Source organism: Streptomyces sp. SID8374, from assembly GCF_009865135.1.
Classification (GTDB): Bacteria; Actinomycetota; Actinomycetes; order Streptomycetales; family Streptomycetaceae; genus Streptomyces.
The window spans coordinates 111246-168916 of record NZ_WWGH01000001.1 but is presented as its reverse complement, the minus strand read 5'-3'; the positions used below and the strand labels follow the sequence as shown (position 1 = coordinate 168916).

General features: G+C 71.9%; 49 protein-coding genes and 1 pseudogene (1 of these 50 only partly in view). 27 read left to right on the top strand and 23 right to left on the bottom strand.

Annotation, left to right across the window (positions count from 1 at the left end):
- The 6 genes from GTY67_RS00770 to GTY67_RS00745 form a co-directional block, all read left to right on the top strand.
- Positions 1–754 carry the 3' portion of a xanthine dehydrogenase family protein subunit M gene (locus GTY67_RS00770; protein ID WP_161277413.1) on the top strand. The gene continues 257 nt to the left of window position 1, outside the view, so 754 of the gene's 1011 nt are visible here — the last part of the coding sequence; its start codon lies off the left edge, out of view; it ends in the stop codon at positions 752–754.
- A gap of 29 nt (positions 755–783) precedes the next feature.
- Entirely contained in the window at positions 784–2880 is a 2097-nt protein-coding gene (locus GTY67_RS00765; RefSeq protein WP_161277412.1) for a xanthine dehydrogenase family protein molybdopterin-binding subunit, read from the top strand.
- Between the two features lie 172 nt (positions 2881–3052).
- Positions 3053–3511, top strand: a complete 459-nt coding sequence (locus tag GTY67_RS00760; RefSeq protein WP_093694368.1) for an ATP-binding protein — start codon at positions 3053–3055, stop codon at positions 3509–3511.
- A gap of 164 nt (positions 3512–3675) precedes the next feature.
- The gene (locus tag GTY67_RS00755) at positions 3676–5088 is read left to right on the top strand and encodes an NADP-dependent succinic semialdehyde dehydrogenase (RefSeq protein ID WP_161277411.1); all 1413 of its coding nucleotides are present in this window, start codon (positions 3676–3678) and stop codon (positions 5086–5088) included.
- Positions 5089–5141: 53 nt separating this feature from the next.
- The gene (locus tag GTY67_RS00750) at positions 5142–7520 is read left to right on the top strand and encodes a phosphoketolase family protein (RefSeq protein WP_161277409.1); all 2379 of its coding nucleotides are present in this window, start codon (positions 5142–5144) and stop codon (positions 7518–7520) included.
- 60 nt (positions 7521–7580) lie between these two features.
- Positions 7581–8540: a D-2-hydroxyacid dehydrogenase family protein gene (locus GTY67_RS00745; RefSeq protein WP_161277407.1), complete on the top strand. Its 960-nt coding sequence runs from the start codon at positions 7581–7583 to the stop codon at positions 8538–8540.
- 51 nt (positions 8541–8591) lie between these two features.
- Here GTY67_RS00745 and GTY67_RS00740 read toward each other — a convergent pair whose 3' ends face one another.
- Entirely contained in the window at positions 8592–9707 is a 1116-nt protein-coding gene (locus GTY67_RS00740; RefSeq protein ID WP_161277405.1) for a chemotaxis protein, read from the bottom strand.
- Between the two features lie 188 nt (positions 9708–9895).
- On the opposite strand from GTY67_RS00740, the gene GTY67_RS00735 reads away from it, so the two are divergent.
- On the top strand, positions 9896–10492 hold the full coding sequence (locus GTY67_RS00735; protein WP_161277403.1) for a hypothetical protein: 597 nt from the start codon (positions 9896–9898) through the stop codon (positions 10490–10492).
- Positions 10493–10505: 13 nt separating this feature from the next.
- Positions 10506–11858, top strand: a complete 1353-nt coding sequence (gene glsA / locus GTY67_RS00730; protein ID WP_161277401.1) for a glutaminase A — start codon at positions 10506–10508, stop codon at positions 11856–11858.
- A gap of 17 nt (positions 11859–11875) precedes the next feature.
- Here glsA and GTY67_RS00725 read toward each other — a convergent pair whose 3' ends face one another.
- Positions 11876–12697: an endonuclease gene (locus tag GTY67_RS00725; RefSeq protein WP_093694375.1), complete on the bottom strand. Its 822-nt coding sequence runs from the start codon at positions 12695–12697 to the stop codon at positions 11876–11878.
- A 206-nt stretch (positions 12698–12903) separates the two neighbouring features.
- The gene (locus GTY67_RS00720) at positions 12904–13458 is read right to left on the bottom strand and encodes a GH25 family lysozyme (RefSeq protein ID WP_093694376.1); all 555 of its coding nucleotides are present in this window, start codon (positions 13456–13458) and stop codon (positions 12904–12906) included.
- Between the two features lie 165 nt (positions 13459–13623).
- Between GTY67_RS00720 and GTY67_RS00715 the strand changes: the two genes are divergently transcribed.
- The 7 genes from GTY67_RS00715 to GTY67_RS00685 all read left to right on the top strand — a co-directional run bounded on the left by GTY67_RS00715 (position 13624) and on the right by GTY67_RS00685 (position 20501).
- Positions 13624–13836: a hypothetical protein gene (locus GTY67_RS00715; RefSeq protein WP_093694377.1), complete on the top strand. Its 213-nt coding sequence runs from the start codon at positions 13624–13626 to the stop codon at positions 13834–13836.
- A gap of 126 nt (positions 13837–13962) precedes the next feature.
- A complete protein-coding gene (locus tag GTY67_RS00710) occupies positions 13963–15117 on the top strand; it encodes a methyltransferase (RefSeq protein ID WP_161277399.1) in 1155 nt (384 codons plus the stop codon).
- Positions 15118–15217: 100 nt separating this feature from the next.
- On the top strand, positions 15218–16396 hold the full coding sequence (locus tag GTY67_RS00705) for an acyl-CoA dehydrogenase family protein (RefSeq protein ID WP_161277398.1): 1179 nt from the start codon (positions 15218–15220) through the stop codon (positions 16394–16396).
- A gap of 62 nt (positions 16397–16458) precedes the next feature.
- On the top strand, positions 16459–17073 hold the full coding sequence (locus GTY67_RS00700) for an SMI1/KNR4 family protein (RefSeq protein ID WP_093694380.1): 615 nt from the start codon (positions 16459–16461) through the stop codon (positions 17071–17073).
- A gap of 47 nt (positions 17074–17120) precedes the next feature.
- Positions 17121–17540 (top strand): helix-turn-helix transcriptional regulator, encoded by a 420-nt coding sequence (locus GTY67_RS00695; RefSeq protein WP_161277396.1) that lies wholly within the window; start codon positions 17121–17123, stop codon positions 17538–17540.
- Positions 17541–17550: 10 nt separating this feature from the next.
- Positions 17551–17967: a VOC family protein gene (locus GTY67_RS00690; RefSeq protein WP_028417068.1), complete on the top strand. Its 417-nt coding sequence runs from the start codon at positions 17551–17553 to the stop codon at positions 17965–17967.
- A gap of 140 nt (positions 17968–18107) precedes the next feature.
- Complete coding sequence (locus GTY67_RS00685; RefSeq protein ID WP_161277394.1) at positions 18108–20501, top strand: excinuclease ABC subunit UvrA; 2394 nt, start codon at positions 18108–18110, stop codon at positions 20499–20501.
- 137 nt (positions 20502–20638) lie between these two features.
- Here the strand turns inward: GTY67_RS00685 and GTY67_RS00680 are convergent, their stop codons facing one another.
- Complete coding sequence (locus GTY67_RS00680; protein WP_093694383.1) at positions 20639–21316, bottom strand: TetR family transcriptional regulator; 678 nt, start codon at positions 21314–21316, stop codon at positions 20639–20641.
- Between the two features lie 120 nt (positions 21317–21436).
- Here GTY67_RS00680 and GTY67_RS00675 point away from each other — a divergent pair, with 120 nt between their 5' ends.
- Positions 21437–22363: an SDR family oxidoreductase gene (locus tag GTY67_RS00675; protein WP_161277393.1), complete on the top strand. Its 927-nt coding sequence runs from the start codon at positions 21437–21439 to the stop codon at positions 22361–22363.
- Positions 22364–22378: 15 nt separating this feature from the next.
- Here GTY67_RS00675 and GTY67_RS00670 read toward each other — a convergent pair whose 3' ends face one another.
- Complete coding sequence (locus GTY67_RS00670; protein ID WP_161277392.1) at positions 22379–22828, bottom strand: hypothetical protein; 450 nt, start codon at positions 22826–22828, stop codon at positions 22379–22381.
- Positions 22829–23045: 217 nt separating this feature from the next.
- Between GTY67_RS00670 and GTY67_RS00665 the strand changes: the two genes are divergently transcribed.
- Both GTY67_RS00665 and GTY67_RS00660 read left to right on the top strand, forming a co-directional pair.
- Positions 23046–25343, top strand: coding sequence for a serine/threonine-protein kinase (locus GTY67_RS00665; RefSeq protein ID WP_161277391.1), 2298 nt, complete (start codon positions 23046–23048; stop codon positions 25341–25343).
- Positions 25344–25529: 186 nt separating this feature from the next.
- The gene (locus GTY67_RS00660) at positions 25530–27122 is read left to right on the top strand and encodes an NAD(P)/FAD-dependent oxidoreductase (RefSeq protein WP_161277390.1); all 1593 of its coding nucleotides are present in this window, start codon (positions 25530–25532) and stop codon (positions 27120–27122) included.
- Between the two features lie 3 nt (positions 27123–27125).
- Here the strand turns inward: GTY67_RS00660 and GTY67_RS00655 are convergent, their stop codons facing one another.
- Together GTY67_RS00655 and GTY67_RS00650 are read right to left on the bottom strand one after the other, a co-directional pair.
- Complete coding sequence (locus GTY67_RS00655) at positions 27126–28283, bottom strand: SGNH/GDSL hydrolase family protein (protein WP_161277389.1); 1158 nt, start codon at positions 28281–28283, stop codon at positions 27126–27128.
- 217 nt (positions 28284–28500) lie between these two features.
- A complete protein-coding gene (locus GTY67_RS00650) occupies positions 28501–30393 on the bottom strand; it encodes a serine hydrolase domain-containing protein (RefSeq protein ID WP_161277388.1) in 1893 nt (630 codons plus the stop codon).
- Positions 30394–30614: 221 nt separating this feature from the next.
- On the opposite strand from GTY67_RS00650, the gene GTY67_RS00645 reads away from it, so the two are divergent.
- Positions 30615–31724 (top strand): nitronate monooxygenase family protein, encoded by a 1110-nt coding sequence (locus GTY67_RS00645; protein ID WP_161277387.1) that lies wholly within the window; start codon positions 30615–30617, stop codon positions 31722–31724.
- Positions 31721–33271, top strand: a complete 1551-nt coding sequence (locus tag GTY67_RS00640; protein WP_093694391.1) for an acyl-CoA synthetase — start codon at positions 31721–31723, stop codon at positions 33269–33271. The genes GTY67_RS00645 and GTY67_RS00640 overlap by 4 nt, the downstream gene beginning before the upstream one ends.
- A 407-nt stretch (positions 33272–33678) precedes the next feature.
- Here the strand turns inward: GTY67_RS00640 and GTY67_RS00635 are convergent, their stop codons facing one another.
- From GTY67_RS00635 to GTY67_RS00580, 13 genes and pseudogenes are all read right to left on the bottom strand, one after another.
- Positions 33679–34932 carry a phosphopentomutase gene (locus tag GTY67_RS00635; protein ID WP_161277385.1) on the bottom strand — a complete coding sequence of 418 codons (1254 nt, stop codon included), beginning with the start codon at positions 34930–34932 and terminating at the stop codon, positions 33679–33681.
- A gap of 10 nt (positions 34933–34942) precedes the next feature.
- Positions 34943–36106: an alanine racemase gene (locus GTY67_RS00630; protein ID WP_161277383.1), complete on the bottom strand. Its 1164-nt coding sequence runs from the start codon at positions 36104–36106 to the stop codon at positions 34943–34945.
- Positions 36107–36108: 2 nt separating this feature from the next.
- Complete coding sequence (locus GTY67_RS00625) at positions 36109–37227, bottom strand: aminotransferase class V-fold PLP-dependent enzyme (RefSeq protein ID WP_161277382.1); 1119 nt, start codon at positions 37225–37227, stop codon at positions 36109–36111.
- Between the two features lies 1 nt (position 37228).
- Positions 37229–38185: a phosphotriesterase gene (locus GTY67_RS00620; RefSeq protein WP_161277381.1), complete on the bottom strand. Its 957-nt coding sequence runs from the start codon at positions 38183–38185 to the stop codon at positions 37229–37231.
- A gap of 42 nt (positions 38186–38227) precedes the next feature.
- Positions 38228–39565 (bottom strand): YhfT family protein, encoded by a 1338-nt coding sequence (locus tag GTY67_RS00615; RefSeq protein ID WP_161277380.1) that lies wholly within the window; start codon positions 39563–39565, stop codon positions 38228–38230.
- A gap of 41 nt (positions 39566–39606) precedes the next feature.
- Entirely contained in the window at positions 39607–39963 is a 357-nt protein-coding gene (locus tag GTY67_RS00610; RefSeq protein ID WP_093694397.1) for a DUF2620 domain-containing protein, read from the bottom strand.
- 73 nt (positions 39964–40036) lie between these two features.
- The gene (locus GTY67_RS00605; RefSeq protein ID WP_161277379.1) at positions 40037–40423 is read right to left on the bottom strand and encodes a PRD domain-containing protein; all 387 of its coding nucleotides are present in this window, start codon (positions 40421–40423) and stop codon (positions 40037–40039) included.
- 106 nt (positions 40424–40529) lie between these two features.
- A complete protein-coding gene (gene yhfZ / locus GTY67_RS00600; protein ID WP_093694399.1) occupies positions 40530–41468 on the bottom strand; it encodes a GntR family transcriptional regulator YhfZ in 939 nt (312 codons plus the stop codon).
- A 165-nt stretch (positions 41469–41633) separates the two neighbouring features.
- A complete protein-coding gene (locus tag GTY67_RS00595; RefSeq protein ID WP_161277378.1) occupies positions 41634–42278 on the bottom strand; it encodes a 3-oxoacid CoA-transferase subunit B in 645 nt (214 codons plus the stop codon).
- Positions 42275–43027, bottom strand: a complete 753-nt coding sequence (locus tag GTY67_RS00590) for a CoA transferase subunit A (RefSeq protein WP_093694401.1) — start codon at positions 43025–43027, stop codon at positions 42275–42277. The genes GTY67_RS00595 and GTY67_RS00590 overlap by 4 nt, the downstream gene beginning before the upstream one ends.
- Before the next feature lies 1 nt (position 43028).
- Positions 43029–44234, bottom strand: coding sequence for a fumarylacetoacetase (fahA, locus tag GTY67_RS00585; RefSeq protein ID WP_161277377.1), 1206 nt, complete (start codon positions 44232–44234; stop codon positions 43029–43031).
- A gap of 161 nt (positions 44235–44395) precedes the next feature.
- Positions 44396–44578: pseudogene (locus GTY67_RS35430) on the bottom strand (hypothetical protein); the annotation flags it as partial.
- A complete protein-coding gene (locus tag GTY67_RS00580) occupies positions 44575–45777 on the bottom strand; it encodes a homogentisate 1,2-dioxygenase domain-containing protein (protein ID WP_161277376.1) in 1203 nt (400 codons plus the stop codon). The pseudogene GTY67_RS35430 and the gene GTY67_RS00580, both read right to left, overlap by 4 nt.
- A gap of 439 nt (positions 45778–46216) precedes the next feature.
- Here GTY67_RS00580 and GTY67_RS00575 point away from each other — a divergent pair, with 439 nt between their 5' ends.
- Positions 46217–46888 carry a helix-turn-helix domain-containing protein gene (locus GTY67_RS00575; protein WP_161277375.1) on the top strand — a complete coding sequence of 224 codons (672 nt, stop codon included), beginning with the start codon at positions 46217–46219 and terminating at the stop codon, positions 46886–46888.
- A 192-nt stretch (positions 46889–47080) separates the two neighbouring features.
- On the opposite strand, the gene GTY67_RS00570 is transcribed toward GTY67_RS00575, so the two are convergent.
- On the bottom strand, positions 47081–47743 hold the full coding sequence (locus tag GTY67_RS00570) for a helix-turn-helix domain-containing protein (RefSeq protein ID WP_161279910.1): 663 nt from the start codon (positions 47741–47743) through the stop codon (positions 47081–47083).
- Positions 47744–47947: 204 nt separating this feature from the next.
- Between GTY67_RS00570 and GTY67_RS00565 the strand changes: the two genes are divergently transcribed.
- The 6 genes from GTY67_RS00565 (at position 47948) to GTY67_RS00540 (ending at position 53706) form a co-directional block, all read left to right on the top strand.
- Positions 47948–48403, top strand: coding sequence for a nuclear transport factor 2 family protein (locus GTY67_RS00565; protein ID WP_161277374.1), 456 nt, complete (start codon positions 47948–47950; stop codon positions 48401–48403).
- A 247-nt stretch (positions 48404–48650) separates the two neighbouring features.
- Entirely contained in the window at positions 48651–49994 is a 1344-nt protein-coding gene (locus GTY67_RS00560; RefSeq protein WP_161277372.1) for an MFS transporter, read from the top strand.
- Complete coding sequence (locus tag GTY67_RS00555; protein ID WP_161277371.1) at positions 49991–50806, top strand: SDR family NAD(P)-dependent oxidoreductase; 816 nt, start codon at positions 49991–49993, stop codon at positions 50804–50806. The genes GTY67_RS00560 and GTY67_RS00555 overlap by 4 nt, the downstream gene beginning before the upstream one ends.
- Before the next feature lie 95 nt (positions 50807–50901).
- Complete coding sequence (locus GTY67_RS00550; protein ID WP_093694410.1) at positions 50902–51738, top strand: SDR family oxidoreductase; 837 nt, start codon at positions 50902–50904, stop codon at positions 51736–51738.
- Entirely contained in the window at positions 51731–53203 is a 1473-nt protein-coding gene (locus GTY67_RS00545) for an FAD-dependent oxidoreductase (protein ID WP_161277369.1), read from the top strand. Before GTY67_RS00550 ends, GTY67_RS00545 begins: the two co-directional genes overlap by 8 nt.
- Positions 53200–53706: a nuclear transport factor 2 family protein gene (locus GTY67_RS00540; RefSeq protein WP_093694412.1), complete on the top strand. Its 507-nt coding sequence runs from the start codon at positions 53200–53202 to the stop codon at positions 53704–53706. Before GTY67_RS00545 ends, GTY67_RS00540 begins: the two co-directional genes overlap by 4 nt.
- Before the next feature lie 64 nt (positions 53707–53770).
- Here GTY67_RS00540 and GTY67_RS00535 read toward each other — a convergent pair whose 3' ends face one another.
- Together GTY67_RS00535 and GTY67_RS00530 are read right to left on the bottom strand one after the other, a co-directional pair.
- Positions 53771–55045 carry a WS/DGAT domain-containing protein gene (locus GTY67_RS00535; RefSeq protein ID WP_161277368.1) on the bottom strand — a complete coding sequence of 425 codons (1275 nt, stop codon included), beginning with the start codon at positions 55043–55045 and terminating at the stop codon, positions 53771–53773.
- Between the two features lie 87 nt (positions 55046–55132).
- Positions 55133–56611: a pyridoxal-dependent decarboxylase gene (locus GTY67_RS00530; RefSeq protein WP_161277367.1), complete on the bottom strand. Its 1479-nt coding sequence runs from the start codon at positions 56609–56611 to the stop codon at positions 55133–55135.
- Between the last annotated feature and the right edge of the window lie 1060 nt (positions 56612–57671).

Sequence of the window (57671 nt, the reverse complement as noted above, 5' to 3'; positions counted from 1 at the left end):
CGACTACCCGGTGCTCACCCAGGCGCTGCTCGCCGGGGCCTCGGGGCAGCTCCGCAACACCGCCACCACCGGCGGCAACCTCCTCCAGCGCACCCGCTGCTCCTACTTCCAGGACGTCTCCAAGCCCTGCAACAAACGGCTCCCCGGCTCCGGCTGCCCCGCCCGCGAAGGCTCCCACCGCGACCTCGCGATCCTCGGGCACTCGGCCGAGTGCGTGGCCACCAACCCCTCCGACATGGCCGTGGCCCTCGCCGCCCTCGACGCGACCGTGCTCCTGCTCGGGCCCGAGGGCGAACGGGCCGTCCCCGCCACCGAGTTCCACCGGCTGCCGGGGGACAACCCCGACCAGGACACCGTCATCAGGCCCGGCGAGCTCATCACCGAGGTGGTCCTCCCGCCGCCCGCCCCCGGCACGGTCTCCCGCTACCGCAAGGCCCGCGACCGCGCGTCGTACGCCTTCGCCCTGGTCTCCGTCGCCGCCACCCTCCAGGTGGCGGGCGGCCGCGTCGAACGCGCCACGCTCGCCTTCGGCGGGGTCGCCCACCGGCCCTGGCGCGCCCGCAGGGCCGAGGCCGAACTGCTCGGCGCCCCCGCCACGCCCGCCGCCTTCCAGCACGCCCTGATCGCCGAACTCGCCGAGGCCCGGCCCCTGCGCGACAACGCCTTCAAGGTGGACCTCGTCCGCCGCGTCGCCCAGGACGTCCTCGGCGAACTCAGCGAGCAGCACGGTCCCGAGGCCGACCCGACCACCTGACCCCCCACCGACCCGGAGGCCCTGCCGCCATGTCCCACGCCCCTCAGCTCACCGGTGCGCCCGTCGTCCGCAGGGAGGCCCGGGACAAGGTCACCGGCACCGCCCGGTACGCGGCCGAGCACACCCCGCCCGGCACCCTGTACGCCTGGCCGGTCCCGGCCACCATCGCCGCCGGCCGGGTCACCGCCGTACGCGCGGTCGACGCCCTCGCCGTCCCCGGCGTGCACACCGTCCTCACCCACGACAACGCGCCGGTCCTCGCCGAACCCGAGGACCCGATCCTCGCCGTCCTCCAGAGCGACCGCGTCCCGCACCACGGCTGGCCGATCGCCCTCGTCGTCGCCGACTCCCCGGAGGCCGCCCGGACGGGGGCGGGGCGGCTGCTCGTCGAGTACGAGAGCGACGAGCACGACGTGACCCTCACCGAGGACCACCCGGGCCTCTACACGCCCGAGGAGGCCAACGGCGGCTTCCCCGCCGTCCGCAGGCGCGGCGACTTCGAGCGGTCCTTCGCCGCCGCCCCCGTCCAGGTCGACGCCACCTACCGCCTGATCTCGCTCCACAACCACCCCATGGAGCCCCACGCCGCCACCGCGTGGTGGGAGGACGGGCACCTCACCGTCCACGACTCCAGCCAGGGCTCCAACGCCGTACGCAAGAGCCTCGCCCGGGTCTTCGACCTGGACCCCGCACACATCACCGTCGTCTCCGAGCACGTCGGCGGCGGCTTCGGCTCCAAGGGGACCACCCGCCCCCAGGCGGTCATGGCCGCCATGGCCGCCCGCCACACCGGCCGCCCGGTGAAGCTGGTCTTCCCCCGCGCCCAGCTCGCGGAGGTCGTCGGCCACCGGGCCCCCACGATCCAGCGGGTGCGCCTCGGCGCCGATCTCGACGGCACCCTCCAGGCCCTCTCCCAGGAGGTCGTCACCCACACCTCCACCATCAAGGAGTTCGTGGAGCAGGCCGCCGTGCCCGCCCGCACGATGTACGGGTCCCCGGACAGCACGACCACCCACCGGGTGACCGCCCTCGACGTCCCCAGCCCCTCCTGGATGCGCGCCCCCGGCGAGGCCTCGGGGATGTACGCGCTGGAGTCGGCCATGGACGAACTCGCCTCCGCCCTCGGCATGGACCCGGTCGAACTGCGGCTGCGCAACGACCCGGCCACCGAACCGGACAGCGACCGCCCCTTCAGCAGCCGGGGCCTGGCCGCCTGCCTGCGCGAGGGCGCCCAGCGCTTCGGCTGGCACGGCCGCGACCCCCGCCCCGCCGCCCGCCAGGACGGCCGCTGGCTCCTGGGGACGGGCGTGGCCTCGGCGACGTACCCCGTCCTCGTCTCCCGGTCCTCCGCCCGCGCCCACGCGGCGGCCGACGGAACCTTCCGGGTCGAGGTCAACGCCACCGACATCGGCACCGGCGCCCGGACCGTCCTCGCCCAGATCGCCGCCTCGGCCCTCGCCACCGACGTGGAGAGCGTCGACGTGCGGATCGGCTCCACCGACCTGCCCACCGCCCCCCTCGCCGGCGGCTCCTCCGGCACCGCCTCCTGGGGGTGGGCCGTGCACAAGGCGGCCGCCGCGCTGGCCGACCGCCTCGCCGACCACCGGGGCCCGCTGCCCGCCGAGGGGTTCACCACCACCGCCGACACCGAGGAGGAGACCGCCGCCGAATCCCCGTACGCCCGGCATGCCTTCGGCGCCCACTTCGCCGAGACGGCCGTCGACTCCGTCACCGGCGAGATCCGGGTCCGCAGGCTCCTCGGCGTGTACGCCGCCGGGAAGATCCTCAACGCCCGCACCGCACGCTCCCAGTTCACCGGCGGCATGGTCATGGGCATCGGCATGGCGCTGACCGAGGGCTCCGCCATCGACCCGGTCTTCGGCGACTTCACGGCCAAGGACCTCGCCGCCTACCACGTGCCCGTCCACGCCGACGCCCTCGACATCCAGGCCCACTGGATCGACGAGGACGACCGCCACCTCAACCCCATGGGCTCCAAGGGCATCGGCGAGATCGGCATCGTCGGCACCGCCGCCGCCATCGGGAACGCGGTCCGCCACGCCACCGGCGCCCGGCTGCGCGAACTGCCGCTCACCCCCGACCGGGTGCTGCCCTACCTCCTGTGACGACGCGGCCGAACGGCCCTCACCAGGGCGAACAGCTCATCTGTTGCGCGGGCGGCCCACCCGGGTCACCCTGTTGAGTGACCCAGAAGTGATTGGTGCTCACGCTTCGTGTTCGGGGGTCGTTCGTACGACGGGGTGAAGCATGTGGGCCTCGCGGTGAGGAGCCTCGACGATGACCGTTCCACTCGACCGGCACTATTCGGTCGAACTGCAGGTGTCGGCAGAGCGCGTTTCCCAGGTGCGGCGCATCGTCGCCGCGCACCTTCGTCACTGGAGTCTCGAACTCCACGTCCGGCCGGTGTGCCGGGCCATGGACGAACTCCTGACCAATGTCCACCGGCATGTCGGCGACACCAACCAGTGCGTCGTCGAACTCCGCTGGACCGGACGGCACGTCACCGTGTCCGTCGCCGACAACAGTGCCCGGATGCCCCGGCTGCTGCCGGCCGGCGGCGGGCTGAGCCGGGTGATGGCCCTCAGCGACAGCTGGGGCACCTGCCGGACCACGGACGGCAAGGTGGTCTGGTTCACCCGCTACGCCCAGGCGCAGCAGACCGCGGGACTGCTGCCCTACCCCCCGCTGCCGGGCGTGCGCGAATCCCGCCGAACCCCGCTCGCGGCCCTCGTGTAGCCGTACCGCGGCATCCCCGCCCAGCACCGCCCACCCGGCCGACGCGGAACGTGCCCACCCGGCACGCATGATCCGCGTCGGCCGGGTACGTGCGGAAGGGGCCGCGTTGCGCCCGACCATGCGGCGCGGCACCGTCGAAGTACCGATGCAAGGAGGCCACTGCCATGCCCATCGCGACGGTCAACCCCGCGAACGGCGAACTGATCAGGTCCTACGACGCCCTCGGCGAGGAGGAGACCGAGCGCAGGATCACCGCCGCCCACACCACCTTCCAGCAGTACCGCACCACCCCCTTCGAGCAGCGCGCCGCCTGGCTGAACCGGGCCGCCGACCTGCTGGACGAGGACCGCGACACCATCGCCCGCACGATGACCCTCGAAATGGGCAAGCCGGTCACGGCGGCCCGCGCCGAGGCGGCCAAGTGCGCCAAGGCGATGCGCTGGTACGCGGCCAACGCCGAGCGCCTGCTCGCCGACGAACACCCCGACCCCGACGACGTACACGATTCGGGTGCCTCCCGCGCGCTGGTCCGCTACCGTCCGCTCGGCGTCGTCCTCGCCGTGATGCCGTGGAACTTCCCGCTCTGGCAGGTGGTCCGCTTCGCCGCCCCCGCGCTGATGGCGGGCAACGTCGGCCTCCTCAAGCACGCCTCCAACGTGCCGCAGACCGCGCTCTACCTGGAGGACCTGTTCCACCGGGCCGGATTCCCGGCGGGCTGCTTCCGTACGCTGCTGATCGGCTCGGGCGCCGTCGACGCCGTCCTGCGCGACCCCCGGGTCGCGGCGGCCACCCTCACCGGCAGCGAACCGGCGGGCCGAGCCGTCGCCTCCACCGCCGGTGACGAGGTCAAGAAGACGGTGCTGGAGCTCGGCGGCAGCGACCCGTACGTCGTGCTGCCCTCGGCCGACGTCGAGAAGGCCGCGGCCACCGCCGTCACCGCACGGGTCCAGAACAACGGCCAGTCCTGTATCGCCGCCAAGCGGTTCATCGTCCACGCCGATGTGTACGACGCGTTCGCCGAGCACTTCACCGCCGGGATGCGCGCCCTGACCGTCGGCGACCCGCTGGAGGAGTCCACCGACGTCGGACCGCTCTCCAGCGAACAGGGCCGCACGGACCTGGAGGAGCTGGTCGACGACGCCGTGGAGCGCGGCGCCACCGTCCTGTGCGGCGGCGGCCGGCCCGACAAGCTCGGCGGTGGCCTGGAGAACGGCTGGTTCTACAACCCCACCGTGCTCACCGGGATCACCCCCGCCATGCGCATCCACCGCGAGGAGACCTTCGGCCCGGTCGCCACCCTCTACCGGGTCGCCGACCTCGACGAGGCGGTGCACCTGGCCAACGACACACCGTTCGGGCTCAGTTCCAACGTCTGGACCCGGGACGCGGGGGAGCAGGAGCGGTGCGCCCGCGACCTGGAGGCGGGCGGGGTCTTCTTCAACGGGATGACCGCCTCGCACCCGGCCCTGCCCTTCGGCGGGATCAAGCGCTCCGGTTACGGGCGTGAGCTGGCCGGGCACGGTATCCGCGAGTTCTGCAACGCGACCACGCTCTGGTACGGCCCCGAGAACACCTGACGGGTCCTGGCCGACCCACCCGTGCGCCGTCATCCCACGAGGAGACCTGCTCCGTGAGCGACACCCACACCCCGCCCGCGCTGTCCGACGAGGAACTCGCCGCGCTGGACGCGCACTGGCGCGCTGCCAACTACCTCGCCGTCGGCCAGATCTACCTGATGGCCAACCCCCTGCTCACCCGGCCGCTCACCCCCGAGGACATCAAGCCGCGGCTGCTCGGCCACTGGGGCACCTCACCCGGGCTCAACCTCGTCCACACCCACCTCAACCGGGTCGTCAAGGACCGGGGGATCGAGGTGCTCTGTGTCTGGGGCCCCGGCCACGGCGGCCCGGCCGTCCTCGCCAACGCCTGGCTGGAGGGCAGCTACTCCGAGACCTATCCCGACGTACCCCGCACCACCGAGGGCATGGGCGTGCTCTTCAAGCAGTTCTCCTTCCCCGGCGGGGTGCCCAGCCATGTCGCCCCGGAGACCCCCGGCTCCATCCACGAGGGCGGCGAACTCGGCTACGCCCTCACCCACGCCTACGGCGCCGCCTTCGACCACCCGGACCTGCTGGTCACCTGCGTGATCGGGGACGGCGAGGCGGAGACGGGACCGCTCGCCGCGTCCTGGCACGGCAACAAGTTCCTCGACCCGGTCCACGACGGGGCCGTCCTGCCGGTCCTCCACCTCAACGGCTACAAGATCGCCAACCCGACGGTTCTGGCCCGGCTCCCCGAGGAGGAACTCGACCAGCTCCTGCGCGGCTACGGCCACGACCCGCTGTACGTCACCGGCGACGACCCGGCCACCGTCCACCGGGCGATGGCCGCCGCGATGGACACCGCCGTGGAACGGATCGCCGCCCACCAGCGGGCCGCCCGCGAGGAGGGCGTGACCGAGCGCCCCCGCTGGCCCATGATCGTGCTGCGCACCCCCAAGGGCTGGACCGGGCCCAAGGAGGTCGACGGCCTGCCCGTCGAGAACACCTGGCGCTCCCATCAGGTCCCGCTCTCCGGCGTCCGGGACAACCCGGAGCACCTGCGGCAGCTGGAGGCATGGCTGCGCTCCTACCGCCCCGAGGAGCTGTTCGACGCGGACGGCCGTCCCACCGAGCAGGTCCTCGCCTGCGTCCCCGAGGGCGCGGCGCGGCTCGGGTCGACCCCGTACGCCAACGGCGGCGTGCTCCTGCGCGACCTGCCGATCCCGGTCCTGGAGGACCACGCCGTACGGGTCGACAAGCCGGGCTCCGCCTCCCACTCGCCGACCCAGGTGCTCGGCGGACTCCTGGCGGACATCATGGCCGCGACCGCCGAACGCCGGGACTTCCGGGTGGTCGGCCCCGACGAGACCGCCTCCAACCGGCTCCAGGACCTCTACCGCTCCACCGGCAAGGCCTGGCAGGCCGAGACGCTGCCCACCGACGAACACCTCGCCCGCGACGGCCGGGTGATGGAGGTGCTCTCCGAACACCTCTGCCAGGGCTGGCTGGAGGGGTACCTCCTCACCGGGCGCCACGGCCTCTTCTCCAGTTACGAGGCGTTCGCCCACATCGTCGACTCGATGGTCAACCAGCACATCAAGTGGCTGCGCACCTCGCGCCGGCTGCCCTGGCGGCGCCCCATCGCCTCCCTCAACTACCTGCTCACCTCGCACGTCTGGCGCCAGGACCACAACGGCTTCTCGCACCAGGACCCCGGGTTCGTCGACCACATCCTGAACAAGAGCCCCGAGGTCGTACGGGTCTATCTGCCGCCGGACGCCAACACCCTGCTCTCGGTGGCCGACCACGCGCTCCGCAGCCGGGACTACGTCAACGTCATCGTGGCGGGCAAGCAGCCGACCTTCGACTGGCTCACGATGGAGGAGGCCCGCGCCCACTGCGCCCGTGGGGCCGGAGCGTGGGAGTGGGCCGGGACCGAGGACGGCACCCGCGAGCCGGACGTCGTGCTCGGCTGCGCCGGGGACGTCCCCACCCAGGAGGTCCTGGCCGCCGCCGACCTGCTCCGCCGCCATCTGCCGGAGCTGGCCGTACGCGTGGTCAACGTGGTCGACATCGCCCGGATGCTGCCGCACGAGGAGCACCCGCACGGGATGACGGACGCCGAGTACGACGCCCTCTTCACCGTCGACAAGCCGGTGATCTTCGCGTACCACGGCTATCCGTGGCTGGTCCACCGGCTCGCCTACCGCCGGGCGGGCCACGCCAACCTGCATGTGCGCGGCTACAAGGAGGAGGGCACCACGACCACGCCGTTCGACATGGTGGTCCGCAACGACCTGGACCGCTACCGGCTGGTCATGGACGTCATCGACCGGGTGCCGGGGCTCGGCGTCCGCGCGGTCGCCGTACGCCAGGCGATGGCCGATGTCCGCACCCGCCACCACGCCTGGATCCGCGAGCACGGCGTCGACCTGCCCGAGGTGGAGGAGTGGAGCTGGAGCGGCTGAGGCGGTTGGGGTGATCATGGGGGTGTCCACCTGACCCCCGCCCCGCAGGAGAGAGCCCATATGAAGCTGCGTTGCGCCGTGATCGAGGACTTCCAGTCCGCCGCCACCACCGTCGCCGACTGGTCGCCCGTCACCGCCGACGTCGATGTCGTCACCTTCACCGAGCACCTGGGCTCGGTGAAGGAAGTCACCGCCGCCCTCGCGGAGTTCGACATCGTCGTCACCCTGCGCGAACGGGTCCCCTTCCCGGCGGAGGTCTTCGCGCGGCTGCCCCGGCTCCGGCTGCTGATCGCCTCCGGCATGCGCAACTCCGTGATCGACTTCGCCGCCGCCGAGCAGCACGGCGTCACCGTCTGCGGCACCGCCAGCTCCTCCACCCCTCCGGTCGAACTCACCTGGGCCCTGCTGCTGGGCCTCGCCCGGTCCATCGTCCCGGAGGCCAACGGCCTTCGCGCGGACGGACCTTGGCAGTCCACCGTCGGCGCCGACCTGCACGGCCGGACGCTCGGCCTGCTGGGCCTGGGGAAGATCGGCAGCCGGGTCGCCCAGGTGGGCCGGGCCTTCGGCATGGAGGTGGTGGCCTGGAGCCAGAACCTCACGGAGGAACGTACGAAGGAGGTCGGCACCGCGCTCGCCGCGTCCAGGGAAGAGCTGCTGGAGGCCGCCGACTTCGTCTCCGTACACCTGGCGCTCAGCGAGCGCACCCGGGGGCTGATCGGCGCCGCCGAACTCGCCCGGATGCGCCCCACCGCCTATCTGGTCAACACCAGCCGGGCCGCCATCGTCGACCAGGACGCCCTGCTCGCGGCCCTGCACGCCGGGGCCATCGCGGGGGCCGGGATCGACGTGTTCGACACCGAACCCCTCCCGGCCGGCCACCCGATGCGCACCGCCCCACGGCTGCTGGCCACCCCGCACCTGGGGTATGTCTCGCGCGCCAACTACGCGACGTACTACGGCCAGGCGGTCGAGAACATCCGGGCGTTCCTCGACGGGGAGCCGGTCCGCCGCATCGGCTGAGGGCGCCTCCGTACGTCACGTACGGAGACGCCCTCGCAGGGTCCGATCCGGTCAGAACCTCAGCGCCGCCGCGATCCGCCCGTGCTCGGCCAGCGAATCGTCCTCGACGAACACCACATCGGCCCCGCCGTCCAGCGCCGCCTCGATCAGCTCGTCCACGATGTCCTCGCGGACCTCCGGGGCGTCCGACTGCGTGGTCCCCTCGGGGACCGGCTCCAGATGCCCGTCGGTCACCCGGACGGTGGCCTGGAAGTGCTCCTCCACCGCGATGAGCCCCACCCGGCCCTCCCGGACGGCGGCCCACACCTCGTCCAGCCCGCCCGCGAACGCGTGCCCGCTGCGGGCGTTGTCGAGGCGCCGCTCCACGTCGGCCGTGGCCTGCCGGGCCCCTTCCTCCAGCGCGGGCCGCAGCTCCTTGAGGACCTCGGCGGGCGGCAGGTCGGCCGGTGCGCCCTTGGCGACGCGCCCGACCGCCGCCTTCGACGCCTCGCCGACCTCGTCCAGCAGCGAGAGGGCGGGCGGCAGCCCCATCACGTACAGCGGGCGCGGGTCGGCGGCCAGCAGGGCACGCAGCTTCTCGTCGACGGTACGGAAGAAGTTCCGGGTGTCCTCGTCGGTGAACTTGCTCGGGGTGTCCCCGATCCGCTCCTCGCGCTGCGGGTTGGGCGGCTCCTTCGGCGCGGTCAGCGGGAACCCGCCCGTCTCCCGCACCTCGATGCCCCCGTCCGTGCCGTTCCACAGGGTGGCGTGGTCGGCGGCGACGGTGAGCGCCCAGTACGGACGGGCCTGGGCCTTGGCGGCGACGAGATTGCGGGTGAGGTAGCTGTCGCTGAGCACCACCCGTTCGGGCGCGGTGCGCGGCAGCTGCCAGATCTGGTGCTCATCGGCCGTGGCCAGGACGACCAGCGAGTCCAGGGCCCGGCGCGGGTCCACCTCGTCGACCGCCCGGTCCAGCTCGCCCTTGATGGCGGCGGCCGTTTCCCGGCTCACCTGCGGATCACCCTCCAGACGATGGACCGCCTCCGCCACCAGGTTGCGCAGCCGCACGGGGTCCTGGGCGTTGTCCGGGGCGGTGCGGTGCGTCGGCATGGTCAGGGACAGGGCCGGATAGGGCCGGGTCGCCCGCAGCTCCCGCAACAGGTCGGCGGTCAGGGCGTCCGTGTCCATCGTTCCCTCCCGGGGCTCGAACCCGCTCCCGTATGAAGCGGATGCTTCGACGAGTCAATTCATACCTTTTGATCCTAGTATGGGCGAGTTGGTGATCATCGGCTGTGGGAAGTGCGCGCGATGTCCACGCTCGCGGCCTCCTCCTTCCCGCTCGCCCTCTTCTCATCCCCCGATTGGACGGACCGTCCGTGACAGCGAACCTCCACCGCCGCAGGGCCCGTCTCCTGGTCCCTGCCGTGGCCGCCGCCCTGCTGGCCGCCACCACCGCGGCCTGCGACTCCGACACCAGCAGCGAGGGCACCTCCCGGAGCGTGCGGACGCTCACGCCGGAACACTCCGAGCACTCCGAGCACGCGGAGTCGTCCGGGTCCCCGCACGCCGAACCGGAGGGGTCGCCGTCCCAGGAGCAGAGCCCGCGCACCCAGCGGAGCTTCGCCGCCTCCGTCTCCGCCGAGTCCGAACGCGTCCGGCAGGAAGCCGCCAAGCGGCTCGAAGGGGTCGAGGGCCGGGGCAACGCGGTCGCCGACGTCTCGGTGAGCGGGCTGCCCGCCGCCGCGTCCGAGGAGGTTCGCAGCGCCCGCGTCCGGGTCACCAACCCCACGGACACAGCCGCCTTCTACGCGGTGAAGGTGGAGTTCGCCGACGAACAGGACAAGGTCCTCGACACGGTGGTCGTCGGGGTGGAGGACGCCCCGCCGAACCGTACGGTCGACGTCCAGGCCAACAGCCGCAAGGCCGCCGGGGTGAAGACCTTCCCCCGGGTCGCCCAGGCCGAGCGCGGTTGAGGAGGAGACGGAGATGAGTGCTTCCGACGCGGTGACCGACTCGCTCAACAAGCTGCGCGCCGAATACCGGGACCTGCCCGGCGGCCGGCCCGCCGACTACATCCCGCAGCTGGGGCTCGCCGACCCCGAAGCCTTCGGACTGGCCCTGGTCAGCATGGACGGCCACTGCTACAGCGCGGGCGAGGCCGACGTGCCCTTCACCATCCAGTCGGTCTCCAAACCGTTCATCTACGCCCTCGCCCTCTCCGTCCTCGGTCTGGACGAGGTGAGCCGGTGGGTGGGCGCCGAGCCGAGCGGCGACGCGTTCAACGCGATCAGCCTCGAACCCGGCACCGGCCGCCCCGCCAACGCGATGGTCAACGCCGGGGCCATCGTCACCACGGCCCTGATCCCCGACGCCCCCGACGAACCCGCCTTCGAGCGCATCCTGCACTGCCTCGGCCGCTTCGCCGGACGCGAACTGGACGTGGACGAGGAGGTGTTCACCTCGGAGTCCATGACCGGGGACCGCAACCGGGCGCTCGCCTATCTGATCCGTTCCACCGGCACCATGCCCGTCGACCCGGTGCTCGCGGTGGACCGGTACTTCCGCCAGTGCGCGGTACGCGTCACCGCCCTCGACCTCGCGACGATGGCCGCGACCCTCGCGTACGGCGGGTTCAACCCCGTCACGCGGGAGCAGGTCGTCTCGGCGGAGGTCACCGCCCGGGTGCTCGCCGTGATGGCCACCTGCGGGATGTACGACGGTTCGGGGGACTGGCTGCTGCGGATCGGGCTGCCCGCCAAGAGCGGGGTCTCCGGCGGCCTCATCGCGGTCGGCCCGGCCCGCTTCGGTCTCGCCACCTACAGCCCGCCGCTGGACACCGCCGGCAATTCGGTACGCGGCCAGGCGGCGCTCCGCGCGCTCTCGGAGCGGTACGGGCTCCACCTGATGCTCAACCCCGCGCTGCCCGGCTCCACCGTCAGCCTGGTCACCACCGCCGACGACCTGCCCACCGCGCCCTCCGCCGATCACGAGCGGGTCCTGCACGAGCAGGTCGGCGTGGTCGCCGCGCAGGGGTCCATCGACTTCACGGCCGCCGAGCGCGTGCTGTACGCCCTGGACGAGTCGGGGCCGGACCAGGAGAGCCCTGTCGTGCTCGACCTGCACGACGTCACCGCCGTCGACTCCGTCGGCCTGGGGATGCTGCACACGGGGCTGGCCCGGCTCTCCGCCGACGGCCGGCGCGTCGCGATCGTCGACCCGCGCGACCTGCTGGGCCCGCCGGACGTCGTGAGGGAGGGCATCGGCCAGGACCTGCCGCGCTACGCGACCCGGGAGGCCGCGGTGGAGGGAAGCGCGAAGGCCCTGGCCGGGGAGGGATGACCCTCCCGGGCTCGGAGCTACCAGATGGCTCCGACCCACTCGGGGTGGTCGATGAACGGGTTCCGGTTGTGCTGGAACTGCTCGAATATGACGTCGTTGCGCCGCTTCTCGAAGGCGTCCGGCGGGTCCTCCTGGCTCCACTGCTTCAGCACGGAGAGCTTGCCCATCTTCGGGGCGGAGCCGTTGTCCACCTGGTCGTTGGGTTCGAGGTCGGCGAAGGAGTCGTCGCCCTCGTAGCGCACGGCCATGTAGAGGATCATGCGGGCGACGTCGCCCTTGACCGCGTCGCGCGGTTCGAAGGAGTCGCCGTCGGTGAAGTTGCCGGGCGCCTCGCCCAGTTCGCTGCCGCCGTTGTCGAAGTCCTTGTTGCCCCGGGCGGAGTTGACCGAGACGTCCTCGGGCCGCAGATGGTGGATGTCGGTGCCCGGGCCCGTGGCCGTACCGAAGTCGCCGTGCGACTTGGCCCAGACGTGCTCGCGGTTCCACTGGTCGGCGTTGCCGCCGTTGTCGTTCTTGGACTGGGAGCGGCCGGTGTAGAGGAGGATCACGTTGGAGGAGTTGGCGGGGTCCTCGTCGGTGGCCTTGAGCGCGTCCCACACCTGGCTGTAGGAGAGCTTGGTCTGGTCGCTGATGATCGTGTGCAGGGCGGCCTTGAGCTCGGTGCCGGTCTTGCCGAGGGCGTCCTGGTAGTACGTGTCGTCGAGTGCGGCGGCGAGGGTGGCGGGGCGGTCGGGCGGGGTGTCGGCGGCGGGCGCGGCTGCCGCGGTGCCGGCGAGTACGGCGACGGCGGCCGCGGTGGCCAGCAGTGGACGCGCGTAGAGCGAAGGGCGACGGGACATGTGGGGTGTCCTCTCGGAACGCGGGCACCACGACACCGGCCCCGGGTCGGGGCGCTCGTCGGGGTGACCGTGCGATGTCTGGTACGCGGGAGCCTTCCACACGCACCGTGGCTCGCGTGTGAACGCTGTGTACCTATCATGTGCAGGTCAAGATTGGGCCTGGTCGGGCCCCTGGAACGGGAACGTTCCGGGGCCCCGGAAGGCCGTTATCCGGCGGTGGCCCAGTCGCGCAGGGCCCTGACAGAGTCGAAGTCGGCGACGTTCTTGTCGAGGGGGTCGTCGGTGTACTGATGGATCCGCCAGGACGCCTCGATCCGCGGCTTTCCGGCCGAGACGTAGTCCGCGATCCACAGCCCGTCGCCCGCGTAGTCGCTGGTGTCGTGGGTGCGCCAGAAGGCCCGGTTGCAGTAGAGGAGGACCCGGTGGCCGGGCCGCTCCCGCTTCACCTCACGGATGAAGCGGTCCTTCTCCGCGCTGCTCGCGCGCGTCCCGCCGCCGGTCTGCTCCCAGTCGACGGCGAGCAGATCGCCCTCCTTCTCCGGCGTCTTGTCGAGGAAGTACGCCACCTGGTCCTTGACGTCCCCCGGCCAGAGGAAGTGGTAGAAGCCGACGACGCACTCGGCGTCCCGGGCCCGCTTCACCTGGGCGTCGAGACGTGGATTGACATAGCTGCGGCCCTCGGTGGACTTGATGAAGACGAAATCGATGCCGTCCGTGTCGTAGGAGGGCTGATAGGCGCTGACGTCGACGCCGTGGAGCATGGGCACCGCCTCAAGAGGTGAGAACCGACATTCCGGTTCTGCCCACTCCTCGTACGGCCCAATGACCGGTTCACTCTCCCGAGTGGCCCACCGGCCTCGAACCCCCTCGGATGCGGCCCGGCCCGAGCGGCGCGAGAATTGCCGCAAGGACGAGGAGGAGGCGGCATGAGCGAAGACCCCGAATCCGTATCCGCGGCCGCGCCCGAGGCGTCGGGCGTCACCCCCGACCGGCTCCTGCACACGGGCGCGAGCGACAGGCCGAGCGCGGAGGACGTGGTGCTCGCCTCCGGGCGGGACCTGACACCCGAGACCCTGGAGTGGGCGCGGCGCAAGCTGGCCGACGAGGGGCGCTCCGCCCTCGACAGACAGCTGCCCTGACGGAGCCCGCGGACCCGCCCGAGGCCCGGCGGCAGAGCCTCGGCGGGCCGGGAGCCAGGGCGATACGGCCGAGGGACCGGGGAGCGTGTGGGGCGCCCCCGGTTCCTCGGTTAGCCTGAGTGACATATGAACCGTTTGACGACCTCACAGGGCACTTTCGAGCTCGCCCGCTTCCCCGAGCACCCCAGCGACCCCTTCCGGGCCTGGGACGCCGCCGACGAATACCTGCTCCGCCAGCTGACGGATCCCGAGACGGGGCCCGTCGACCTCACGGGCACGGTCGCCGTCGTGGGGGACCGGTGGGGTGCCCTGGCCACCGCGCTGGCCGCCCACCGCCCCGTCCAGATCGGCGACTCCTACCTGGCCCGGCGCGCCACCCAGGCCAACCTGGAGCGCAACGGCCTGGACCCGGACGCCGTGACGCTGCTGTCCTCGCGCGACACTCCGCCGGACCGGATCGACGTACTGCTGGTCCGGGTGCCCAAGTCCCTGGCCTTCCTGGAGGACCAACTCCAGCGGATCGCCCCCGCGCTCCACGCGGGCACGGTCGTCATCGGCACCGGCATGGTCAAGGAGATCCACACCTCGACCCTCAAGCTCTTCGAGCGGATCGTCGGACCGACCCGCACCTCCCTCGCGGTGCGCAAGGCGCGGCTCATCTTCAGCACCCCGGACCTGGAGCTGCCGCGTACGCCGAGCCCCTGGCCGTACCGCTACGAGCTGCCCGGCGACGTGGGCCCCGTCTCCGGCCGCACCACCGTCAACCACGCCGGGATCTTCTGCGCCGAGCGCCTGGACGTCGGCACCCGGTTCTTCCTGAAGCACCTGCCCACCCGCGGCGGATCCGTCGAGGTCGCCGACCTGGGCTGCGGCAACGGCGTCCTCGGCCTCTCCGCAGCGCTCGCCAACCCCGACGCGCACATCACGTTCGTCGACGAGTCGTACGGGGCCGTCGCCTCCGCCGAAGAGACGTTCCGCCTGGGTGCGCCGCAGGGCGCGAAGGCGGACTTCCTGGTGGGTGACGGACTTTCGGACATCGCCCCGGGCAGCCTGGACCTGGTGCTGAACAACCCGCCGTTCCACTCCCACATGGCGACGACCGACGCCACCGCCCGCACGATGTTCGTCAGCGCGCGCACGGCGCTGCGGCAGGGCGGCGAACTCTGGGTGGTGGGCAACCGGCACCTCTCGTACCACACCCACCTGCGCCGGATCTTCGGCAACTGCACGACGGTCGCGGGCGACGCGAAGTTCGTGGTCCTGCGCGCGGTGAAGCGCTGACCCGAACGGCAGCGCGACGGCCCTTCCGGATTCTTGCAACACGTTCTACTGTGTGCGCCGCCGCACACGGGCGACGCAGCCGCGAGAATCCGGAGGGGCCGTGCACCTCGAATACACGCCTGAGCAAGAGCAGTTGCGCACCGAACTGCGTACGTACTTCGCCGGTCTGGTCCCCGACAACGCCTACGCCCGCTACGCGGAACCCGCCGCGCAGAAGCGCTTCTACCGCGAGACGATCCGCCGGCTCGGCACCGACGGCTGGCTGGGCGTGGGCTGGCCGAAGGAGTACGGCGGCCGGGGGCTCACCCCGATGGAACAGTTCATCTTCTTCGACGAGGCGGCCCAGGCGGGCGTACCGCTGCCGCTGATGGCGCTGAACACGGTCGGGCCCACGATCATGCAGTTCGGCACCGACGAGCAGAAGGCGTACTTCCTGCCGAAGATCCTCGCCGGGGAGATCGACTTCGCGATCGGCTACAGCGAACCGGACGCGGGCACCGACCTCGCCGCCCTCAAGACCCGTGCGGTCCGCGACGGGGACGCGTACGTCGTCAACGGCCAGAAGATCTGGACCACCAACGGCGACACCGCCGACTGGGTCTGGCTCGCCGTCCGCACCGACCCCGGCGCCCCGCCCCACAAGGGCATCACCATGCTCCTGGTCCCCACCAGCGACCCCGGCTACTCCTGCACCCTGATCAACACGCTCGCCTCGCACGACACGACGGCCAGCTACTACGAGAACGTCACCGTCCCCCTCACCCACCGCGTCGGCGAGGAGAACAAGGGCTGGCGGCTCATCACCAACCAGCTCAACCACGAACGCGTCACCCTCGCCGCCCACGGCACCATGGCGGTCCGCGCCCTGCACAACGTCCAGCGCTGGGCCACCGAAACCAAGCTCACCGACGGCCGCCGCGTCATCGACCTCCCCTGGGTCCGCACCCGCCTGGCCCGCACCCACACCCGCCTGGACGCCATGAAACTGCTCAACTGGCAGATGGTCTCGGCCCTCCAGAACGCCACTCTCACCCCCCAGGACGCCTCCGCGGTCAAGGTCTACGGCTCCGAGGCCCGCCGCGACGCCTATGCCTGGCTGATGGAGATCGCCGGCTCGGCGGGCCCTCTGAAGGAGGGCTCGGCCGGTGCGGTCCTCCACGGCGAACTGGAACGCGGCTACCGGTCGGCGGTCATCTTCACCTTCGGCGGCGGCAACAACGAGATCCAGCGCGAGATCATCTCCTGGATCGGGCTGGGGATGCCTCGGGTGCGGCGGTGACACCGGCTGCCAGCCGCCCGTAGGCCCGGGTGGCGGCGGCGTTGTCATAGGTGCCTGGCACCATGAGCCGCATGAGTGAGACAACTGGGGCCGACGAAAGTGAAGTTGCCGCTGTTCTGACCACGCCGGAGGAGTGGCGTGGCTTTCTTCAGCGATACGACGAGCGATACATGCAACACCGTGCCTCCGACCGGGAGCTGATCGGTCTCCTGGATGAGGGCCAACTGGAGGTGCTGGAGGAAGAGGGGCGGCTCGAGCCGTGGCTGGGTGAGGCACCGGCCCGGGAAGAGGACCTGGCGGCCGCCGAGGAGCGGCTCGGGGTGCGGTTCCCTCCGAGCCTCAGAGCATTCTTCCTGGCCAGCGACGGGTGGAAGCGCGTGGAGGGGTGGGTGGATCTCGTACATCCGTGCGGCAGCGTCTCGTGGATGCGGGACGGCGATGACGGCGGGAGCGTGATCGAGGTCTACGACGAGATACCTGACAACGACGATTATGTTCGGCTGTTCCGCCGGTCCGTCGAGGTCGCCCGCGGGGAGGACTACTGGTTGCTCGATCCCACCGACACCGGGCCGGACGGCGAGTGGGCCGCTTATCTGTTCGCGCCGAAGTACGGCGATCTGAGGGAGTTCCCGAACTTCTCCGCGCTGTTCCACGACGGGTACGACGACATGGACTGACCGGCGCCCGGCCGGTCAACGCGAGCCCTGCGTGGGAGAATGGCCCGGTGACGCTGGAGGACCTCGTCCGGCTGCGCCGGGCCCGTGACCGGATGGACCGCGAGTACGCGGAGCCGCTGGACGTGCCGGCGCTGGCGCGGGGTGCGCTCATGTCGCCGGGCCACTTCTCCCGCAGTTTCCGGGCCGCGTACGGCGAGAGCCCGTACAGCTACCTCATGACCCGCCGGATCGAACGGGCCAAGGCGCTGCTGCGCCGCGGCGACCTGTCGGTGACGGAGGTCTGCTTCGCGGTCGGATGTACGTCGCTGGGGTCCTTCAGCTCCCGCTTCACCGAGCTGGTCGGCGAGAGCCCCAGCGCCTACCGGGCGCGCTCGCACGAGGACGGTGCCGCCATCCCGGCCTGTGTCGCCAAGATCCAGACGCGACCGGTCAGGAATGGAGAAGCGAAACCACCACCCCGTCCGTAGCGTGAAGCACATGGAAATCAAGCTCGCACAGACCTTCATCGCCGTCGACGACCACGACAAGGCGCTCACCTTCTACCGGGACGTTCTCGGCCTGGAGGTACGCAACGACGTCGGGTTCGAGGGGATGCGCTGGGTGACCGTCGGCTCCCCGGCGCAGCCGGACGTGGAGATCGTGCTCGAACCGCCGCTCGCCGACCCCAACGCCCCGGCCGCCGACAAGCAGGCCATGGCCGAGCTGCTCGCCAAGGGGCTGCTGCGCGGCGTCATCTTCTCCACCGACGACGTCGACGCCACCTTCGAACGCATCCGCGCCGCGGGCGGCGAGGTGCTCCAGGAGCCGATCGACCAGCCGTACGGCGTCCGCGACTGCGCCTTCCGCGACCCGGCCGGCAACATGCTGCGCTTCAACCAGCCGCGCAAGGGCTGAAGCCCGCCGGGGGACCGGTGCCGCCGCCGGGAGGGACCGGGGCGGCGAGAATGGAACGTGCTGTTCGAAGTGAGTGGGACCGAGCCGGGGCCGCCGCAGGCGTGCGTGAGCGGCGGCCCCGCGCAACAGATGGAGAGACGATGAGCAAGGCCGAGAGAACCGGACCGCGGGCGTCCGCGCAGCCGGTCGCCGACAGCCACGAAGTGATCCGCGTGCACGGGGCGCGCGAGAACAACCTCAAGGATGTCGACATCGAGATCCCGAAGCGCCGGCTGACGGTGTTCACCGGGGTCTCCGGCTCCGGCAAGAGTTCTCTGGTGTTCAACACGATCGCCGCGGAGTCCCAGCGGCTGATCAACGAGACCTACAGCGCCTTCGTCCAGGGCTTCATGCCGACGCAGGCCCGCCCCGAGGTCGACGTACTCGAAGGGCTCACGACGGCGATCATCGTCGACCAGCAGCGGCTGGGCGCCGACCCCCGCTCCACCGTCGGCACCGCCACCGACGCCAACGCGATGCTCCGCATCCTCTTCAGCCGGCTCGGCAAGCCCCACATCGGCTCGCCCAACGCGTTCTCCTTCAACGTGGCCTCGGTGAAGGCGAGCGGTGCGATCACGGTCCAGCGCGGTGCCGGGACGAAGACGGAGAAGCAGACCTTCACCCGTACCGGCGGCATGTGCGTCCGCTGCGAGGGCCGGGGCACGGTCTCCGACATCGACCTCACCCAGCTGTACGACGACACCAAGTCGATCGCGGAGGGCGCGTTCACCATCCCCGGCTGGAAGTCCGACAGCTGGTGGACCGTGCGGACCTACGCCGAGTCCGGCTTCCTCGACCCGGACAAGCCGATCCGCAAGTACACCAAGAAGGAGATGCAGGACTTCCTCTACCGGGAGCCCACCAAGGTGAAGGTCGAGGGCGTCAACCTCACCTTCGAGGGACTCATCCCCAAGATCCAGAAGTCGTTCCTCTCCAAGGACAAGGAGGCGATGCAGCCGCACATCCGCGCCTTCGTGGAGCGCGCCGTCACCTTCACCACCTGTCCCGAGTGCGAGGGCACCCGGCTCAGCGAGGGCGCCCGGTCCTCGAGGATCAAGAAGATCAACATCGCCGACGCCTGCGCGATGCAGATCAGCGACCTGGCCGACTGGGTGCGCGAGCTGGACGAGCCCTCGGTGGCACCGCTGCTCACCGCACTGCTGGGGACCCTCGAATCGTTCGTGGAGATCGGCCTCGGCTACCTCTCGCTGGACCGGCCCTCGGGCACGCTGTCGGGCGGTGAGGCGCAGCGCGTCAAGATGATCCGCCACCTCGGCTCCTCGCTCACCGATGTCACGTACGTCTTCGACGAGCCCACCATCGGTCTGCACCCGCACGACATCCAGCGGATGAACGACCTGCTGCTACGGCTGCGCGACAAGGGCAACACGGTGCTCGTCGTGGAGCACAAGCCGGAGGCCATCGCCATCGCCGACCACGTCGTCGACCTCGGCCCCGGCGCCGGCAGCGCGGGCGGCACCGTCTGCTTCGAGGGCACGGTGGAAGGGCTGCGGGCCGGAGGCACCCTCACCGGCCGCCACCTCGACGACCGGGCCGTCCTCAAGGAGAAGGTCCGCACGCCCTCCGGCACGCTGGAGATCCGCGGCGCCTCCGCGCACAACCTGCGGGACGTCGACGTCGACATCCCGCTCGGGGTGCTCTGCGTGGTCACCGGGGTCGCGGGTTCCGGCAAGAGTTCGCTCATCCACGGGTCGATCCCGGCGGGTGAGGATGTCGTCTCCATCGACCAGACCGCGATCCGCGGCTCGCGGCGCAGCAACCCGGCCACGTACACCGGGCTCCTCGAACCCATCCGCAAGGCGTTCGCCAAGGCCAACGGCGTGAAGCCCGCCCTGTTCAGCGCCAACTCCGAAGGCGCCTGCCCCACCTGCAAGGGCGCCGGGGTCATCTACACCGACTTGGCGATGATGGCGGGCATCGCCACGGTCTGCGAGGAGTGCGAGGGCAAGCGGTTCGAGGCCTCGGTACTCGACCACCACCTCGGCGGCCGCGACATCAGCGAGGTGCTCGCGATGTCGGTGGACGAGGCCGAGACGTTCTTCGCCGAGGGGGAGGCCCGCACCCCCGCCGCGCACAAGATCCTCACCCGCCTCTCCGACGTGGGGCTCGGCTACCTCAGCCTCGGCCAGCCGCTCACCACGCTCTCCGGCGGTGAGCGCCAGCGGCTGAAGCTGGCCACCCACATGGGTGAGAAGGGCGGTGTGTACGTCCTCGACGAGCCGACCACCGGTCTGCATCTGGCCGACGTGGAGCAACTGCTCGGGCTGCTGGACCGGCTGGTGGAGTCCGGAAAGTCGGTGATCGTCATCGAGCACCACCAGGCGGTCATGGCGCACGCCGACTGGATCATCGACCTCGGCCCCGGCGCGGGCCACGACGGCGGCCGGATCGTCTTCGAGGGCACCCCGGCCGACCTGGTCGCCGACCGCTCCACCCTCACGGGGGAGCATCTGGCGGCTTACGTGGGGGGCTGAGGGGAGCGTCGTACGTCGTACGGGGCCCGGGGGAAAGGGTGCCCCCCGGGCCCCGTACGACGGCCCGGCCCCGGTGTGCCATGGCGCGGGTGCGTCGCGGACCCGGCCCCGTAACCCTGCGGCCTGCCGCCCCCCGCTCACCCCCGCGCCAGCACCCCCGCCAGCAGCACCTGGAGCATCTCGCGCAGCGTGGCCGTGAAGTCCAGCCGCAGCGCCGCCAGTTCCGGGTCGGCCTCATAGGCGGCCAGCATCGCCGCCGACGGCTGGGCATGGGTCCAGACCGCCCCCGTCACCAGCAGTGTTCCGGCCGCCACACGGCCCGCGTGGTGGGCGTCCAGCTCGGGTACGTGCTCCCCGATGAGGCGCCCCAGCTCCATCACGTTCGCGATGGCCGCGCGCTTGTACTGGGCCGCCACCTCCGCCGACACATTCCGCTCCAGCACCGCGGCCTGGGCGCTGATCAGGTCGCAGAGCACCGGCCGCGCGGAGAGCGAGTCGGCCAGGACGGCGGCCACCCGGTCGGCCCGCTCGGCGACCGGTGCTCCGGCCTCCACCGCCGCCGCCAACTCCTCCTCCAGGCCCGCCAGCCAGTCGCGCTGCGCGCTGCCCAGCAGCTCCAGCAGGACGGCCTCGCGCGATTCGAAGTACCGCAGCACGTTCGACTTCGCCAGGCCCACCCGGCGGCTCAGTTCGTTCAGGCTCACCTGCGCCACGGGCAGCTCGGTGAGCATCGCCGCCGCGGTGTCGAGGATCGCCTGCCGGCGTACGGCGCGCTGCTCCTCGCTGCGGGCGCGCCGGAAGGGCGTCTCTGTCATGCCACCACCCTACAGACCCTCGGTCTGTTGTTATCGGACCGGCGGTCTGCTAGCTTCGAAGGGGCAACGGACCGCCGGTCTCTTAATGGGAGGCCCGGCCTGCCGACGAAGGAGCCCGCCATGTATGCCGTGCCCGACCTGACCGGAAAACTCGCCGTCGTCACCGGCGCCAACAGCGGCACCGGCAAGGAGGCCGCCCGCCGTCTCGCCGGAGCCGGCGCCCATGTCGTCCTGGCCGTCCGCACCCCCGCCAAGGGCGAGCGGGCCCGCACCGAGATCCTGGCCGACCACCCCGGCGCCCGGATCGAGGTCCGCCGCGTCGACCTCGCCGACCTCGCCTCCGTCGAAGCGTTCGCGGACGGGCTGACCGCCGACGGAACGCCCCTCGACCTGCTGCTCAACAACGCCGGAGTGATGGCCCCGCCCACGCGGATGACCACGGCCGACGGCTTCGAGCTCCAGTTCGGCAGCAACTTCCTCGGGCCGTTCGCCCTCACCGTCCGCCTGCTCCCGCTCCTCCTGGCCGCCCCCGCGCCCCGGGTCGCCACGATGAGCAGCGGAACCGCCAACTACGGCCGGATCCACTTCGACGACCTCCAGTGGGAGCGCCGCCGCTACAGCCCCAACCTGAGCTACGCGCAGTCCAAGCTCGCCGACCTCATGCTCACCCGCCGGCTGGCCGACACCGCCGCCGAGCGCGGCTGGAACCTGCTCAGCACCGGCGCCCACCCCGGCTACACCCGCACCAACCTCCAGACGGCGGGCGCGAGCCTGGGGCGCGACAAGCCCAAGCGCTCCCTGCTCAACTCGTTCACCGTGCTGCCCTCCCAACTCCCCGAGCAGGGCGCGGAACCGCTGCTGTACGCGGCGGCCGACCCCGGGGCCGTCCCCGGCGGCTACTACGGACCCGGCGGCCGCTTCGGACTCGTCGGCCCGACCGCCCCGGCACGCATCACCCGCCGCGCCCTCGACCCCGCCGCAACCGCCCGGCTCTGGGCCGCCGCCGAACGGCTGACGGGGGTTTCCCTGCCCGCCACCGCGGCCTGAGGCCCCGGGCCTGGCTCAGGACGGCCGGTCGCGGTTGAGCCACGACGGGACCTCGGGAACATCCGCGTCCCACGCCCGCGAAGGCTCCGGCGCAGGCCGCACAGCGCGCCGCCGCACAGGCGCAGGCGGCTGTACGGGCTCCGGCTCCGGCTCCGGTTCGGCGACGGCCGGAGGCGCGGGCACCGGCGCCGCGCTGTCGTAGAGCTCCTCGATCACCGTGAACCGGCAGTGGAAGCTCTGCCAGGCCCCGTCCAGCACCAGCACGAACCCGTCGCGCTCCCGGTAGAGCCTCCGCCGCTTCGGACTGGCCGGATGCACCGGCCGGTACACCTCGGCCCGCTGCCGCAAGGCCTCCAGCGCCTCCTCGCGCGTGCCGTCCACATGGTCCAGGACATCGGCCGACCAGACCCGGCGCTGGCCGCCGAGTCCGAGGTTCTGCTCCACCAGCAGCCCCCATCTGGGCATGGTTCCCCGCTCGTCGATCGCTCCACCGTGCCGCGACGGCCCTACGCCACGAAAGGGCGCCGCGTCGCACCATTGTTCCTGATCTTGTTACGCGCCCCGGCGCCGCCCGGATAGACGGCGGAGCCGCGTACCGGCTCCGCCGGGAGGCCGCCATACTGGACGGGCCGGGGAGGGCGCAGCGGTGGCAGCGGGGAACGACGGGGGCGGGAAACGGCAGATGGCGGACACCAGGCTGATCCAGAGCCGGTACCGGCTGATCGAACTGATCGGGCGCGGCGGCATGGGCGAGGTGTGGCGGGCGCGCGACGAGTCGCTGGGCCGCCTGGTCGCCGTCAAATGCCTCAAGCCCATGGGCCCCCAGCACGACCAGGCGTTCACCCGCATCCTGCGCGAACGCTTCCGCCGCGAGGCCCGGGTCGCCGCCTCCCTCCAGCACCGGGGCGTCACCGTCGTCCACGACTTCGGCGAACACGAAGGCGTCCTCTACCTCGTCATGGAGCTGCTGGACGGGCACAACCTGAGCCAGCTCCTGGAGGGGAACCAGCAGCGCCCGCTCCCCGTCGACCATGTCGTCGACATCGCCGAACAGGTCGCCGACGCGCTCGGCTACACCCACCGGCAGGGCATCGTCCACCGCGACCTGAAGCCCGCCAACATCATGCGGCTGACCGACGGCACGGTGAAGATCTGTGACTTCGGCATAGCGCGCCTCGGCCACGACATCGGCGTCACCTCCCGGCTCACCACCACCGGCATCGCCATGGGCACCCCGCACTACATGTCGCCCGAGCAGATCGGCGGGAAGGAGGTCGACCACCGCAGCGACCTCTACTCGCTGGGCTGTGTGCTGTACGAGATCGCCACCGGCGTACCGCCGTTCGACCTGGAGGACCCCTGGTCCATCCTCGTCGGGCACCGCGACACCCGGCCCGAACCGCCGCGCACCCACCGCGCCGAACTCCCCGGCTTCTTCGACCGCGTCGTCCTGGACCTGCTGGCCAAGGCGCCCGACGAGCGGCCCGCCGACGCGAGCGACCTGCGCCGCCGCATCCTGCTCGGCCGCACCGGCGGGCAGGCCGTACCCGGGGCCGTCCACCTGCCGCTCGCTTCGACCGGCCCGTACCACGCCCCGCCACCCGCCGCCCTGCGCCAGGACCCCCAACGCCCGGAACCCGAACTGCCCTCCTGGGCCCGTGACATGACCTCCGGGCACAAGGCGACCGGCTCCCTGAGCCCGGGGGCCTGCCTCCCCGACCCCGCCGCCGGGCTGACCAGCCGGTGGACCACCGCGACGAGCACCGCCGCCACCCCGCCGCCCGGCACCGACGGCTCCAGCCGCGTACCGCCCGCCCGGCCCGCCCCCACGCCCGAGCTGCTCGCCGCGCTCGCCGGGCGCCACAGCTCGGGCATCGACCTGGGGCGGCTGGGCCGCTGGGAGGAGGCGGGCGAGGTGCACCGCGCGGTCGCCGCAGAGCGCGAGAGCGTCCTCGGCCCCGACCACCCGGACACCCTCGCCAGCCGGTACGAGATCGGCTTCACCCTCAGCCGCACCGGCCGGGCCGCCGACGCGCTGCGCGAGTTCGGCCAGGTCGCCGCGGGCCGGGAACGCACCCTGGGCCCCGACCACCCGCAGACCCTCGCCGCCCGGCAGGAGACCGCGTACGTCCTCGGCCAGCTCGGCCGCTACTTCGAGGCCCATCAGGTGTACGCGGCGGTCCTCGCCGGCCGCGAACGTTCCATGGGGCCCGACCACCCCGACACCCTGCGCTGCCGCCACAACCTGGCGTTCAACCTCAGCCGCCTCGGGCGCCCCGAGGAGTCGTGGCAGCTGGCCCGCCAGGTGGCCGACGACCGGGCCCGGCTGCTCGGCCCCACCCACCCCGACACCCTCGCCACCCGGTACGAAGTCGCCTACACCCTGGGCCGGCTGGGCCGTTGGGCGGAAGCGCTGGAGACCTACCAGGACGTCGCCCGGGCCCGTGCCGCCACCCTCGGCCCCGACCACCCCGACACCCTCGCCGCCCGCTACGAGGCGGGCATCAGCCTCGGCCGGCTCGGCCGCAGCGCTGAGGCCCTGGAGCTGTACCGGGCGCTGGTCGCCGACCGTACGCGGGTGGGCGGGCCCTCCGACGCCGAGACGCTCCGCGCCCGCCACGGGCTGGGCGTCAACCTGGGGCGGATGGGCCGCTGGGAGGAGGCGCTCACCGAGGCGCGCGAGGTGTGCGCGATGCGGGGAAGCACGCTCGGCCCGGACCACCCGGACACCGTGATCAGCTGCCGCGAGGTCGCGGTGGCCCTCGGCTGGCTCGGCCGCTGGTCCGACGCCCTCACCGCCTACCGTCAGGTCGCCGAGGCACGCGGCCGCGTCCTGGGCCCCGACCACCCGGAGACCCTGGCCGCCCGAAGCGACGAGGCCCACTGCCTGGACCGGCTCGGGCGCAAGGACGAGGCCGCCGAGCTGTACCGCGCCCTCGCCGCACACCGGGCCCAGAACGCGCTGCCGCCGCCGCACTGAACGGGGGCCGCCGATTCGGGTCGTCCGAGCCGGCCGGCTGGCTCGGACGACCCGAGCCAGCGGCCGGCCGACGCACCGCGCCCCTGCCGAAACAGGCCAAGAGCCCAACCGGCCGTACCCACCGGACCTGCCCGAACGGCCCCAGGACCCCTGGCCCGCACGCGGCCCCGCGTGTTACGAAGGTGCATGCCCGCACCCGAGCCGTCCGCATCCCCGTCGCCCGCCCGCCGCCCCGGCGCGCCCTCCCGGGACCGCTACGACGCCGTGATCGTGGGCGGCGGCCACAACGGTCTGGTCGCCGCCGCCTACCTCGCCCGCGCCGGACAGTCCGTCCTCGTCCTGGAACGCCTGGACACCACCGGGGGAGCGGCCGTCTCGACCCGTCCCTTCGCCGGGGTCGACGCCCGCCTCTCGCGCTACTCCTATCTGGTCTCCCTGCTGCCGCGGAAGATCGTCCGCGACCTCGGCCTCGACTTCGCCGTACGCAAGCGGACCGTGTCCTCGTACACCCCGTCGCTGCGCGACGGACGCCCCACCGGGCTCCTCGTCGGCGGCGACCGAACACGGGAGTCGTTCGCCGCGCTGACCGGGGGAGAGCGGGAGTACGAGGCGTGGCAGCGCTTCTACGCGATGACGCAGCGCGTCGCGGAACGGGTCTTCCCCACCCTCACCGAGCCGCTCCCCGCCCGGGACGCGCTGAAGGCCCGGATCGACGACGCCGAGGCCTGGCGGACCCTGTTCGAGGAGCCCATCGGGGTGGCCGTCGAACGGAACTTCACCGACGATCTGGTACGCGGCGTGGTGCTGACCGACGCCCTGATCGGCACCTTCGCCGACGCCCACGACACCTCACTGCTCCAGAACCGGTGCTTCCTCTACCACGTGATCGGCGGCGGAACCGGTGACTGGGACGTCCCCGTCGGCGGCATGGGCGCCCTCACCGACGCCCTCGCGGCGGCAGCCCGTGCGGCGGGCGCCGAGATCCGCGTACGGCACGAGGCGACCCGGATCGAGACCGACGGCACCCACGCCGAGGTCACCGTCCGCACACCGGAGGGCGAACACGTCGTCGCCGCCCGCCGGGTGCTCGCCAACGCCTCACCGCAGGCGCTCGCCGCCCTCCTCGGGGAGACCCCGCCGCCGCCCGCCGAGGGTGCCCAGCTCAAGGTGAACATGCTGCTCACCCGGCTCCCTCGCCTCCGCGACCGGTCCGTCGACCCCCGCCAGGCCTTCGCCGGAACGTTCCACATCGCCGAGGGGTACGGGCAGTTGGCCGACGCCTACCGGGACGCGGCCGCCGGACGGCTGCCCGCCGCACCGCCGTCCGAGATCTACTGCCACTCGCTGACCGACCCCTCGATCCTCGGCCCCGACCTCGCCGCGCGCGGCTACCAGACCCTCACCCTCTTCGGCCTCCACACCCCGGCCCGGCTCTTCGCCGCCGACAACGACGCCACCCGGGCCGCCCTGCTGAAGGCCACCCTCGCCGAACTGGACGCCCACCTGGAGGAGCCGATCACCGACTGCCTGGCCCTCGACGAGAACGGCGAACCCTGCATCGAGGCCAAGACCCCTCTCGACCTCGAACGCGACCTGCGCCTGCCCGGCGGCCACATCTTCCACCGCGACCTCTCCTTCCCGTACGAGAACGAGGCCACCGGTCCGTGGGGCGTGGAGACCGCCCACGCCAACGTCCTGCTCTGCGGGGCGGGCGCGGTGCGCGGCGGCGGGGTCAGCGGGGTGCCCGGCCACAACGCGGCGATGGCGGCCCTGGGTTAGCCGCTACCGCAGATCCCGGGGTTCGACGGCGGCGGCGATCGCCGTATGGCCCGCGGGCCCCGGGTGCAGGCCGTCGCCGCTGTCGTACGCGGGCAGCAGCCGGGAGGGCCGCTCCGGATCGCGGAGCACCGCGTCGACGTCGGCCACGGCGTCGAAGATCCGCCCGGTGCGCACGGCCTCGTTGACCTGCCGCCGTACCGCGTCCTGCTCCGGCGTCCAGCGCGTCCACCCCTCGAACGGCGCGATGGTGGCACCCACCACCCGCAGCCCGGCGGACCGGGCGCGCAGGGCCAGTTGGCGGTACGCGGCCACCATTCGCGACGGGTCGCGCTCCACGGGCACGTGGTGGAGGTCGTTGACGCCCAGGTGCACCAGGACCGTCCGCAGCCCCGGCAGCGACAGGACGTCCCGGTCGAAGCGGGCCTGGGCGCCCGGGCCGAAGCGGTCGCTGTCCAGGAGCAGCCGGTTGCCGCTGATGCCGAGGTTGGCGACGGCGGAGCCGGGCAGCCTGCGGGCCAGCTGGTCGGGCCAGCGGAGGTCCGCGTCGTCGGGTGTGCCGGAGCCCTCGGCGATGGAGTCGCCCAGCACGGCGACGACCGGGCCGCGCGCCCCGGTCGTCTCGACCCCGGTCAGCAGGAGGACGGACCGGGTCCGGACCCCGTCGACGGTGTGCCAGGCGTGGGTGTTGCGGTGGAAGGAGAGCGGGCCGGTGGGGCCCGGGAGCCGTGTCTCGACGGTCAGCAGGGACCCGTCCTGCACCCGGAGCCCCTCCACCGGGTCGCTGGTGAGCGACGCGCCCGCCGCCAGCGACTCCTGCCGCTGGCCGGCGAAGGTGACGGGCCGCCCCTCGGCGGTCACCGGGCCCACCAGCAGCGGCGCGGTCCCGAAGGCGTTCGCGTAGCGGAGTCTGACCTGCCCGCCCGCCGAGAGCCGCAGCCGCGCGGTGCAGAGCCCGTCGGTGAGACCGGCGTACGCGAGCGGGTCGTCCGCCGTGGGTGCGGTCTGCGCGGTGGCCCAGGAGGTGGTCCAGGGCGTGGCCGAGGGTGCGCGGCCGGGCGTGGCAGCTCGCGCGTCCGGGGCGGTGAGGGCCGCCGTGATCCCGGCCGCCGCCGCGTACAGCAGACCCCGTCGCGCCGGAACGGGGAGCCTGCCGCCGGTCACCGGGGGAGCGCCCGGGCGGAGGGGGCGGTGCGCCGAACACTGCTCATGGGTGTGCCTCCTGGAATCGCCCGAGGGGAGCGGCCTGTGTGCGGCCCATCCATCCAACGGCCCCCGGATGAACCGGTGGTGACATCCATCCGCTCCGGGCGCGACGCCATTGTGACGGCGGCGCGGTGTGCGTGGCGGCCCACCACGCACACCGCGCCCGCCCTGCCGCTCAGTCGGCCGACAGCACCCAGCCCGTCGCCCCGATGCGCCCCGCGTCCCGGGGCCGGTCGGAGTCGAAGACCGTGGCGGCGCCGTCGCGGACCCGCAGGGAGTCCACGTACGCGCCGCGCCCCACGTACAGCTGGTCCGTGGTGTAGCGCCACCGCAGCTGGACGCCCTTGCCGCGCCAGGCCGACAGATCCGCCTCCAGCTTGTGCCACACCCGCCCCGACCAGCCGGAGACCCAGCCCTCCGGGTGCGGTTGCGGATCCGGGCGGTGGTGGCCGGAGCCCGGGCCCACGGTGGTGAACGGCACCGGCTGCCACTCCTGCCCCGCCGACGCCTCCAGCACCTCCAGTACCAGCCGGTCGGCGCCGGGTTCGGTGTCCCACCACAGGGCGCACTCCAGCCGGGAGCGTGCGGACGCCGGACGCAGTACGGGCAGGGTGAGCGTGGCGGTCGACGCGCTCGCCATCCCGGAGAACCAGGCCGTACGCCCCCGCTCCGGCCGGACCGGCACCGCCCGCGCCAGCTGGTTGGCCGTCGCCACCCGGGGCGCGCTGCCCGAGCGCCAGCTCCGTACGGGATGGACCGAGTTGCCCAGCACCACGAGGAACGTGTCGGTCGACGGGTCGAGGACCAGGCTGGTCCCGGTGAACCCGGTGTGGCCCGCCGTACGCGGGGTGGCCATCGCGCCCATGTACCAGTGCTGGTAGAGCTCGAAGCCGAGGCCGTGCTCGTCGCCCGGGAACGCGGTGTTGAAGTCGGTGAAGAGCAGGTCGACGGAGTCCTCGGAGAGGATGCGGGCGCGGCCGTAGACGCCGCCGTTGAGGAGGGTGCGGGCGAGAACAGCCAGATCCCAGGCGCAGGAGAACACCCCGGCGTGACCGGCCACCCCGTCGAAGCTGTAGGCGTTCTCGTCGTGCACCTCGCCCCAGACCAGGCCGCGTTCGAGGCCGGACCACGGCAGCCGGGCGTCCTCGGTGGCCGCGATCTTCGGCTTCCAGGAGGCGGGCGGGTTGTAGCGCGTGCGGTGCATCCCGAGCGGAGCAGTGATCTCGTCGCGGAGCAGGACATCCAGAGTGTGACCGGTGATCCGTTCCAGGATCAGTTGCAGCGAGATCAGATTGAGGTCGGAGTAGAGGTAGGCGCTGCCGGGGGCGCTCGCCGGGACCTCGTTCCAGAGCATCCGGAGCTTTCCCTCCCGGGTCGGCTCCTGGTAGAGCGGGATCCAGGCCCGGAAGCCGGAGGTGTGGGTGAGCAGCTGACGGACCGTGATGTCCTGCTTGCCGCCGCCCGCGAAGTCCGGGAGGTACGAGGCAACAGCGGCCTCCAGCTCCAGCGCGCCGCGTTCGATCTGCTGCACCGCCAGGATCGACGTGAACAGCTTGGAGATCGAGGCCAGGTCGAAGACGGTGTCCTCGGCCATCGCGATCTGCTGCTCCGCCGGGAACTCCACCCCGGTGTCCGTCGCCTCGTCGTACGCCGCGTAGCGCACCGCCTTGCCGATCGGCCGGTGCAGCGCCACCGTGCCGCCCCGCCCGGCGAGCAGCACCGCCCCCGCGTACCAGGGGTGTTTGGGGGAGTCGGCGAGGTAGGCCTCCGCCTCCCGGACCAGCTGGTCCAGCGGCCCCTGGAGCAGCCCCGCGCGGGCGGCGGTGCCCCGCCGCAACGTGGGCCGCCGCGCCCCTGATCCCATGCCCGCTCCCGCCTCCGCCGTCCCCGGGCCCCTGCCCGGTGCGCCCCGTTCGGCCGCCCCGGCCAGCGGGATCGGCGCCAGGGCGAGCGCGCCGCCCAGCGCCAGTATCCCGCCGCCCAGCCTCCGGCGGCCGATGCCGCTCCCGGTGCCTTCCGGAAGCCCGACTGCCTCCGCGTCCCCGTTCCCCGCCGCGTACCCGGTCATCCGCAACCCCTTCCCGTGCCCGGAACCGGTCGCGGGCCGATCCCCGCGACCGTCCCGGCGCGAAAGTAACTTCCGAAATTTCGCCGAGCAGTGAAAGTTCCTGCCGCCGCAGAGATTACTGTCGCCCCCGCCGTCCCGTACGCCTCCGGGCCCGCAAAGAATCTGACACCGCATCAGAAAATCTCTTCCCTCGTCCGTCCGGCTGCGGCATCCTGCCGCCCATGGAGACGGAGCTGAGCAGAGAACTGGGCATCGAACACGCCATCTTCGGCTTCACGCCGTTCCCCGCCGTCGCGGCGGCCATCAGCAGAGCCGGTGGCTTCGGCGTGCTCGGCGCGGTCCGCTACACCGACCCCCAGGAGCTGGCCCGCGACCTCGACCGGCTGGACAAGCTCGCCGACGGCAGACCGTACGGCCTCGATGTCGTCATGCCGGCCAAGAAGGTCGAAGGGGTCACCGAGGCCGATGTCGAGGCGATGATCCCGGACGCGCACCGGGGGTTCGTCCAGGAACTCCTCACCCGCTACGGAGTGCCCGAACTCGCCGAAGGGGAGGCGTCCGGCTGGCGTATCACCGGCTGGATGGAGGAGGTCGCCCGCAACCAGCTGGACGTGGCCTTCGACTATCCGATCAAGCTCCTCGCCAACGCCCTCGGCTCCCCGCCCGCCGACGTCATCGACCGCGCCCACGCCCACGGCGTCCTCGTCGCCGCCCTCGCCGGAAGCGCCGAACACGCCCGTCGGCACGCGGCGGCGGGCATCGACGTCGTCGTCGCCCAGGGGTACGAGGCGGGCGGCCACACCGGAGAGATCGGCTCCATGGTGCTCGTCCCCGAAGTCGTCGAGGCCGTCGCCCCGCTGCCCGTGCTCGCCGCCGGAGGCATCGGCAGCGGCGAACAGGCCGCCGCCGGATTCGCCCTCGGTGCCCAGGGCGTCTGGCTCGGCTCCCTCTGGCTCACCACCGAGGAGGCCGACCTCCACTCGGCGGCCCTCACCCGCAAACTCCTGGCCGCGGGCTCCGGCGACACCGTCCGCTCCCGCGCCCTCACCGGGAAGCCCGCACGCCAGCTCCGTACCGCATGGACCGACGCCTGGGACGACCCGGCAGGACCCGGCACCCTGCCCATGCCGCTCCAGGGGCTGCTGGTCGCCGAAGCCGTCTCCCGGATCCAGAAGTACGAGGTCGGGGAGCTGCTCGGCACCCCCGTCGGTCAGATCGTCGGCCGGATGACCAGCGAGCGCAGCGTCCAGGCGGTCGTCGACGACCTGACGCGCGGCTTCGAACGGGCCGTCACCCGCATCAACCGCATCGCCGGAAGGAGCGCCACGTGAACCAGCCGCCCAACGGCTTCTGGGCCCAGGCCGCCGCCGACCCCGACCGTAGCGTGCTCGTCGCGCCCGGCGGTGAGGAGTGGAGCGCGGGGCGGCTGCACGCCGACGCCAACCGCATGGTCCACGGACTGCGCGCGGCCGGGATGAGCGAGGGCGACGCGTTCGCCGTCGTCCTGCCCAACGGCACCGAACTGCTCACCGCCCACCTCGCCGCCTCCCAGGCCGGCTTCTACCTGGTGCCGGTCAACCACCACCTCGTCGGCCCCGAGATCGCCTGGATCGTCGCCGACTCCGGCGCCCGCGTCCTCATCACCCACGAACGCTTCGCGGCCGCCGCGACCGCCGCCGCCGACGAGGCCGGACTCCCGGAGAGCCACCGCTACGCCGTGGGCACCGTCCCCGGCTGCCGCCCCTACGCCGATCTCCTCGACGGCCACCCCGCCACCCCGCCCGAGAACCGCACCCTCGGCTGGGTCATGAACTACACCTCGGGCACCACCGGCCGCCCGCGCGGCATCCGCCGCCCCCTGCCCGGCAAGCTCCCGGAGGAGACGTACCTCGGCGGCTTCCTCGGCATCTTCGGCATCCGGCCGTTCGACGGCAACGTCCACCTGGTCTGCTCGCCGCTCTACCACACGGCAGTGCTCCAATTCGCGAGCGCCGCTCTCCATATCGGACACCCGCTCGTCCTCATGGACGGCTGGTCGCCGGAGGAGATGCTCCGCCTCATCGACACCCAACGCTGCACGCACACGCACATGGTCCCCACGCAGTTCCACCGACTCCTCGCGCTGCCCGAGGAGGTGAAGGAGCGTTACGACGTCTCCTCCATGCGCCACGCCATCCACGGGGCAGCCCCCTGCCCCGACCATGTGAAACGCGCCATGATCGACTGGTGGGGGAGCTGCGTCGAGGAGTATTACGCGGCCAGCGAGGGCGGCGGTGCCTTCGCCACGGCCGAGGACTGGCTGAAGAAGCCCGGCACCGTAGGCAAGGCCTGGCCGATCAGCGAACTCGCCGTCTTCGACGACGACGGGAACCGGCTGCCGGCGGGTCAACTCGGCACGGTCTACATGAAGATGAGCACCGGCGGCTTCAGCTACCACAAGGACGAGACCAAGACCCGCAAGAACCGGATCGGCGACTTCTTCACCGTCGGCGACCTCGGTGTCCTGGACGCGGACGGCTATCTCTTCCTCCGCGACCGCAAGATCGACATGATCATCGCCGGTGGCGTGAACATCTACCCCGCCGAGATCGAGTCCGCTCTGCTCACCCACCCCGCCGTCGCGGACGCCGCAGCCTTCGGCATCCCGCACGCCGACCGGGGCGAGGAGGTCAAGGCCGTCGTCGAACCGGCCGAGGGGTACGAGGCGGGGGACGCGCTCGCCGCCGAGATCCTGGCCCATTGCGAGGAGCGGCTCGCGGGCTACAAACGGCCCCGTTCCGTCGACTTCATCGCCGCGATGCCCCGCGACCCCAACGGCAAGCTCTACAAAAGGCGGTTGAGGGAACCCTACTGGGAGGGGCACCAACGGCCCCTGTAGGACGCCGGGTCCGCGAGCGACACCCCCTCGCGGACCCGGCTCACCGCCTGGCCTGACTTGTTCCAGATGCCGAGCGACTCCGCATCAGCCGCACGGCCGCCTCCCGTGCACCCCGCGCCCCGGCCCCGGCGGTCTCGGTGGTCCGTGTGGTGCCCGTGGTGCAGGCCTCGGCGGGAACGCTTGCGCGCGCGGTTGTCCACGGCACGGCCCGGTGCTGGGCGTCGGACGTGGTGGAGTGGGACAGCGCGGACGGCCGCGCGTCGCGGAGCAGGAGATCGGCATCCGCCGGGCACGGGCTTGGGCGGGGCCGGCAAGGCGTCTGCCGCAGCGGTCAGGTGGGCCGCGGTCTCTTCCGCAGAGCCCTTCCGGAGCCGAGCCGTCGGGGCCCCTGACTCTGTGTCGGCGGCCTACGGCCGGAGGACGGGCGCGCGCCTGCCCGTGTGCAGGGGGGTTCCGGCCGCGAGTTGTTCCGGGGCCAGGGACAGTGAGTGGGCGGCGGTGGCACCCACATCGGCGAGGCTGTCCGCGTCGGGCAGAAGTTCGACGCCGTCCTCTTCGGGGCGGTGGATGAGCACGGGTACGTACTCCCTGGTGTGGTGGGCATGGCCGACGGTGGGGTCGTTGCCGTGGTCGCCGGTGACGATCAGCCGGTCCCCGGGGGCGGCCAGCAGCGACACGAGCCCGGCCAGTCCGGCGTCGACCTGTTCCAGGAGTTGACCGTACCGGGTCGCGTCCTGCTGGTGGCCCGCCAGGTCGGTCTCCTGGACGTTCGCCACGATCAGGGCGTCGCCTTCGGCGCGTACGCCTTCCAGGGTGTACGCCAGGACGTCGGAGGTGGCCACGGCCGGGCGGTGGACCGCCTCCCCGCACACCAGGATGTCGGCCGCCTTGCCGACCAGGGTGACCGGGATGCCGGCCCGGGCCGCCACTTCGGGGAGCTGGCGTGTGTGGTCCAGAGGGGCGCCCAGGTGTTGGACGCGCAGTCCGCCGTTGCGGTAGAAGCCGGTGGCCGGGGTGTCCAGGCCGACCGTCCCGCCGTCGCCGGGCCGGACGAAGCGGGGGAGCGGCCCGTCCGCGTGTCCGCCGACCGCGATGACTCGGGCGACCGGCGCCACGGCGCGTACGGTGCGGGCGATGGCGAGGATGCCGTCGGGGCCCTCGAAGGGGAGGTCGTCCAGTGCGCCGGAGGTGTTCCAGTTGATGCCGGGGTCGGCCTCCAGGTTGTCGTGCACGAGGACCGACCCGTCGACGACGAGCAGCGGTTTGCCGCCGAGCAGCTCCGTGCGGTGGCCGGCCGCCGTGAGTGCTTCGGCCACCTCGTCGAGGTGGTCGGCGAGCCGGGCGACGGCCACCCGGCTGAAGTCGGCGCCCATCATGGTCTGGTGGCCCGCGAACGTGTCCGCGCCCGGATAGCCGAGGGCGGCCCGGCCCGCCGCGACCGGCAGCCGGGTGCGGCGGGCCAGGTCCGGATGGGGGTGGACCAGGCCGAGGCCCAGCGCCCCCAGCACCGGCAGGCGCAGCGGACGGCCGAGGGCGGTGCGGGCGTGGTCGAGGACGTGCCCGCAGGTGTCGGCGGCGAGGTCGCCGGGGCGCAGCACGCCCGCGTCGGGCATGGCGCCGATGCCGAATCCGTCGATGACGACGATGACGGTCCTGGCCATGAGGTGCTCCTTACAGGGCCCGGCCCTGGGCGTCGTAGAGGCCGTTCAGCCGGGGAGTGCCGGAGGAGAGGCCGGAGACGACGGCGACGGTCGAGCGGGTGACGAAGATCTGGGTGCGGAAGGCGAGCAGCGCGGTGTCGCCGACACGGACGTCCGTGCCGCCGGAGGACGCGTCGAGCAGGCGGTAGTAGTCGATGTTCCGGGCGGGTGCGTCCTGTACGCCGAGGCGGGTGCCGGTCCGGGGGAGGAGCGCGGTGCGGATGTGGGAGCGGGCGTAGAAGCCGCCGCCGAAGAGGGCGGGGCGGCCGTCGTCGAGGGTGTGGGCGACCTCGGTGACGTAGACGTAGGCGGGCTTCTCGGGCTGCGTCGGGTCGAGTGCGTGCAGCGGGGTGGTGCCGGTGAGGGCGTGGCCCGGTTCGCCGTGGGTGGCGCCCCGTTCGGCGAGGAGCGGGAGGGAGGCGGCGGAGGTGGCGCTGGGGGCGCTCAGCGCGAGGCCGCGGTGGCCGCGGGCGGCCAGGACGTCACGGGCCTTGAGCGCCAGGTCGAAGGTGGGCGTGGCGGCGGGCAGGCCCGTCACCGGGTCGCACAGGACGCACGGGAAGGCGGTGACGCCCGCGATCCGCAGGGAGCCGAGAGCTTCCGCCGCCTCCGCGAAGGCGTCCATCCGTTCCAGCGGGACACCGCCCTCCTGACCCGGGTAGACGGTCCCCTCCGCCCCCTCGACCCGGATCAGGACATCCTGGACGAAGCCCGCCTCCCGGGCCGCGTCCGCGACGGCACGGGCGTTGGCCAGGTCGAAGACCGTGACGAACTCCGGTCGCAGGGCCAGTATTCCGGGCAGAGCGCGCCGCGGGATCTGGCTGAGGTGGCCGACGTTGCCGAGGAGCGCCCCGGAGGCGTGCAGGGTCCGTGCCTCGCCCGCGTCGATGGCGGCGGCGCAGGGGATGTGGCGGGCGGCCGCCCTGATCAGTTCGGGGTTGCGGCCCAGCTGCTTCACCACGAACCAGAGGCCGATGTCCACGCGCTCGGCCGCCTGGGCCAGCAGGGCCGCGTTCTCCTCGACGGCGTCGAGGTCCATGACGTACGTGTCGGGCGGGATGTGCCCCCTCTCGTGCAGGTCGGCCGCGGCGTCGACGAGCCCGGGGTTGCGGTGGAGCAGGGTGTCGAGAAACACGGTTACCGGTCCTTCGGTTCGTTCAGGGCGGCGAGCGAGCGGCGCAGGATGTCGATGACGAGATCCGCGCCTGCCCGCATCGGGTTGATGCGTACGGTCCAGTCGGCCAGTTCCGGGGCGTCGGCCAGGGAGGAGCTGGACATCCGGTAGAAGAGCGGGGCGATCTCGTAGCGGGAGTTGGAGCCGACGGGGTAAGGCGCGGCGCCGAACCCTGCGGCGACGGCCGGGAGCCGCGCGGCGAAGGGGCGGTCGAGGCGGACCAGCAGACACCGGTCCTGCGCGTTGGCGATCCGTACCTCGGCCACCCCGTCCACCTCTCCGGCCGCCAGCCGTCCGGCGACCTCGGCGCCCACCCGGGACTGCACGGCCCACATCACGGGAACGTGGGTGAGGGCGCGCAGTGCGTCCAGCGCCTGGTGGCCCTGGACCTGCCCGCCCCCGGAGTAGTTGTCGCCGCGCACCCGGGCGACCAGGTCACCGGCGCCGACGACGGCGCCGACGCCCTCTGGCCCGTGCAGCTTGAACAGGGAGAAGCACGAGGCGTCGGCGCCGAGTTCGGCCCCGGCCGCCGGGGTGCGCAGGACGGCGTAGTTGTCGTCGACGACCGTGCGTACACCGGCCGCCCGGCAGGCGGCGATGACCTCGGCCGGGTCGTAGGAGTCGCCCAGCCGCTGCCGGGTGTGCTGGACGTAGGCCCACCGGAACCGGCCCGAGGCGAGTGCCGTACGGAGCTCCCTGAGGTCGTTGAAGTCGGCCTCCGCCGTCCGTACGCCGAGACCGCGCAGCGTGACCTCGGTGGTGCGGTACACCGGGGCCCGGTGGATCAGCAGCTCCTCGCCCGGCCGTACGGCCCCGGTGAGCGCGGCCCGGATCGCGCCGGTGCCCGCGCCCTGGACGAGGGCGGCGTCCTCGGCGCCGAAGAAGTCCGCGAGCACCGCCTCGACCCGCGCGGTGGTGCGCGGTCTGCCGAGCCCGGGGACGACCCCCGTGTCGGCCGCGAAGAGCTGCTCGCCCTCGAAGTGCGCGGCGGTGGCCTCCAGCAGCCGGAACTGCCGGGCGACCGCGTCCTCCAGGGTGACCGTCGCCAGCGGGAAGGTCTCGGGCAGTAGGGGGGGTTCCACGTCAGTTCTCCTCCACGTCGGCGCCGGTCAGGAAGCGCAGGGGGTTGCGGCGGGTCAGCAGGTCGACGAGGTCGTCGTCGGCGCCCGCCGCCCGGAACCTGGGCAGGAAGTCCTCGAAGAGGTGTCCGTAGCCCTGGCCTCCCTCGCCGCGCAGATAGCCGTGGCGCGAGATGTCGCAGCTGAGCAGGGCCCGGTCGCCGTGGCCCGCCTCCACCAGCGCCGTGAGCAGCCGCAACCGGGTGCGGTCGCTCTGGTAGGACTCCTTGCCGACGGTGTCGAAGGCGACGTACGCCCCGCGTGCCGCCAGCTCCCGGTGCACCCCGGCGTCGTCCAGCAGGTCTTGGTGGCCGACGCAGATCCGCTCGGCGGGCAGCCCCTCGGCGGTGAGCAGCTCCAGCTGGGCGAGGCCGCCCCGGCCCAGCTGGGCATGGGTGGCGAGGGACAGCCCGGTGGCCGACGCGGCTCGCCCGGCGGCCCGCAGCACCTTCGTCTCGGCAGGCGCCGGTACGTCGCCGTGGCTGCCGATCTCGCCGAGGACACCGGGGCGGATGCCGGTGGCGCCGATGCCGTCCTCGATCTCCCGTACGAGGAGGGCGGTGAGCTGTTCCACGTCGGCGGTGTCGACCTCCGGGGTGTGGAACGGCTCGTAGTACCAGCCGGTCGCGGCGACGACGGGGACGCCCGTCTCCCGGGAGATGCGGGCCAGGGCGCGTACGTCGCGGCCCATGCCCCGGCAGGTCAGTTCGACGACCAGGGAGAGCCCGAAGCGCTTTTGCAGTCCGTCCAGTTCGCCGGTCACGGCCGTCGCGTGGCGCTCCGGATCGAGGACGGCCGCTCCGTCCCCGTCCCGGTCGAGGTCCAGGACGAGGTGTTCGTGGGGGAGGACCGGGCCGCGTACCGCCTCGGGGGCGAGCCTTCCGGTGACCGTACGCAGGGTAAGCGGTGGGGGGTGGTTCATGGCGGGTTCCTTCTCCGGTACGTGCGGGTGCCGGTGGTGGTGTCAGCCCTTGACCGGGGTGAACAGGTCGAGCCAGTACAGGAGGTTGAGGAGGATGCCTCCGACGATGACCGCCGCCGGGGCTGCCGCCATCTTCACGACGGGCCGCCCCATCGCCTCGTTGAACAGGTACAGCCCGCCGACGACGAGGATGCCGAGCCCGCCGCCCATCGCGTTCGCCGCCATCAGCGAACCGAAGAGGATCGCCAGCTGGAGGGTGTCGCCGATCGCGCTGCGCAGGTGTTCCGAGGAGTCCCGCACACTGGGCAGCTTGCCGAGCACCTTGCCGATCCAGGACAGGGCCAGCACCTCGACGGCGAAGACGAGCGCACCCACGACGCCGGCCAGGAACGGGTTCGGCAGCAGGTAGCCGATCGGGTACACCAGCGTGAAGCCGGCGATGCCGTACGCACCCGAGGCCAGCGCGGTCGTCGCGATCAGCGGTACGAAGCCGAAGACCCGGTAGAAGTCGACCTGGGCCGCCTCCGCGTACTGCCCCTTGGCGATCAGGAAGCTCGTGGCCTCCCCGCCTCCGAACACATGCATCTGGGCGAGGACGCAGACCCCGGCACCGAGCACCATGAACAGCGGCAGATAGCGGCGCAGCCGGGCCGCGCTGGCGCTGAACAGCGACGCCATCGGATCGTCCGCCGTTACCTCCTCCTCGACCACCCCGGCCGCCCGGTCCTCCCGACGCTGCCGGAGGTCCTTGGCGACCGCCAGGCCGATGAGCATCAGCACACCGACGGCCATGGCCAGCGCCCCGGCGAACATGTTCGGCCAGAGCTTCATCGTCAGGACGACGAGGGCCACCTCGATCACTCCCGCCGCCGCCCCCCACGCGCGGCCGAACTGCTTGGTGATGGCGAGCACCGGGAACAGCGTGAAGAGGAAGAGGATCGGCGTGGACATCTGCTGCATCGCTGTCAGGAAGTCGACCGGCAGGTCGTGCGCGACGTTGTTGGCGCCGTTGAGGCCGAAGACGACCACCGCGCCCCAGGCCCCGCCGAGGATCGGCGCGAGCCACTTCTTCGGCGACAGCATGCCGAGGATGTCGGTGGGGAGGAAGAGCAGCCAGGGGTTGAGCACCCCGGTGGACAGGGCCATCGGGGCACCGAGACCGAAGATGAACCCGGCGGAGAGACCGAAGGAGACGGCCGTCGTCGCGCTGCGGGTGGTGCGCCCCTGGATGAAGTCCAGCAGGAAGGGGCGGACCCCGTCGTTGAAGACGGCCAAGGCCATGTGCGCGATGAAGGCGGTCAGGGCGCAGAGGGCTATGACGGTCAGCTGCTGGGCGAGTGTGAAGTCGAAGCCGCTGCCGGCGGCGAGGGTGGTGCTCACGAGTCACTCCTTGGTGCCCGGTACGGCGGTCGGACGTGAGGTCAGCCGCGTGCTGCGATGGCGCGTGCCATGAGGGGGGCGACGGTGTCGATCTGGTCCATCGAGAAGCCGAAGACCTTCTTGCCGTCGGCGAGCAGTGCGTCGATCTCCGCGGCGTCCGGGACGCCGCGGCCGAAGGTGTGGCAGGCGGCGCTGCCCATGAGGCCGACGAGGACGCCGAGGGAGGCGCCGGCGCCGGTGTGGCAGGTGCCGAGGTAGTAGTCGGCCTGGCCCGTCCGGAACTTCATGGCGGCGTCGATGTCGCTGGAGGCGGCCACGTCGAGCGAGTCGATTCCGAGGGAATCGATGCTCCGGGCGACCTCGACCTTGCCGACTCCGCCGGTGAGGATCTTCGTCATTGTCTTTCCGCTCTCTGTGCTGATCGGTGCCGTGGTGTGGTGCGTACGGGGTGCGCGGGCTCGTCCGCGACGGTCAGGGGGCCGGCCTGGCGGGTGGCTGCCGTGTCAGGACGGCCAGGTGCAGGCCGAGGAAGTTGACCTCCGACTCGGGGAGGGCGGGCCCCAGCTCCCGCTCGGCCCGCGCGGAGATCGCTCGGGCCCGCGCGAGGGCCTCCGGATGGCCGGTCAGCTCGGCGGCGACCTGGTCGTCGGTGGAGAACTCCTCGATCGGCTCGCCGCGCAGGAGGCGGCCGAGCGCCATCGTGAGATGGCTCGTCAGCATGCCCGCCGTCGCCTCGGTGACGGTGTTGCCCTCCGCCTCCAGCGCGGTCAGCTCGGCGGCCACGAAGTCAATGACCTCGGGGGTGGCCTGGCCGCCCTCGCGGAAGAGCCGGAGCCGTAGTGCGAGCTGTTCGTCCATGGCGATCCTCCTAATAAACAATAACCAGGATTCTGTATTTTCAGAGCGTGCGGCGCTCCGCCGAGTCGGGAAGCTTCCGGGGGCGGGGTCCTCGCTCGCCCTTCGGTCAGTACGAGGGTGTGCGCTCGCCCCGCAACACCTCACTCTGCATCCGGGTCACCACGGACAGGTCGAGCGCCTCGCGGATCGCGCCGAGCGCCTTCGCGCCGTCCTTGCGGCCGATCACGGCGGCGCTGGAGTTGCGCAGGGCCAGTTCGCGGGTGACCTCGTCGCCCAGCGGGAGGACGTCGACCCCGATCCCCAGCCGCTCCTGCGCCTCGTCCAGGTTCCAGACGGTGGCGTCCACCTCGTGGCGGGCGAAGAGGTCGTGCAGTTGCATGTACGACACCTCGCGCCATTCGATGTCCCGCCGCCCCGCGAACACGCGCTCCACCAGCATGCGCAGATCTTCCGACGTGTGGTCGACCGCCACGCGCAGCCCCGGTGTCTCCAGGTCGACACCGTGCCGCACCAGCATGCCGTGCGCGCCGACGTAGGTGGCGGGCCCGAGGTCGGCCACCAGTTCCACCGGATGCTCGGCGATCAGCTGGTCCGCGGCGAACCGCGACAGCACCACCAGATCCACCTTGCCGTCCAGCAGTGCGGCGGTCCGGGCCCCGGCACCGCGCATGAAGGTGACGGCGAACGGCGCCCCGGCCTGCTCGAACGCTCCGCGCAGACCGGTGGCCAGCCCCTCGTACCGGCGGGAGTACGGCAGCGGCATCGCCGCGAGCAGAGTGCCGAGCCCGGACAGCCGCCACAGGACCGCGCGGTCGGAGTGGACGAGAAACGTGCCCAGGTGGCCCCGGGCGGTCGTGGCGATGGCCCCCGACTCCTCCAGCAACTGGAGCGCGGCCTGGACGGTCCCGTTGCCGCACCCCAGCTCCTCGGCGAAATCCCGTACACGGGGCAGGCGGCTGTCCGGCTCGTGGTTGAGGAGCAGGACGGCCAGCTGCCGGGCGGCGAGGCCGTTGCGGGTGAGGAAGCGGGAGTCGAAATCGTCCACAAGTCGAACAGTAAACAGGATTCTGGATACTGACAAGGGCCACTCGGATTCCGTGCTTCCAGAACCTCGCGCGCCTGCCCGGATCACCTGGACAACCGCCTCCTGCCGACGCCGAGGTTCGCTCGCTGACCTGCTCTCCTTCGGGCGCCGGCGAACGCCGGATGATCAGTTCGCGGTGACCGCGTCGAGCACCGCGGGCCGGGTCTTGGCCCTGACCTCCTCCACCGTGACGTCCGGTGCGAGCTCTGCCAGGCGCAGGCCCTCGGGGGTGACGTCCAGAACGCACAGGTCGGTGATGATCCGCTGCACGACCGCCCTGCCGGTGAGGGGGAGGGAGCACTCTTCCAGGATCTTGAAGCTCCCGTCCCGGGCCATGTGCTCCATCAGGACGACGACCCTCTTGGCGCCGTGCACCAGGTCCATCGCCCCGCCCATCCCCTTGACCATCTTTCCGGGGATCATCCAGTTCGCGATGTCTCCCTTTGCGGACACCTGCATGGCTCCGAGGATCGCTGTGTCGATCTTGCCGCCCCGGATCATGCCGAAGCTGGTCGCGGAGTCGAAGAACGAGGCGCCGGCGCGGATGGTGACGGTCTCCTTGCCCGCGTTGACCAGGTCGGGATCGACATCGTCCGCGGCCGGATAGGGTCCGGTCCCGAGGATGCCGTTCTCGGACTGGAGCACCAGCTCCACATCCGCGGGGATGTAGTTGGGCACCAGCGTCGGCAGGCCGATGCCGAGGTTGACGTAGTCCCCGTCGGCCAGCTCCGCCGCCGCACGGGCCGCCATCTGCTCGCGGGTCCAGCTCATCGCACCGTCCTCTTCTCGATTCGCTTGTCGGCGGCCTGCTCCGGCGACAGCGCGACGACACGGTGTACATAGACGCCGGGCAGGTGCACCTGGTCGGGATCGAGTTCGCCGGGGTCGACCAGTTCCTCGACTTCCGCGATGCAGACCTTGCCCGCCATGGCCGCCAGGGGGTTGAAGTTGCGGGCGGCTCGGGCGAAGACCAGGTTGCCGTGCCGGTCTCCACGGGCGGCCCGTACCAGTGCGGCATCCGCCACGATGGCGTGCTCCAGCACGTACGTGCGGCCATCGAACTCCTGCGTCTGCTTGACCGGTGAGGCGATCTCGACGCCTCCCGCGCTGTCGTACTTCCAGGGCAGGCCGCCTTCGGCCACCTGGGTGCCGACGCCGGTGGCGGTGAAGAACGCGGGGATGCCCGAGCCGCCGGACCGCAGCCGTTCGGCCAGCGTTCCCTGGGGCGTGAGCTCGACCTCCAGTTCGCCGGCGAGATACTGCCGGGCGAACTCCTTGTTCTCTCCCACGTAGGACGCCACGATCCGGCGGATGCGGCCGGCGCCGAGCAGGGGACCGAGTCCCCAGTCGTCGACACCGGCGTTGTTGGAGACGACCTGGAGCCGGTCGGCGCCCGACCGGAGAACGGCGTCGATCAGTACGGCCGGAATGCCGCAGAGGCCGAAGCCCCCCACCGCCAGCGTCGCTCCGGAACCGATGTCCTCGACCGCCTCGGCGGCGGAGGGAACCACCTTGTCCATATCAGACCTCCCGGCCGCAGTTCGCGGCGACGACGCGCCCACGTGCCTCACCGAAGCCGATGCGGGTGCCGCCCGCTCCGGGGGCGGTGGCGCGCAGCACCACCTCGTCACCGTCCTCCAGGAACGTCCGCTGCTGCCCGGCGACCGTCACCGGCTCCGCCCCGCCCCAGGTCAACTCGATGAAGGCACCGCGCTGCTCCTTGGCCGGGCCCGAGACGGTGCCGGACGCGAAGAGGTCACCGGTGCGGGTGGGCGCTCCGTTGACCGTGAGGTGGGCCAGCATCTGCGCCGGCGACCAGTACATGGCGGCGTACGGTGGCCGTGAGACCACCTGGCCGTTCCATTCGACCTCCAGGTCGATGTCCAGGCCCCAGGGCTCGTCGAGAGCGAGGTAGGGCAGGACCTCGGGCTCCTGGACCGGGGTGCGGACCTTGGCCTCCCGCAGTGCCGGCAGCGGCACGACCCAGGGGGATACGGTCGAGGCGAACGACTTGCCCAGGTTGGGCCCGAGCGGTACGTACTCCCACGCCTGGATGTCCCGGGCGGACCAGTCGTTGAAGAGCACGACGCCGAAGAGGTGCTTTTCCGCCTGTTCGGCCTCGACGGGCTCACCCGGCGCGCTGCCGGTGCCTACGACGAAGCCGAGTTCTGCCTCGATGTCGAGGCGTACCGAGGGTCCGAACACCGGTACCGGGTCGTTCGGGCCTCTGCGTTGCCCGGAGGGACGGATGATGTCGGTCCCGGAGACCACGACGGAGGCGGACCGGCCGTGGTAGCCGACCGGCAGGTGCTTCCAGTTCGGCATCAGCGGCTCGGGGTTGTCCGGGCGGAACAGCCGCCCGAGGTTGGCGGCGTGGTGCTCCGACGCGTAGAAGTCGACGTAGTCGGCCACCTCGAACGGCAGATGAAGTGTCACGTCGGCGGCGGGGTGCACCGCTTCCCCGGGCACCTCCTCGCGCAGTGCGGAGGCGATGGCGGACCGCACCCGGACCCAGCGGTCGTATCCCTGGGCCATGAACGGGTTGAGCGACGGACCGGCGAAGACGTCGTCGCCCAGGAGTATCGCGAGGTCGACGACGTGCTCGCCGTAGCGGGTGCCGACGCGAGGGTCGCGGCCGGGCAACGAGTACACCCCGTAGGGCAAGTTGTGGATACCGAAGAGATCGTCCTCGGGCACGTCGAGGCGGACGGTGGTGGATGCGGTCACGGGAGGTCCTTGGTCAGGGCTGGGCCGAGCAGGTCGAGAGCCGCGAGCTCCGTGACGGGCTCGGCGATGGAACAGGTGCCGAATGAGCGGAAGGCCGTTCGGGCTGACGGGGACGGTGCGCCGAGGAGTTCGGCAACCCTGGTGGCGTCGCGTCCGGCGGGCCGGGCCTGCGGCAGCACGAGGGGACCCACGAGCGGTGCGCGGGCGGACGCGATGTGCCCCCGGTGTGCGGGCACCGCCTCCCTCAGCGGTATGCCTCCGGGCGGAGACACCGCGGCGTCGTCACAGAGCGAGGCGAACAGTTCGGGCGGGACCGTTCCGGAGCCGGGTCGGAGGGCCTTCACCCGGCGGCCTCCTTGCCGCCCCTGGCCCAGGAGTAGGCGTAGACGCCGTCATCGCAGTCGCGCGCCGCCTCACCGAGTTCCAGCGGCCGGAAGGTGTCCACCATGACGGCCAGCTCGTCGAAGAACTCCGCTCCGATGGCACGCTCGTAGGCGCCGGGCTGCGGGCCGTGCGGATGGCCGCCGGGGTGCAGACTGATCGAGCCCTGGCCGATCCCGGAACCCTTGCGGGCCTCGTAGTCACCTCCGCAGTAGAACATCACCTCGTCCGAGTCCACGTTCGAGTGGTAGTACGGCACCGGGATGGCGAGGGGGTGGTAGTCCACCTTGCGCGGCACGAAGTTGCAGATGACGAAGTTCTCGCCCTCGAACACCTGGTGTGCCGGCGGGGGCTGGTGGACTCGTCCGGTGAGGGGCTCGAAGTCGCGGATGTTGAAGACGTAGGGGTAGAGGCAGCCGTCCCATCCGACGACGTCGAAGGGATGGTGCGGCAGTGTGTGCACCGTGCCCGCGATGCCCCCGGGACCGTTGCCGCGGTGCTTGATGTACACCTCCACGTCCTGCTCCGCCACGGCCCTGAGGTTCTCGGGGCCGCGGAGGTCCCTCTCGCAGAAGGGCGCGTGCTCCAGGAGCTGCCCGTAACGGGAGAGATAGCGCTTGGCGGGAGTGATGTGGGAGTTCGCCTCGATGGCGTACAGCCGCACCGGCCCGTTCGGGACGATGCGGTACGTCGTCGCGCGGGGGATGAGGACGTAGTCGCCGTCGCCCGCCGCCAGGTCCCCGAAGACGGTCTCGACCCGTGCCTGTCCGGCCTCGACGTAGAGGCACTCGTCGCCGATCGCGTTGCGGTAGTAAGGGCTGGTCGTGCCGGCGACGACGTAGGAGAGCCTGACGTCGCCGTTGCCCAGCAGCAGCCTCCGGCCGGTCACCGCGTCGGCCTCCGGACGGCCGTCGCCGAAGAGCTCGTGCGTCGAGAGGTGGCGCGGTGTCAGCGGGTGGTTCGGGACGAGCGACTGATCCGGCAGCTCCCAGACGCGGTACGCCGCGATCGAGGACGGCAGGTTCACGTGGTAGAGCAGCGAGGAGTCGGAGGAGAAGCCCTCCTCTCCCATCAGCTCCTCGAAGTACAGCGACCCGTCGGGGCCGCGGTGCTGGGTGTGGCGCTTGGGCGGGACGCTCCCCGCCACGCGGTAGTACGGCATGCCTGTCCCTCTCCTGTCGGCGGTTCGCCTGTGGCTGCGGACACCCGGAACGGCGGCCGCCGGTGGTGGTGCCGGGCAGGTGTCGAAGCGCGGATGGGCTGCTGGCTGCGCCGGGCGGTGAGCGGGCCCTGAGGTCGGCGGGACGCACCCGGCGGCCTGTTGTGCAGCTGCCGCCACTCCGCGTAAGTGTGCGCCTGGCGCACATATGTGTGCGGTGTCCGCAACTTGGAGGCAACATAGTTCGAGTCCGGAGCGCGGTCAAGGGCGGCTGTGCCGAGCCGATCGGCCGAGGCGGGGGCGTGGCCGGCCCACGGTCCGAAGGGCTCCGGGTGCGTCCGGCCGGCCGGACGGCCGAGATGGTTAATCTTCGAATGCCCGCTCTCCGCACCCGGAGCCGCGGTGCGACACGAACGTGCAGTGAATCCAGGAGGAAGCCCACGTGCCCCCTTTGCAGAGCCTGGACCGTGGCCTGCGTGCCCTGAGCCTCATCTCCCTTGCCCCGGAGGGACTCTCGGTCGCCGAGATCGCGGCGCGGCTCGGCACCGACCGGGCGACCGCGTACCGCATCGTCGACACGCTTGAGCAGCACGCGCTGGTGACCCGGGGTGTGGGGAAGAGGATCAGGCTCGGGGCCGGCGCGGCCGTCTTCGCGAGCCGTTTCCAGCCGCAGTTGATCCGTGCGGCGGGACCGGTCCTGCAGGAGCTCGCCGATGCCGCGGGGGTGGCCGCGTTCCTTTCCTTGGCGCAGGGGGGCCACGAATGTGTTCCCGTGCTCTCCGCGGAGCCCACCCGGCAGACGATCTTCCAGGTCAGCTACCGGATCGGTGCCGGCCACCCGCTGGACAGGGGGGCGAACGGTATCGCCATCCTGGCACTCCAGCCGGCGGCGGAGGACGACTCCGAAGCCGTGAAGCGGGCACGGAGCGCCGGGTACAGCGTCACCGCCGGAGAGCTTCAGCACGGGGCCGTCGGAGTGGCTGCGGGCTTCGAGGTTCCACACCTGCTCGGCGCGTCCGTCGGCACGGTCGCCATGGGGCAGGTGGACATCGGCCGTCTCGGTGAGCTGGTGCGTGAGGCGGCCGCGAGGCTCGCCCGGCTCAGCCGCGCCTGAGCGCTCTTCAGCGGCGGTACGGCTGCGGCGCCCAGGGGCTGGGCGCCGCCGCTTCGGTGGGCCTCGTCCGCGCGGGGGTGTGCACCGGGCGGGGGGCGGACGCGCTGTCGCCGCCGCACCGGGCGCGTCCGGTGGGCCGGTGTCGCGGGTGCCGAGCGGGTCGGCGCCTGTCGGTGTGACCGGCCAGGACCGTCAGTCGAGAAGTCTGCCCAGGCTCCTCGCGGCGGCGGCGACCGTGGTGCCGAGTTGGCCGAGGTCGGTGTACTCGAAGACCGAGATGCCGATGCTGGCCGTGGCTGTCCGGTCCCTGGCGGGGACGGCGGCGGAGATGCCGGTCACGGCGGGGATGACCTCGCCCGTGGTGACCGCGTACCCCTTGGCCCGGGCCTCGCTCACCTCCGGGCGCTCCCCCTCCCGGTGCGGGCCGTGGGCGAGGACCGCGACTCCGCCGGAGCCCTGCTCGATGGAGTGGGTCTGACCGGGCCGGAAGGAGACGTGGACAAGGGCGCCGCGCGGTTCCACCACCATGAGTGCCCGCATCCGGGCGGCGCCGTCCCGGACCAGCAGGTGCGCGGTGGCCCGGGTGCTCTCGGCCAGCTCGTCCAGGATCGGGCGGGCCAGCGTGCGCAGATCCTGCTGGACGGGTTCGGCGAGGGATACCAGGCCCGTGCCCAGGACGATCCGGCGCTGGTGGTCGCGGCGGCACAGCTCGTGTGCCTCCAGGGTCCTCACCAGGCGGTGTGCGACCGTGCGGTGCACCGAGATGGCGTCCGCCAGCTCGCTGACGGTCAGGCCCTGAGGCTGTTCCGAGAGGACTCTGAGGAGCAGCAGTCCGTGGTGGAGCGTCTTGGACATGCCCGCATCGAGTTCGGGGGCCGACCTGGTCGGCGAAGGTGAAGTCACGAATTCATCCCTTGACGGGTTTCAGCCAGCTACCTATGCTCCCAGTATTCGCACTGGTAGTGCGAATATCGCACACAACCTTGGTGTGTCGCAAGCTCCCCTCTTCAGCGGCTCGGACGGCTGCCGGAGCAGGGGACGAGCCGAACGGATCTCCGTATGAATCCCATCGCGCCCGCGCCTGCCACCGGTAACCGGCTGGCCGAAATCCACCACCTGTATCACCTCCAGAGCCACCTCATCGACGGTGGCCGCGCTGCGGAATGGGCAGCGACCTTCGCCGCGGACGGCAGCTTCACCTCCCCGACCTATCCGGCACCGGTGACCGGTACCGCGGCGCTGACCGCGTTCGCGGAACGGTTCGCCGCCGACTGCGCCGCCGATGGCGTGGTGCGTCGGCACGTGGTCAGCAATGTGGCCTTGACCGGCGACGACGGAGCCGGAACGCTACAGGTGGAGGCGTATCTGCAGATCGTCGCCACACCCAGGGGCGGGACACCGCACACCGAGCGGTTCACCACGCTTGTCGACCGTGTCGTCCACGACGGCAGCGGCTGGCGGGTCGCCGCCCGTGTCGTGCGACGCGACGGCGCCCCGCTCGACGCCCAGGCCTGACGCCCAGGCCTGACGCTCAACCCGGGGCCGTACGGGCAACGGCACTTCCACGGCGCAGCCGGCCGGGCCGATGCCCCCGCGCGGCGGCCTCTCTCGTGCCCGACGACCCGGGAGCACACCCGGCGCCAGGGCCCGGTGCCCGTACCGCCTACGTCTGTCCGGGTGCGTGACAGCTTCCGCGCTTCAGCAGCCGCCCGTGACATTCCGGGCTCCAACTCCAGCTTCCGCGCTTTCTAAGGACCGATCCATGGCAAAACTGGCAGCCGAACCATCACCGACGGACCCACCGGCAAAAGGCGCTCCTCCGGTCGGCGCGAGCCCCGCGTCCACACTGAAAGTCATCCGGGCGGCGATCCTGGGGACCGTCGTCGAGTACTACGACTTCGGCATCTACGGCTACATGGCCACCCTGCTCTCGGTGCACTTCTTCGTCGAGAGCGACCCGAATACGGCACTGCTGTCGACCTTCGCCGCCTTCGCGGTCGCCTTTTTCCTCCGGGCGCCCGGAGGCATCCTCTTCGGCCACGTGGGCGACAAGTACGGCCGCAAGAAGGCGCTCACCTGGACCATCCTGTTGATGGCCATCGCCACCACCGGGATCGGGCTGATCCCCTCGTACACCACGCTCGGCCTCTGGGCGACGTGCCTCCTGGTGTTGTGCCGCTGCCTCCAGGGCTTCGCGGCCGGCGGTGAACTCGGCGGCGCGAACGCGTTCGTGTCCGAACACGCCCCGGCACACCGACGGGCGTTCCACACCTCGTTCGTCAACACCGGTACCTATCTCGGCTCGCTGGTCGCCTCGCTGGTCGCGCTGCTGCTGACCTCGGCCGTCAGCACGGAGACCCTGCACGACTGGGCCTGGCGCGTTCCCTTCCTCCTCAGTGTCGTGATCGGTCTGATCGGCCTCTACATCCGCAGGCAGCTGCCGGAGACCGAGCAGTTCGAGGCCGTCCAGGAGAGCGACTCGGTCGAGGTCGCGAAGTACCCCATCGCCGACGTGTTCGCGCACGCCTGGCGCCAGATCGTGCTCGTCATCTTCCTCGGGGCACTGATCGTCGGCGGCTACTACGTGGCCGGCGTGTACGCCGCCAGCTACCTGCAGACCGAAGGAGGGCGCTCGGCCGACTTCGCGTTCACGTCCACCTGTATCGCCATGATCGCCGCGGTGATCAGCCTGCCCATCGCCGGATACGTGGGCGACCGCATCGGACGCCGGCCCGTGTTCTTCTTCGGAAGCGGCGTCACGGCGGTCATCTCCCTCCCGGCCTTCATGGTGATGCGCGACGGCAGCCCGGTGGCCGCGGTCCTCGCCCAGTGTTCGCTGACCTTCTTCATCGGACTGGTCAACGGTGTCTCCTTCGCCGCCTACGCCGAGATCTTCCGGGCGCGCTACCGCTACAGCGGCATCGCGATGAGCAACAACGTCACCAACATGGCGCTGGGAGGCACGGCGCCGTTCATCGCCACGCTCCTGATCAGCACCACCGGCAACAACCTGGCGCCGGCGGGCTATCTCATCGCGACCGCGCTCATGACCCTCGGCGCCACCTTCTTCCTCAAGGAGACGCGCGGGACGGAGCTGGAACTGTGAGCCGCACACAGGCCGGCCGACGCAGGTTCGAAGGCTGTTCGGTCGTGGTCACCGGTGCTGCCGGGGGGCTGGGCCGGGCCGACTGTCTGGCGCTGGCCTCCGAGGGGGCGCACGTCTGGGCCGCCGACATCGACGTGGCCGCCGCCGAAGCGCTCGTCCCCGATCTCGCGGAGGCCGGAGGGACGGGGCAGGCCATCCGCCTCGATGTCGCCGACGCCGACTCGTGGGGCGCGCTGGCGGGCGAGGTGGAGGCTGCCGGGCCGCTCCACGGCCTGGTCAACAACGCCGGTGTCAGCCTGCGCGCGGGCATAGCCGACACCACCGTCGAACAGTGGCGGCGCGTCATGGACATCAACCTGTCCAGCGTCTTCTACGGCCTGAAGACACTCACCCCCGCACTCGCGCGAGGTGCCGAGGACGGCGGTGCCGCGGTCGTGAACGTCTCCTCGATCGCCGGCATGGTCGGCTACTTCTCCGCCACGTACGGCACCAGCAAGTGGGGCGTCCGGGGGCTGTCGAAAGTCGGCGCGCTCGAACTCGCCGCGCTCGGCATCCGCGTGAACTCGCTGCATCCGGGTCTCACCTCGACGCCTCTGCTCCACCAGGCCACCGACACCGCCTTCGTGGACGAGAGCGTGCGCTCGGTCCCCGCGGGCAGACTCGCGACTCCGCAGGAGATCGCGCGGGTGGTCGCGTTTCTGCTGTCCGACGACGCCACGTACATCACGGGCGAGGAAGTCGTCGTCGACGGCGGACTGACATCCGGCGGGCTCTACCACCGGATCCTCGCCGGACTGGCCGAAAAACCGTAGACCAACCTGTCGAGGCCGGCCTCAGGCACGCGCGCAGTCGCCCGACGTGCGCCGGTGCCGGGCCGCAGGCAACCAACCGATCCGAAGGACCACTCATGACCACTGCTCAGGCACCCGACGGCAACCCCGGCCGTGTCAACTACGACGCCCTCCCCGCCATCAACCCCGAACTGGTCGGCCGCACCGTCGTCGTGACCGGCGCCGGCCGAGGCATGGGCGCCCTCTTCCTGGAGGAACTGGCACGCCGAGGTGTCAACGGCGTCGGCGGCGACCTCGACCAGGAGGAGATGGCCTCCGTCGCCGAGAAGATCAACACCCGCCTCGCCGGCACCAGCGGCGCGGGTCGTGTGGTCGGCATCGGCGCCGACGTCACCGACCCGTCCGCCGGCGACGCGCTGGTGGCCGCCGCCCTGCGCGAGTTCGGCCGACTCGACCTGTGGGTCAACAACGCCGGTGTCTTTCCGCAGGCCGGGTTCACCGACATCACGCCCCAGCAGCTCGCGCTCACCTACGGCGTGAATGTCAACGGTGTCGTGTACGGCGGGCAGGCAGCCGCCCGCCACTTCCGGACCGTCGGGGGCGGCGCGATCGTCAACATGTCCTCGGTCGCCGCCGTCCGCGCGCGGCCGACCCGCGCGTCGTACAACTCCTCGAAGGCGGCCGTTCGGCACCTCACCACGTGCATGGCCGTCGAGCTCGGCCCCGACAACATCCGCGTGAACTCCATCGCCCCCGGCTACATCGACACCGAGATGACCCGCTGGATCCATGAGGACCGGGCGGCGATGGACCGCGCGCTCACCACGGTCCCCTTGCGCCGGATCGGTGCGCCCATGGAGGTCTTTGCCGCCCTGTACTTCCTGCTCTCGGACAGCGCCCGGTACATCACCGGCATCAGCATTCCGGTGGACGGCGGTTCGCAGCATGTCTGAGCCCGACAGCATGGAAACGGAATACGACTACGACGTCATCGTGGTCGGCGCCGGTGGCGCCGGCCTGGCGGCTTCCGTCTCCGCCGCCCAGGCCGGCGCGCGCGTGCTGCTGCTGGAGGCCGAGGACGAGATCGGCGGATCCACGCAGCTCTCCGCCGGCCTGCTGACCGCCTCGGCCACCAGCGTCCAGGAGAGCCTCGGAGTCAAGGACTCGCCGCGGCGCATGTTCCAGCACTACATGGACCTGAACGGCTGGCGGGTCCGGCCGGGCCCGGTCAGGATGTTCTGCGAGGAATCCAGCCACCTCGTCGAGTGGCTGCTCGAACTGGGCGTCGAGATACCCGCGCAGGTCTCGCGCAGTGCCCATGAGCCGGGGCTCACCCGCGCCGGGGTGGAGGACGTCTGGCGAGGCCACGTTCCCAAGGACCAGGGTTACGGATTGGTGCAGGTGCTCGACAGGGCCCGCGCACGGCTCGCTGTGGACCTGGCCCTCGGCAGTCGGGTGGAGGACCTGGTGGTCCGGGACGGCGCCGTCCGCGGCGTCGTCCTGGAAGGCGAGGAGGCCACCGCGCCGGCCGTCGTCATGGCCAGCGGCGGCCTCGCGGCCGACGCGGAACTGGTCCGCCGCTTCCTTCCCGATGCCGAGATCGCCGGCGACGCCCTGTTCGTGGTGGCCGCACCCGGCTCGCGGGGCGATCACGTCGGCATCGCCGAGCGCCACGGCCTCGCGCTGTTCGGCCAGGGCTGGGGCCTGCTCCTGGTGACCGCGGAGTTCCAGCGTTTCCACCACTGGCAGAGCGGATTCCCCCCGGCCTCGCGCATCCATGTCGGCCTCGACGGCCGACGCTGCATGGACGAGGACGCCCCGTACGCCGTCAGCCCCGGCATCCTCAAGGACCACGGCGGCTGGGTCTGGTCCGTGTTCGACGACGACGCCCGCAGATCGTTGCCCCCCGGCTACGCCGACTGGGACGCCGCCCGGATCCTGGAAGAGGTGGCCAAGGGCGTCGTGCTGCGCGCCGACACCCTGGAAGAACTCGCGAGCCTGATGGACGTGCCCCCGAGCCACCTTTCCGCAAGCGTCGCCCGCTTCAACGGACTGTTCGCCGAGGGCACCGACGAGGACTTCCTGCGCCACGAGTCACTCGCGGCCAAGGGCGCCGACCCGCACCTCGCGCCGATCGCGACCGGGCCCTTCTTCGCGGTGCGGATGCTCCCCGCCGAACTGGTCTGCACCCACACCGGCCTCGAGGTGGACGCCCGCACACGGGTGCTGGGCACCGACGGCCGGGCCCTGCCGGGACTCTACGCGGCCGGCGAAGCGGCCGGTGGAATCCTCGGCGAACGCTACGTCGGCGGCGGCAACTCCGTCGCCCACGCGCTGGTACTCGGCCGGGTCGCCGGCCGCGAGGCGGCCGCCCGCGCCGCTGCGTCGACATCACGCATCAAGGAGGACTCCGCATGAGCCGCGCCGACGACCGTTTCGAGATCCAGGACGTCCTGTTCCGGTACGCCAGGGCGGTGGACCGACTGGACTACGCGGCCATCGCCGCCTGCTACTTCGACGACGCGGTCGACGTCCACGGCGGGTACAGGGGCGACGCCGCAGGGCTCGTCGAGGACATTCGGGCCCGCCACCGCACCATCGACTCCTCCCAGCACTTCATCTCCAACGTGCTCGTGGAGTTCACGGAGGAGGACCGTGCCGATGTCGAGTCGTACTGCCTGTGTTTCCTGCGGCAGAAACCCGCCGAGCCCGGCGGGCAGCAGGACCTGGCGATCATCCGCTGCCGGTACGTCGACCGGTTCGAGCGGCGCGACGGTTCCTGGGGCATCGCCGACCGGGTCGTCGTGTTCGACGAGTCGCGCGTCGTCAGCATCGTCGACGGCCTGGCCCCCGACTGGGTCGCATCGCGACGCGACGAAACCGACCCCGTGTACACCTGGGGACACCTGAACCCCAACTGAGTGCTGTCGTCACCGGTGAGGCACGCGGCTCGTCACGCGTAGCCGTTCCGGGTACGGACGGCCGTCACCGCGCAGACCGGGCGTCGGCAACCGGAGGTTGCCGGGGTGGCGTGAAGGCGGCTTCGAACGCGTCGAGTTCCGCGAGCCAGCGGGTGGGGAGTTCGTCGATGCCGGGCAGGCTGGGATCGGCGACGACGGCCAGGTGCGCGGTTCCGGCGTATTCGCCCAGGCAGACCGACAGATGGTGTCCTGCGGGCAGGAACATCAGCGGCAGCAAGGTGTCGATGCTGTGGCCGTCGAGTTCGAGGGGACGTGCGGGGCCGGGGACATGGGTGGCCACCAGTGTGGTGCGCCGCGGTTGCAGGGCCCACGCCAGGGCCCTGCCGTGCCAGCGCGTGGGCAGGGTCTCGAACAGGACGTCCGCGTCGGGGTCGCGGCGGCCGGTCCGGATGTTCGCGGTGGCCAGGTGTGTGGCGGTCAGCCGCTCGGCAGCCGAGTGCAGGTGGCAGGGCAGGGCGACGGGGACGCCGCGGTGGAAGTTGCCCAACGCGGCTCTCGTGCTGCCGCGCCGGGTATTGAGCGGGACCATCGCCCGTACGGTACCTGCGGCACGGTCGGGCAGGCCGGGGCGCAGGGCGCCGGCGAGGGCGGCCAGGTAGACGTCGTTGAGACTGGTGCCGGCCGCCAGCGCGATGGCCTTCATACGAGGCAGCGAGGTAGGAGCCCACAGGCGCTTGGGCGGGCCGGTCGGGGCCTGGCCGCGTGTGGGGCCGAGGCTGATGGCGCGCGCGGGCAGCGCGAGGCCGGCGACCGCGCGTACCAGGGCGCGCACGCGTGCGGTCGTCCAGGAGGGTGGGGGCGCGGGAGCCGCGCGGCGCTGCGGAAGGCCGGCTTCCCGAACCGCGGCGAGCGTGATCCCGATGAGGGACATGCCGTCCAGCAGGCCGTGGTGGGCGCGAAGGAGCAGAGCGAACTCGTTGTCGCGGTGACCGTGGAGCAGGGTCATGCCCCAGGAGACGTCCGTCAGCGGCTGGGCGCTCACGCGCTCGATCGCCGCGTGCAGCGCGACGTCACCGCCGCGCGCGGGCAGTACGACCTCCTGGAGGTGCTCGGCGGGCTCGGCCGGGCCTCCCGCGCTCGCGCCCCGTACGCGGGCCCGGTCGCGCAGCGGCGGGTGGGCCGCCCGGATCAAGTCGATCAACGCGTGCAACTCGGCGGTCGAAGGTGTGGGGCCGGCGACCACGGCCGCTCCGCCGATCTCCAAGCTCGAATGCGGGTGCGCGGCCGCGTAGTCGAACCAGCGTTCGCCCGCCGCGGTCGCTGCGTCATGTTCGTGCACGTTGTTCTCCGCTGAATGCCGTTCGTGTGGCGAGAGTGTGGATCATGGGCCTGTGCCCATGTGGCGCTGTACGGGCACGTCTCCTGGTTACCGGGCGCCTACCGAGGGTGTCGCCGAGGTTTCGGATGACGTGGGCCGGTCGTCGGGGATCGAGGCGGCGACCTCGCGGACCAGCGCCCAGGCCTTGCGCACGGACGTCCGGGACGCCAGGCGCGAGCCCAGGGCCGCACGCAGGATGTAGCGGCCGTCGACGGTGGTGGGCGTCACCAGGATCTGATGGGTGGCGTCGAGATCCGTACGCAGGCGCTCGGTGCGGGAGTTGTCGCCGGAGAGACGGAAGCACACCAGCCCGAGTGAGTGCGAGACGAGTTCGAAGCCGGGGCTCTCCCGGACCAGGTCGGCGAAGAGCGCGGCGTGGGAAAGCTGTTCGCGGATGTGCGCGCGCAGGCCCTCGACGCCGTGGGTGCGCAGCACGAACCACAGCTTCAAGGCGCGGAAGGGGTGCATCAGCGGCACCTGCCAGTCCCGGAAGTCGGTGACATCGCCCGAGTCGCTGGCCTGGTTGCGGAGGAAGGCCGGGCGGATGTCCATGGCGGCGGTCAGGCTGTGCCGGTCGGCCACCCACATGGCGTCGCAGGGCGGTCCTGTGAGCAGCCACTTGTGGCAGTTCACGGCGTAGGAGTCGGCGTGCTCGACGCCCTCGTTGATCCAGCGGTTCTCCGGGCAAACAGCCGCCGACCCGGCGTAGGCGGCGTCCACGTGCAGCCAGGCCGCGAACTCGCGGCACACGGCGGCGACGGCGGCGACCGGGTCGATGGCGCAGGTGCCCGTGGTGCCGACGGAGGCGACCACGATCGCGGGTACGACGCCGGCGGCGCGATCGGCTGCCAGTCGCTCGCGCAGGGCGCGGGGGTCCATCTCGCAGGTGCCGGCCGTGGTAGCGATCAGCACCGGTTCTCCCAGGCCGGCGATGCGCGAGGCCTTGGGGACACAGGAGTTCGCCTGGTCGGTGCAGTACAGACGGTAGCGCCCCTCGGCGCCGTGCTCGCGCCAGCGCCCGCCCGAGGCCCGGTACAGGGCGGCGACCACAGCCACCAGGACCGCCGATGACGCGGAGTCCTGCAGGACCCCGCCGCCGTTCCCGCCGCTGAGGAATCGCTCCGGCAGGCCCAGCGCGACCGCGAGTTGGTCCAGTACCGCTTCCTCGAGTTCGGTGGCGGCCGGGCCGGTGGACCACATCATGTGCTGGACCGCCAGACCGGAGGCCAACAGCTCGCCGACCACTGACGCCGGACTGGTCTGGGTGGGGTAGTAGCCGAGGAACGACGGGTGCTGCCAGTGCACGAGACCGGGCATCACCACACGCCGTACATCGGCCAGCACGTCACGGATCGGCTCGCCGTGCACCGGTACGCGGTCGGGCAGCATCGCCCGTACGTCACCGGGGCGAAGGTCCGGCGTCACCGGCAGACGTTCCTCGCGCAGGTCCTCCCAGTAGTCCTCGAGGATCGCTGCGACCTCACCGATTGCACTGCGGAACGAATCATCACCAAGAGTCACCGACATGCCAGGTAACGTACCGCATTAAAACTAGTGAAATGGCCCAGATGACAAGCGAATCCGTGCTGTGGCTCGCTCCGCCGCAGCACCTGCCCCACAGCCTGGCGACCCTGCGCGAGGCCGCGAACCGGCGCGACCGTCACCACACACCGCCCGACCACCGTCACATTCCCGAACGTGATCCCCGCGAAGCCGTGTTCGACGACTACTTCGCGGTCTCACGTTGCGCCTGCGCCCCCGCGTCCCTGTTGATCGACGCCCTCGACGACACCCTCGCCGCAGTGCGGGCCTTCTCCCGGCACCCGGACGGATCCTTGGCGGAGCCCGACCTCGAACTTGCCGCGCACGCGGCCGGGCTGACCTCGCGAACCAGCCTTTCCGGATCCCGTACGCAGGCCACGGTGCACCAACGCTGGATCCAGGGGCACCGGCTCTTCTTCGCCCTCACCCAGGCGACCGTCGTCGCCGTGCGGCACGCCCTTCGCGCTCCGTCGGCCACAGGTTCCGCCGCTGGCCTCGACAGCGCGGCTCACTTCCTGCGCGCCAGCGCCTCCGCCCTGCGCGTCACCGCCTCCTTCGACGTGCAGGACTACCACGACACCGTCCGGCCTTCGATGACCCCACCGCACGTTCCCCGGACAGGGTTCTCCGGCCTGTGGTCGTCCGATCACCGCGTCCTCGTGCGGAGCCTGCGCGAGTGGGGTTCGGCCGCACCGGCGCCTGGTCGAGGTCCTGACGGACGTTCACCAGGCCCACGTGGGCGTCTGCTCGCGCTTCGTCGGCTCCGGACCCTCCCTGCTCCGCGGCGCGGAACCAGGGACACAAGCTCTGGAACGCCTGTGCCGGCGGCGCCGCACCGTCCTGGACGCCGCGCCCGCCGCCAGGCCGGCCGAACTGCCCGACGCCCGCGACGAAAACCTCACCCTTCACCACTGAAGGCACCCTTGACGCGCCCGGAGCCGGCCGGGAGAACCGGCTCGGTTCGGCTGCTCGGCAGTCTTCCGGCCAGTGGCGACATCACTGTTGTGCGGGTTGCTCGTTAGTGCGGTCATGCCAGTACGCAGCG

What these genes read in the sequence shown, in the direction of transcription:
- GTY67_RS00595 (WP_161277378.1), bottom strand. Translation starts at nt 42,278, where the DNA reads ATGAGCTGGACCCGCGAGCAGATGGCGGCCCGTGCGGCGGCGGAGCTG.
- GTY67_RS00745 (WP_161277407.1), top strand. Translation starts at nt 7,581, where the DNA reads ATGAAGCTGCGTTGCGCCGTGATCGAGGACTTCCAGTCCGCCGCCACC.
- GTY67_RS00605 (WP_161277379.1), bottom strand. Translation starts at nt 40,423, where the DNA reads ATGGACGAACAGCTCGCACTACGGCTCCGGCTCTTCCGCGAGGGCGGC.
- GTY67_RS00670 (WP_161277392.1), bottom strand. Translation starts at nt 22,828, where the DNA reads ATGCCCAGATGGGGGCTGCTGGTGGAGCAGAACCTCGGACTCGGCGGC.
- GTY67_RS00560 (WP_161277372.1), top strand. Translation starts at nt 48,651, where the DNA reads ATGGCAAAACTGGCAGCCGAACCATCACCGACGGACCCACCGGCAAAA.
- GTY67_RS00760 (WP_093694368.1), top strand. Translation starts at nt 3,053, where the DNA reads ATGACCGTTCCACTCGACCGGCACTATTCGGTCGAACTGCAGGTGTCG.
- GTY67_RS00710 (WP_161277399.1), top strand. Translation starts at nt 13,963, where the DNA reads ATGAACCGTTTGACGACCTCACAGGGCACTTTCGAGCTCGCCCGCTTC.
- GTY67_RS00550 (WP_093694410.1), top strand. Translation starts at nt 50,902, where the DNA reads ATGACCACTGCTCAGGCACCCGACGGCAACCCCGGCCGTGTCAACTAC.
- GTY67_RS00685 (WP_161277394.1), top strand. Translation starts at nt 18,108, where the DNA reads ATGAGCAAGGCCGAGAGAACCGGACCGCGGGCGTCCGCGCAGCCGGTC.
- GTY67_RS00665 (WP_161277391.1), top strand. Translation starts at nt 23,046, where the DNA reads ATGGCGGACACCAGGCTGATCCAGAGCCGGTACCGGCTGATCGAACTG.
- GTY67_RS00580 (WP_161277376.1), bottom strand. Translation starts at nt 45,777, where the DNA reads ATGCCGTACTACCGCGTGGCGGGGAGCGTCCCGCCCAAGCGCCACACC.
- GTY67_RS00765 (WP_161277412.1), top strand. Translation starts at nt 784, where the DNA reads ATGTCCCACGCCCCTCAGCTCACCGGTGCGCCCGTCGTCCGCAGGGAG.
- GTY67_RS00565 (WP_161277374.1), top strand. Translation starts at nt 47,948, where the DNA reads ATGAATCCCATCGCGCCCGCGCCTGCCACCGGTAACCGGCTGGCCGAA.
- GTY67_RS00620 (WP_161277381.1), bottom strand. Translation starts at nt 38,185, where the DNA reads ATGAACCACCCCCCACCGCTTACCCTGCGTACGGTCACCGGAAGGCTC.
- glsA (WP_161277401.1), top strand. Translation starts at nt 10,506, where the DNA reads ATGAGTGCTTCCGACGCGGTGACCGACTCGCTCAACAAGCTGCGCGCC.
- GTY67_RS00725 (WP_093694375.1), bottom strand. Translation starts at nt 12,697, where the DNA reads ATGTCCCGTCGCCCTTCGCTCTACGCGCGTCCACTGCTGGCCACCGCG.
- GTY67_RS00690 (WP_028417068.1), top strand. Translation starts at nt 17,551, where the DNA reads ATGGAAATCAAGCTCGCACAGACCTTCATCGCCGTCGACGACCACGAC.
- GTY67_RS00635 (WP_161277385.1), bottom strand. Translation starts at nt 34,932, where the DNA reads ATGGCCAGGACCGTCATCGTCGTCATCGACGGATTCGGCATCGGCGCC.
- GTY67_RS00540 (WP_093694412.1), top strand. Translation starts at nt 53,200, where the DNA reads ATGAGCCGCGCCGACGACCGTTTCGAGATCCAGGACGTCCTGTTCCGG.
- GTY67_RS00645 (WP_161277387.1), top strand. Translation starts at nt 30,615, where the DNA reads ATGGAGACGGAGCTGAGCAGAGAACTGGGCATCGAACACGCCATCTTC.
- GTY67_RS00545 (WP_161277369.1), top strand. Translation starts at nt 51,731, where the DNA reads ATGTCTGAGCCCGACAGCATGGAAACGGAATACGACTACGACGTCATC.
- GTY67_RS00675 (WP_161277393.1), top strand. Translation starts at nt 21,437, where the DNA reads ATGTATGCCGTGCCCGACCTGACCGGAAAACTCGCCGTCGTCACCGGC.
- GTY67_RS00650 (WP_161277388.1), bottom strand. Translation starts at nt 30,393, where the DNA reads ATGACCGGGTACGCGGCGGGGAACGGGGACGCGGAGGCAGTCGGGCTT.
- GTY67_RS00570 (WP_161279910.1), bottom strand. Translation starts at nt 47,743, where the DNA reads ATGTCCAAGACGCTCCACCACGGACTGCTGCTCCTCAGAGTCCTCTCG.
- GTY67_RS00720 (WP_093694376.1), bottom strand. Translation starts at nt 13,458, where the DNA reads ATGCTCCACGGCGTCGACGTCAGCGCCTATCAGCCCTCCTACGACACG.
- GTY67_RS00755 (WP_161277411.1), top strand. Translation starts at nt 3,676, where the DNA reads ATGCCCATCGCGACGGTCAACCCCGCGAACGGCGAACTGATCAGGTCC.
- GTY67_RS00660 (WP_161277390.1), top strand. Translation starts at nt 25,530, where the DNA reads ATGCCCGCACCCGAGCCGTCCGCATCCCCGTCGCCCGCCCGCCGCCCC.
- GTY67_RS00715 (WP_093694377.1), top strand. Translation starts at nt 13,624, where the DNA reads ATGAGCGAAGACCCCGAATCCGTATCCGCGGCCGCGCCCGAGGCGTCG.
- GTY67_RS00680 (WP_093694383.1), bottom strand. Translation starts at nt 21,316, where the DNA reads ATGACAGAGACGCCCTTCCGGCGCGCCCGCAGCGAGGAGCAGCGCGCC.
- GTY67_RS00740 (WP_161277405.1), bottom strand. Translation starts at nt 9,707, where the DNA reads ATGGACACGGACGCCCTGACCGCCGACCTGTTGCGGGAGCTGCGGGCG.
- GTY67_RS00530 (WP_161277367.1), bottom strand. Translation starts at nt 56,611, where the DNA reads ATGTCGGTGACTCTTGGTGATGATTCGTTCCGCAGTGCAATCGGTGAG.
- GTY67_RS00610 (WP_093694397.1), bottom strand. Translation starts at nt 39,963, where the DNA reads ATGACGAAGATCCTCACCGGCGGAGTCGGCAAGGTCGAGGTCGCCCGG.
- GTY67_RS00700 (WP_093694380.1), top strand. Translation starts at nt 16,459, where the DNA reads ATGAGCCGCATGAGTGAGACAACTGGGGCCGACGAAAGTGAAGTTGCC.
- GTY67_RS00590 (WP_093694401.1), bottom strand. Translation starts at nt 43,027, where the DNA reads ATGGACAAGGTGGTTCCCTCCGCCGCCGAGGCGGTCGAGGACATCGGT.